Origin of the sequence: Saccharopolyspora hattusasensis (assembly GCF_050972075.1) — a bacterium.
Classification (GTDB): Bacteria; Actinomycetota; Actinomycetes; order Mycobacteriales; family Pseudonocardiaceae; genus Saccharopolyspora; species Saccharopolyspora hattusasensis.
Window position 1 is genome coordinate 166,939 of record NZ_JBPCDC010000001.1, and the last position, 56,938, is coordinate 223,876.

Consider the following 56,938-nt stretch of genomic DNA (forward strand, 5'->3'; position numbering starts at 1 on the left):
TTGCTCGTTCGTGGTCGCGACCGAGGTACGGTCGTTGCCGCTGATGCTGCGATCTCGGCCACGAAAAACGAACTGATCACGATGGGGCGCAAGCACGGCCGCCTGGTGATGCTTGTCGATCCGAAGCACACGACAATGGACTGTGGACAGTGCGGGGCGAGAACCAAGCACGCGCTGCCGCTGTCGGAACGAACCTATACCTGTACCGCGTGCGGGCACGTCTGTCCGAGAGACAAGAACTCCGCGCGTGTGATGCTGGTCCGGGCTGGGCTGTACCCGGCTGGTGTTGAGGGCGCAAGACCTCCCGAGGCGCTGCCCCGGGAGGCTGCCTGAGCCAGGAATCCCCACTACGCCTGGAGACGAGGGACGAAAAATCCCCCGCCTTCAGGCGGGGGAGCAGTCAATATAGCGGGGTAATCGGCTTGCCCAGCGGGACTTGGACGGGAAAGAGTTGGCCTCGTGGCCATCCAGTTCCCGCTGACGAGTGCTCGCCTGCAGGTTCGCCCGTTCCGGACCGAGGACCGCACCGCGATCCACGCGGTCTACGGCGACCCCGAGGTGATGCGCTACGTCGCGTACGGGAACGCGGTCCCTGCCACGGAGAGCGCGGCGATGGTCGATGACTACATCCAGCACCAACGCATGCACGGCTACTCGTTCTGGGCAGTGATCGAGCGCTCGACGGGCCGTCTCATCGGCGACGCCGGGTTCGAGGCGCGCGACGTCGGCGCCGAGTTCGGCTATACGCTGGCACGCCAGTCGTGGGGTCAAGGCCTCGCCACCGAGGTCGGGCAGCTCTGCCTCGCCGCGGCATTCGACCAACTCCGCCTGCCGGAGCTGACGGCGGTCGTCGATCCCCGGAACCCCGCCTCGGCGCGCGTGCTCGACAAGCTCGGATTTCGGCCACACGGCGAATGTTTCGAATACGGCAGGCCGCACCGCAGATACCTGATCACCGCCGAAAACTGGCGGCGAGGCTGTCCTAGCGAGCCGATTGCAGGCACCTTTCCGACTTTCGCCCGCCACTCCCGAGGACGCCCCAGACGAATTGATCGAGAATTTCTTTGAACAATTCGATCACGGCGTCGATCATTTTTTCAAAGTCATTTTCCGGCGACCCTGAACTATTGATCTCCGAAGACGGCAGATCACAAATGCGATCGATCTAGCTATTTGGACGATCGCCACGCCTGGACACATCACGATGGTGACGATCTGTGACTGCACCCCCCGATCTCGCAGGCTCGATCAACGTACAGGGGACATCTTAGGCGCCGCGAACGTGTCGACCTCACCTTGAGTGAGGAGTGTTCCCAATTGGACATATCAACAGCACCACGATCGTAGGATCATGCATTTCTGCCGCTGCCGACCGGAAAGACCGTGTTTACCGTTACGAATAGTCGCCTTCCGGATCTCGCGAGGCGATTTGGGGAAAATGATCTCGAATGCGGGATTCTCGCGCATTGATCAAAAGGAGGCTCGAGTGTCCTCAACGCTTGTTCGCCTTGGCGGGATTGCCGCCTTCGTGTTGGGTACTTCGATCGGTCTTGCTCCACTGGGGAGCGCTGAAGTGAATTCGGCGACACCACCGCTGGTCCGCACGGCCGACGACAAGTGCGATAAACCTGGGGAGTGCCCAGCGCCGCCGCTGCTGCCGTGCAACTTCGAAGAGTGCCCGCCTCCGTGCGTGGAGAACTGCCCGCCGGAGGAGGTCGCGCCGCCGCCCGCACCACCGGCAGCGGTGCCGCCGGCGGTGCCACCGGCAGCTGTGCCTCCGGCCCAGCCTCCGGCAGCGGTGCCACCTGCGCAGTCGCCGGCACAGCGGCCGTCGGCTAGGCCGACATCGGCCAGGCCGCAGGTCGTCCCGACGGCCAAGCCCACCGTCCCGCCGACGCCGCAGGTCGTGCAGAAGCCGGTCGGCGCCGTTCCGGCGGGTGGCGGGGCCACGGCACAGGACGACTCCGGCGTCTCCGGCCCGCTGCTGGCAGCAGGCGGCGCGGCGGTCGTCGTCCTGGCGGCCGGTGGCGCTTACGCGCACCGACGTCGGCGTGCCGAGTCGCAGCGCTGATCCAGCCGGGATGGTGGTGTGCGCTCCGGAAGCGCACACCACCATCCCGCACGAATGCCCGCACACAGGCGGAACTCGCCGTCGCGGAAGCACGGAGGTGGAACGTGAGAGCTGGAGTTCTAGCCTTGTGGATCACCTTGCTGCTGTCCGCGGCGGGCGCGGCGGTCTTCGGCCCGGCGGGCGCGGATTCCGCACCGCCGCCGGCCGCGGCCCCCGCACCGGTGGTACCGGCGACGTCGGTGCCGGGCGATCCCCATCCCATCGGGATCGCCATGCCGTCCATCCGGGTGGCGTCGAGCCTCGTGCCGCTGGGGTTGAACGCGGACGGTTCCGTCCAAGTTCCCCCGATCGAGACGCCCAGGCAGGCGGGTTGGTACGACGGCGGGCCGGGAGCGGGCGAGGTCGGCCCGTTCGTCGTACTGGGCCACGTCGACTCCTACACCGAGGCCGGGGTGTTCTACCGGTTGCGCGATCTCCGCGCCGGTGACCGGATCCGGGTCGACCGCCGGGACGGTTCGCAGGTCACCTACCTGGTCGACCGCATCGAGCGGTTCCCGAAAGACAAGTTCCCCACCGACGCCGTGTACGGCGACGTGCCCCGCCCGGAGATCCGGCTGATCACGTGCGGCGGGGATTTCGACAAGTCGCGCCGCAGCTACGAGGACAACCTGATCGTGTTCGGCCACCTCGCCTGAGATCAGCGCGCTCGAGCTCATCAGGTCACGGGGGCGAGCGCGACCTCAGCCGGGCTCGCGGGAACCTGCGCCGGCAGCTCTACCAGCACGGATCGTCGCCCGAGCGGGACGTAATCCGCGCGCTCGGGGCGTCGCGCAGCGCGACCGCCTTGGCGACGCCCTCGAGGACAGCCGCTACGTCACCGCGATCATGACGATGCACGCCCAGGCTGATCCCTGCGGATCTGTTCGGCGATGTCTCCGTGGGGGACCTCGCGGGTGCACGACCACGGTCGGCGTACGGGTTCCCGAGCGGGCGCGACTCGCGGCTGAACCGGCACCGAGTGCCGATCGCCTCTGTTCCGCCACCTCGCATCTGAGCCACGCTTGGTGCGCGGGCTGGTGAGGGGGTGCTCGGCGTGCCGTTCGATAACCGGAGGGACGCTGGTCGTCGGCTGGCGCAACAGTTGCTGCACTTCCGCGGCGCGGACGCCGTAGTCCTCGGATTGCCGCGCGGTGGGGTACCGGTGGCGTTCGAAGTCGCGCGGGCGCTGCGCGCGCCGCTGGACGTGATCGTGGTTCGCAAGCTCGGCGTGCCCACCCATCCCGAGCTCGGCATGGGCGCCATCGGGGAAGGCGACGTTCGCATCATCAACAACGAGGTGCTGTGGAAGACCGGGGTCAGCGCGAGGGAACTGGACGGGGTGGAGCGGCGCGAACGGGTCGAACTCGACCGGCGCGCGCGGCTGTTCCGCGTCGATCGCCGACGCGTGGACGTGACCGGCAGAACTGCGATCGTCGTCGACGACGGGATCGCCACCGGCTCCACCGCGCACGTGGCCTGCCGAGTGGCCCGCGAGCAGGGCGCCGCCCGCGTGGTCCTGGCCGTGCCCGTGGCGCCGCCGAACGCGCTGGAACGACTTGAGGAAGTGACCGACGAGCAGGTCTGCCTGGAGACTCCGGGCTGGTTCATGGCGATCGGCCAGTGGTACCGGGACTTCACCCAGACCCCCGATGCCGAAGTCGTCGAGTTGCTCCACCACGCCGGCCAAGCCCGCGCGACGAGGACCGCAGATGACCGATGAGCACCGCGGATGCTCGCAACGGCAGTTCCTCGCCGACGCCGCCGTCGCGGTGCCGCTGGCCGCTTGCTCGAAACAGGCCGTCCCTTGAAAGCAAGCCCCGACGGGTGCGCCGCCGTGGATGTTGACCCCGGATCCGGCGGCCGACCCCGACTTCGTCCGCGACGCGAATTCATCGCCATCGGCGTGGACCGCGCGCTGCGGTCCACTCCCCTGGCTCCCGGCTACCCCCGGGCTGGTCACCTTTGTCCTATGTGGACTTCCTTACGGCGCGGGTCGCTCACGACTTCGACGGTGCTGCAAGGCACTCAGCCAGGAATCGTTCCAGCCCCGACCAGGAGCGTTCAGGGGAGCGTTCGTCGTACTGGGTCCGCAGCTCCCGGCTGTTCGCCTGCGCGCCATGAAGGCATGCGTGATGTTGCCGAGCGCCTGCAGCTGCCAGTCCGCGCGAGCACCTCGGCGCGCAGGTTCGCTCGCGGCTGAGACGAGGTCAGAATTCGTTGGCAATCCTGGACTTCCACGAGTTCCGACCGGTCATACGCGGCCCCCGCGAGCTCGGGGCGTGGTTCGGCGTGTTCCCGGCCGGGCAGCAGGACCGGCGTACCCAGGATGAGCACCCCGGCGATCGCGATGGCGACGCGGGTGCCTGTGACGCTGGCGAGCAGCCCCCAGTATATCCCGGACTCGCATTGCGCAAGTACCTCAACCACGGCACCTCGCGGCGCCGATGCCTGGGTACCTAGCTACAGCCGGGCCGACTTCCGGGAATCGAGCCCGAACATCCTCTTAGGACAGTGCAACTCTTTCAGTCATAACCGAGGGTGATCACGTCGTCATCGTCGTTGCCCTCGGTCGGTTCCGGAGCTGAGCAGCTGGCCGTCGGCGGTACATCCCCGGATTTCTCGACGTCGGTCCGCACCGCGCTCTCCTCCCGGATCATCTGGATCATCCCAATTGCTTTGTACCGTTTCCAATCCGCGCCGGTCGGCATCCGATTCCCCGACGCCCGACAGGAAACTCCTCGTCGCAGTGGTGCGCTTCCGGGCTACCCGCGCAGGCGCGGCCAGAAACCAGAAACGCGTTCGGACTGCCTTCCCGAGCACACCTTTGAGCCATGCGCGCGCGGGGAACACCTGGGTCGGATGTTGAACTCGTGGCTTGGGAGTGACTTCGTCATGGGAATTCTCAGCTGGATCTTGTTCGGCCTGATCGCCGGGGCGATCGCCAAGTTCATCCTGCCGGGCCGCGACCCCGGCGGAATCATCGTGACCATCGTGATCGGGATCGTCGGTGGACTGCTCGGGGGATGGATCTCAACCCGCCTTGCCGGTGGTGCGGGAGTTACCGGCTTCAACGTGATGAGCTTCGTGTGGGCGGTCATAGGCTCGCTGGTCCTCCTACTGCTCTACCGCCTGATCTTCCACCGCACGCACGCTTGACGCGGTCGCCGCGGACCGGACGACGCAGGGAGTTCCCCACTGCCTCCCGCGCGCCCGGTCAGGCTGCGAAGCGAGCAAGCCGGTCCTCCAGGTCATCGCCCGCGTTCGGCATGCGGAACGACGGCGGCTGGAGAATGCCCGGGTTGCGGCCGCTGATCGCCTCCCGCAGGAAGTGCCGCACCAAGCCGGGGTCGGGCAGGATGTCCTCGCCCATGAACTCGATGGCCGTGGTGTCCCCCCGGCCGTCGGTCTCGACCCGCAGCGCCCAGCCGCTGACCTCATCCCAGGTGAGCAGGAGCGGGAAGTCCACGAGGGTGGGCACCTTGGAGTGCACGAGGATGATCGCCGTGGCCAACCCGCTTTCCAGGTCGACGTCCACCTCATACACGTCGTCGCCCAGGTCGCCCGCCACCGTGCGCACGTAGTTGATCAAACCACCTGCTGCCGGACTCGTCATGTCCATTGGTTTCCCCCCGAACCAGAACAGCGCCTCCCGCTGTTCTCCTGGGGGTAACCGAGCCACCGGTCCCGCAGTCCGCCCGATGGCATGAATTCCGCCGGCGGTGATCTTCCCGTTTCTGGGCCGTTCGCCGGTTACCTCGCGGTACTCTCGCCGGCATGGCCGAGCCGGGAGCGAAGTCCGACCTGCACCTCTACCTGCGGACAGCGCGCGAGGCCCTGCTGTGGAAGCTGGACGGGCTGTCCGAGTACGACATCCGCCGACCGCTGACACCGACCGGCACCAACCTGCTGGGACTGATCAAGCACCTGACCGGCTGCGAGCTGGGGTACTTCGGCATCACCTTCGGGCGTCCGTTCGACGAGCCGCTGCCCTGGCTGACCGACGACGCCGAACCCAACGTGGACATGTGGGCGACCGCGGACGAATCGCGCGAGGAGATCGTCGGGCTATACCACCGGGTGTGCGCGCACTCGGACGCCACGATCGACGAGCTGGCGCTGGATGACGCCGGCACGGTGCCGCACTGGCCGGACGACCGGAAGCGGATCACGCTGCACCGGGTCCTGGTGCACATGATCGCCGAGACCCACCGGCACGCCGGCCATGCCGACATCATCCGGGAGCTAATCGACGGCGCCACCGGCCTGCGCCGGGAGAACGACAACATGCCACCGGGCGACCGAGCGTGGTGGCAGGCCTACCGGGACCGGCTAGAAAACGTGGCGCGGCAAGCCGACCGGGGTTGACGGCCGCCCCACCTGCCGGAACTCGGCATGCGGGTTCCAGCAAACTCCACACCCGCGCTCCGCTGTGCCCATGCGGGGCACGACTCCGTGAAGCCGATCAGCCAGGAGATCATCTTTTCCGGCGAGTGAAACTGGCGTAACCGGACAAGATCGGGAGCGGATTTGTTCGGTTCGGACAACCGGTACCGACGGACCGTCGGCCATCCTCGGTCTGGAACGGTTCGGCAGTTCCAATCACGGAGGTTGGTCATGGACGGCGAGAGCACCGGTCACAGCCGTGATCCGCAGGCCGTGACCGCGGTCCGGACGGATACGCCCGGTTGCGCTCGCACCGCAGCGCGGTGGCTCTGGACGTAATCACCGTCGTCCGGGTCGACGCGGTGGCCCGGAGCTCGTGGGACCACGCAGGCCGGTAGCCGCCAGCGACCCCACTGAGCGAGCCACGCATCCGCCGTTTAGCCGTGCTGCCGCACCGCATTCGGGTCTCGGGCAGTCGATCGTCGCCGTACCGGAGCCCGGACCGCGTTCTCCCGCTCGCAGCAATCGCGCCCGCCGCCCTGCCGCCACATGCCGAACGGTCCCGGCATCCGCCGATCCGGGACGCCACCGATGAACAGACACGAGGACACGCCATGGCCACGACGCAACGCCTCTGGTTGACCCAGCACGCCCACGACCGGCTCCGGGAAGAGCTCGCCGAGCTGCTCGACCACCGCCAGGGCGGCTCCGCCGAGGGCACCGCCGACGACCAGGACTTCGCCACGGACGCGGGTCGTCGCCGCGGACGCATCAGGGAGATCCAGGAACTGCTCCGGAACGCGGTGGTCGGCGAGGCACCACCGGACGACGGAATCGCCGAACCTGGCATGGTCCTCACCGTCCGCTTCGACGACGACGAGACGGAGACGTTTTTGCTCGGCGCCCGCGATGGCTCCGACCTCGACGGGCTCACCGTCTACTCGCCCGATTCACCGCTGGGCGCCGCGCTGTCCGGAGCCAAGCAGGGCGAGCAGCGGAGCTACTGCGTCCCCAACGGCGGCACTGTGCGGGTGATCTTGGTGCGCGCCGTGCCCTACGGGCGCCACGGCGCTGGCCAGCCTTAGCCTAGGGTGAGCTGGCGGAAGAACACCCGTGAGCGTTTGTGGGTGCCATAGCACCCAAAAACACTCACGGGTGTTCTCTCGTGTAGTAGGCGGCGCCGTGGTCCGGGGCGGTCACGCCAGGGGTGCGAGCACCACCACTGAGTTGTGGCCGCCCAGCCCGAGCGAGGACTTCAGCGTGAGCCCGTCGGCCGGTGCAGTCGGGCCGTCCAGCAGCCTCGGGTGGCCCGGGGCGACCTTAGGCGGGGCGGGGATCAGGCCGCGGTCGTACCCGAGTGCGGTCGCGGAGATCTCCACCGCCGAGGCCGCGCCCATGCAGTGGCCCACCAGCGGTTTTACCGAGTAGAGCTCGGCATCGGTCGGGAGTAGCTTTTCGAACACGGCCGCCTCGGCCCGGTCGCACTGCTGAGTGCCGGGCCCGTGGGCGTTGAGGTAGCGCACCTGAGACGGCTCCGCACCGGCGTTGGCCAGTGCCTCGGTGAAGCAGCGGACCAGCTCGGTCAGGTTCGGGTCGACCGAGGTCACGTGGTGGGCATCGTGCGACATCGCGCCGCCGAGAACGTGGGCGTACGGGTTCGGCGACCGCTTCGACAGCACCATCCCGACCGAGCCCTCGCCCATGATGAAGCCGCGGCTGCCCTCCTGGAACGGTCGGCAGGCCTGCAGCGGTTCGGCATCGGTGATCGCGACCCCGAGCCGGCTGAAGTGCAGCACGGTCTCGGGCGTGGACGACAGGTCGGTGGCCACGAAGACCACGTCGTCGACGATATCGGCATTCAGCCAGGCCTTCGCGGAGAGCAGGCCCGCGTTGCCGGAGGCGCAGGTCGCCGAAACGTTCATCGCCGGGCCGTGGAAGCCGAACTCCTGCATGAACGTCGACACCGGGGTCGACGGCATCAGCGACAGGTAGTCGCGCACCGACACGTCCGCGCCCCGGGTGGCGTAGAAGTTCCGCCACAGTTCCAGGTCCCCGAGCACGGCCGCGTGCAGCAGCCCCACCCGCCGCCCGGGCCGCCAGCCTCGGCCCTCGGCGTCGATGACCGCCTCGCGCGCGGCGGCTCGCATGGCCCTGGCGAAGCGGCTCGGGCCGTCCAGCTCGTCGCCGCCGTCCGGCACGTTCGCGACCCACGCCGTCTGGTCCCGGTCGGGGCCGTGCCCGCCGATCGGTCGCGCGGCCACCTCGCCGCCGACCAGTCCGTCCCATAAGGCCTCGCGGCCCCAGCCGTAGCCGGTCACCGCGCCGATGCCGTTGATTCCGCAGTGCTGCGCGCCCATTTGCTCGTCTTCCTCTGATCGCCACGATATGTGTTTCGGCTCTCCGGTTTTTCACACGGATGAATGAAGATCGAGATCGAAAGTGGCTGCACTTTTCGCCTAAATTCGTGTTGGCATTTGAGGTGGATGCTCGCTCGTGATCGGCCACGGCGCGTGCTGCTCGGCACCAGCGGTTGGTAAGCGGTTGGTGGCCAGCAGTTATGGGAACTGCTAAGTCGAATGGAAGACATGGCGCTGTGGCCACAACGGACGCGGCTCACGCTGTGAGCGGCTGGGCGAGGTCTCTAATTGGACGGATCATGGAGATCGATCCTGGGGGCGGGATTTCGAGCAGTTCGGGCCTCAACGACGAGTTCCTGGAGCTCGCGCTGTCCGCACAGGGCGCGATCGGGTGGACGTTCAGCTTCGCCGATCATCGGATCACCTGGACGCCCGGCTTGGACGCGCTCCTGGGCATGTCCGGTGCGGCAAACGAAGCCCTGCAGGCCCGTCTGGCCGAGCTGATCGAGCCGTGGACGGTGGCGGCGGAGACCACCACACAATGGCAGGATCTCGACCTGGAGCAACCAATCACCACCGCCGACGGCGGAACGCGGTTGCTGCACTTCCACGCCCGCCCGTTCGGCGACTGGCGAGCTTCCGGCCTCATCGGGCTAGTCCGGGAGGTGACCGATCAGCACCGGGACAGGCAGGCCCTGGCGGACCTCGCCAGCCGGTACCGGCTGCTCGTCGAGCTCAGCCCGGAGGCGATCTGCGTCCACCAGAACGGGATCATCAAGTACGCCAACGCGGCGATGAGCACGATCGTCGGCGCCGAGTCCAGCGAAGAGCTGCTGGGGCGGCCGGTCGCCGATTTCGTCGCCCCGAACTCGATCGCCGAGATGCACGAGCGGATCCGGTCGCTGACGACCGCCGGCACCGCGACGCCGCGAGCGCAGGCCGATCTGCGGCGAGTGGACGGCGCCCCGGTCCCGGTGGAGCTGGTCGCGGTGCACACCACCTGGGAGGGACACCCGGCCGTGCAGGTCATCGGGCGGGACGTCACCGCGCAAAAAGCGGGCGAAGCCGCGCTGCGCTACCAAGCGGCGCTGGTGCAGCACGTCAACAACGCGATCATCGCGACGAGCCGCGACGGGGTGGTCACCAGCTGGAACCCGGCCGCCGAAACCGTCTACGGGATGCCCGCCGACCAGGCGCTGGGGCGGCACGTCGCGACGCTCGTCGGCGCCCCGCTGCGGCCCGGAGCACTGATCGCCGGCGGCGGGGTCACCGAGGCCGTGCACCGGCACCAGGACGGATCCGCCCTGATCATCCGGATCTCGGCGGCGGAGATGGACTCCGGGTACGTGCTGGTGTGCGCCGACGAGACTGCGCGGCGGCAGGCCGAGCAGGACTTCGCGACCGTCGTCGCCGCCCTGGACGAAGGCGTCGTCGTGATGGGGCGGACAGGGGTCGTCGAGTCCGCCAACCCCGCCGCCGAGCGCATCACCGGCGTGTCCGCAGCGGAGATCGTCGGCACCTCACCGGCGTCCTGGCCGTTGGCCGACGAGTCCGGGGTGACGCTGCGACCGGAGGAACACCCGTCGGTGATGCCCCGGCAGACCGGGAAACCGGAGAACTCGCGAGTGGTCCGCGTGGACCGGCCGGACGGCCGCAAGACGTGGCTGCGGGTCACGTGCAGCCCACTGAACCCCCAGGACCGCCCGCCGCACAAGGTCGTCGCCTCGTTCACCGACATTACCGAGAGCCGGGCCGCCCGGGAACGCCTGGAGCACGAGGCCACCCACGACCCGCTGACCGGGCTTGCCAACCGCACGCTGGTCCTGCGGCACCTCGAAGGCTCGCGGCGACGAGCGCGCCCGACGGCAGTGCTGTTTATCGACCTGGACAACTTCAAGCGCATCAACGATTCCCTGGGCCACGGCACCGGCGACGAAGTGCTGCGGATAACCGGGGAGCGCCTGGTGCGCGCGACGCCCGGCGGAGCGCTGGTCGGTCGCCTCGGCGGGGACGAGTTCGTGGTCCTGGTCGACGGCGAGAGCGACCACGCCATGCTCCGCAGGCTCGTCCAACGGCTGCTCGCCGCGCTCACCGAACCGGTTCGGGTGCAGTGCAGGCAACTGCACGTCAACGGCAGCATCGGGGTGGTGCTGGTCGGCACTGGCGACACCCGGTCCGGGATGGACCTACTGCGCGACGCCGACGTCGCCATGTACCAGGCCAAGGCGCAGGGCGGCGGCCGCTGCGCGTTCTTCGACGTCGACCTGCGCGAACGCGTGCAGCGGCACATGGTGCTGGAGCAGGACCTGCGCCACGCCGTGCCGAATGACGAGCTCTGGGTGGCCTACCAACCCGTCGTCGATCTGCGCGGCGACCGCATGGTCGCCGTGGAGGGCTTGCTCCGGTGGTCGCACCCGCTGCACGGAACGGTCTCGCCGGGGGAATTCATCCCACTGGCAGAGGAGAGCGACCTGATCATCCCGATAGGCGCGCACATGCTGCGCCTTGCGACGCGCCAGATCGCCGCCGAACGCGAACGCCACGACCTCGACCTGCACCTCAACGCGAACCTCTCACCGCGCCAGCTCGAAGATCCCGATCTGCTGGACCACGTGCAGCACGCGCTCGCGGATTCGGGGCTGCCGGCCCACGCGCTGTGCCTGGAGATCACCGAGAACGCGATCATGCAGGACCCCACCGCCGCGACCCGCATCCTGACCGCCCTGCGTGAGCTGGGCATCTTCCTGGCGATCGACGATTTCGGAACCGGGTACTCCTCGCTGGCGCAGCTCCGGCGGCTGCCCGTGGACATCCTCAAGATCGACCAGACGTTCGTCACCGACCTCGGCACCTGCGACGAGGTCGAGGTCATCGTCGCCGGCATCGTCGCCATGTCCCACGCGGTCGGTCTCGACGTCGTGGCTGAGGGCATCGAGACTGCCACCCAGCTCGCCATCATCCGCGATCTCGGCTGCGACCAGGGGCAAGGCTACCACCTGGGAAAACCATATCCGATCGGCGAGCTGTTCCCAGCTCCCGCCGACCGGCGGTGACACCGCACCATCCACACTGGACTGCGAAGCCGCCCGGCGTCGTCGAACTCCTGCGCGGGGGCCACGTACCGGTCAACCATCCGGATGTTTTTCGACCGTTATCGGCGTGTCGGCTGTCGCGCGGTCCGGGTTCCGGTGGGGTTTCGACTGGCTGCGCCCGGTGTCTGCTGGTCTGATCGTGACGTGGCCATGTCTGCGAATCCTCCGCCCGCAGCTCAGCGGGACGTGCGCGGGGTGATCAGTTGGGCGCTGTGGGACTGGGGTTCCGCGGCATTCAACACCGTGATCTTGACCTTCGTGTTCACGGTGTACCTGACCGAGGGCGTGGCCGCCGATCCGAAGCGCGGGTCGGAGGCTCTGGGCCTCGCGCTCACGATCTCGGGCGTGTGCATCGCGCTGGTGGCGCCGGTGACCGGTCAGCGCAGCGACGCCGGCGGACGGCGCAAGAGGTGGCTGGCGGTTCACACCGCGCTGGTCGTGGCCAGCACGGCCGGACTGTTCTTCGTCCAGGACGCCCCGCGGTACCTGCTGCTGGGGCTGGTGCTGATCTCGGTGGGCAGCGTGTTCTCCGAGTTCGCGACGGTGAACTACAACGCGATGCTGCTCCAGGTCTCGACGCCGGCGACGATCGGCCGCATTTCGGGCTTCGGCTGGGGCATGGGCTACTTCGGGGGCCTCATCGCGTTGGTGATCGTGCTCATCGGCTTCGTGCAACCCGAAGTCGGGTTGTTCGGCGTGACCTCCCAGGACGGCCTGAACATCCGCGTCGTAGCGGTGTTCGCGGCCGCGTGGTTCGCGGTGTTCGCGCTGCCGCTGTTCTTCTTCGTCCCCGAAGCGGAATCGTCCGGCGAGCCGCTGCGCCACGCCATCCTCGGCAGCTACCTCGTGCTCGGCAAAAGGCTGGCGCGGATGTGGCGCACCGAGCGGCGCACCCTGGGGTTCCTGATCGCAAGTGCGCTCTACCGGGACGGCCTGGCCGCGATCTTCACCTTCGGCGGCGTGATCGCGGCGGGCACCTTCGGCTTCACCGCAAGCGAAGTGGTGGTCTTCGCGATCACTGCGAATCTCGTGGCCGGCCTGGGCGCGTTCCTGGGCGGGCGCGCAGACGACCGGTTCGGCCCGAAAACCGTCATCCTCGCCGCGCTGACCGGGCTGGTCGTGGTCGGTAGCTCACTGGTGGTGCTGCCCGGCAAACCGGCGTTCTGGGTGTGCGGGCTGCTGCTGGCGATCTTCCTCGGGCCGACGCAATCGGCCAGCCGGACCTTCCTCGCCCGCATCGCCACCCCCGGCCGGGAAGGCGAGGTGTTCGGCCTGTATGCCACCACCGGACGGGCCGTGAGCTTTCTCGGACCACTGGCCTTCAGCGGCTTCATCGCCCTGTTCGGCACCCAACGCGCCGGCATGGGCGGCATCGTCCTCATCCTGCTGATCGGGCTGCTCGCGATGATCCCGGTGGCGGCACCCGACCACTCCGGCAACACCGACGACGTCGCGACCAGCGGCGCCCACTGAACGCGCAGATCCCAAGATCGCCATCGCCTACTTCGTGCGGAAGGTGAATCGGAAGGTTCCGATCCAGACCTCGTCCCCGTCCGCCAGCCCGGCTCGGTCTACCGGGGTGTGGTTGACATAGGTGCCGTTCAGCGAGCCGGAGTCCGTGATCGTGTACTGCTCGCCGTCGTGGTGGATCTGGGCGTGGAAGTGGGAGACGGTCGGCGCGTCGAGCGTGATGTCGCAATCCCGGCTGCGACCAACCGTCAGCGGCGTTCCCGTGACCGGGATGGCCGTGCCCGCCTGCGGGCCGCGGGCGATCACGAGCTCCGCGCTGCTAACAGCCGGGGCCGCTGCGGCATGTGGTGCTGGTGTGTCGACGCCTGCTTGTGCGGGGATCGCAGCGGGCGGTACTTCGCCGAAAGCTTCCGTGGGCGGCGCCGTCGTGCCGAATCGACTCTGGTTCATGACGTCCTCCTGACGGATCCGGGTCGCCGCCGCGCGCACGCGATGGCTGCCGATTCCGGGTCGTCGGGGAACCCGCCAAGCCCGGCCTCACTCCGGCGCCGCGGCCCAGCCGACCACTCGTCACCCACCGGGCTTGCGCCTTCCACGCTACCGGCGACACCGCGCCCTCCCGCTGGAAAACGCTGAGAAGGCACTGGGAATTCACCTGCGACGAGCGATGGCGGTCAATTCGCCACCTCAGCTCCACAGTAGATCAAGCGCGTGGCGGGCGTCGGACCATCCACGAGCCGCGGAGCCGACCTGGCACAGTGTCGTTGCACACGTTTACTGGGCGTCACACCGCCCGAAGGCTGTCACCCGGTCCGGGCCATGGCTACCCTCGGCGGGGGCAACCTCATGACGCCGGGCGCATTCAGGAGGTGATCAACCTGCGGACGAGCGATGGGCTAACCCGTTCGGGGCATGCCGGTCCTCCTCACCTGCGGACGCAAGAGGTCGGGCTTGACCTGCTGGCGACCGCCATCAACGAGTACGCGATCTTCATGCTCGACCTGGACGGGCGCGTGGCCAGCTGGAACCCCGGCGCCGAGCGCTTGAAGGGCTACCGCAGCGACGAGATCGTCGGGCAGCACATCTCGCTGTTCTACCCTCCCGAACTGCTCGCCGAAACCCCCCCGGAGTGGGAGCTGGAGCACGCCGCGCGCACCGGCTACCACCAGGGCGAGGGGTGGCGCGTCCGGAAGGACGGCAGCCGGTTCTGGGCCCACGTGGTCACCGCCGCGTTGCGGTCCTCCGACGGAAGCCTGCGCGGCTACGCGAAGGTCGTAAGGGACGACACCGAACCCCGCGCCCGGCTGGAGCGCTCCAGTGAGCGATTCACCAACCTGATGGGTCTGACGCCGGTCGGCATCGCGCTGTTCGACGAATCGCAACGCCTGGCCCGGGCCAACGACGCGCTGTGCGACCTGCTCGGCGCCGGGATCTCCGAACTGCACGACACGCGGGCCGACGACCTGCTGCACCCGCAGGACGGGTTGGAGCCGATGATCCCGCGGGCGCCGATCCTAGATGCCCCCACCCATCGCGTGCTGAAGCGGACCGACAGCCGGCCGGTGCACTGCGACCTCCGCTGCACCGCGGCGGTGCAGGATGATGGCCGGTTGTTCTGGCTGGTGGCGTTCCAGGACATCACCGAACGGCACCAGCGGGCCGAAGAACTCCACTACCAGGCCACCCACGACTCGCTGACCGGCCTGTTCAACCGCCGCGCGGTCAAGGAGCTCCTGAACGAACTGGTGCGCGGCCCCCGCGCCGACCGGGTCGGCGTGCTGTTCTGCGACATCGACAACTTCAAGCGGATCAACGACTCCCTGGGGCACGACGCCGGCGACGAGTTGGTCGCGACCCTGGCCCGACGGCTGCAGGGCGGCGTACCCGCAGGGTGCACCCCGGCCCGGCTCTCCGGCGACGAGTTCGTGGTGGTCTGCCCAGACGTCGAGGCGGTGGGCGGGCTCGAAGCGCTGGCCGAGACCGTATCCGGCCTGCTGCGCACCGTGGTGCGGCTCCAAAGCCAGCAGGTCCAGGTGTCCGCAGCGGTCGGCGGCGCGGTGCTCGACGGCGCCGGGGCGTACGGCGAGGACCTGCTCCGCTTCGCGGATGCCGCCATGTACCGGGCGAAGCGGCGCGGACCGGGGCGCGTGGCGCTGGCCGATCCAGGCCTGGCCGAGTCCATCAACCGGCAGCTGCGGCTCGAGGGGGAGCTGCGCGACACCATCGACAACGACGGTCTCGTGCTGCACTACCAGCCCGTCGTGGACGCCGCGGGCGCCGTAGTGTCCGCCGAGGCGCTGGTCCGCTGGATGCATCCCGAATACGGTCTGCTCCCCCCGGACGTCTTCCTGCCCGTTGCCGAGCAGGGAGGGCTGATGCGCGACCTGGACCGGTGGGTGCTGCGCACGGCGCTGCGTCACGCCGCCGCCTGGCCCGATGTCGGCGGGCGCCCGGTGGGCATCGCCGTCAACCTCGCCGGGCTGCTGCCGGATGACCACGGCTTCACCGCCGAGGTGACCGACGCCATCGCCGAGTCCGGCATCGATCCGAACCGGGTCGTGCTCGAACTGGTCGAGACGGTGCTGGTCGACCTGCCGCCGCAACCCCGCCGCGCCATGCTCGACCTCGTCGAGCGCGGCGTCCGGTTCGCCGTCGACGACTTCGGCACCGGTTACTCGTCGCTGGCCCGGATCAAGGACCTGCCGGCGCAGATCATCAAGGCCGACCGCAGCTTCGTCGCCGATCTCGGTGTCGGCTCCCGGGATCTGGCGGTGGCCCAGGCGGTGGCGGACCTCGCCCGCGCGCTGGGCTGCCAGAGCGTCGCCGAGGGCATCGAAACCGCGGAGCAGTTCGACCTGCTCCGCGACGTCGGGATCGACGTCTACCAGGGTTTCCTGTTCGCCCGCCCGGTCCCCCAAGCCGAACTCACCACCCTCCTCGTGAACGGCCTCCCGCTCCCGTCCTGAGCGACAGTCGCTTCGGCGCACCTGATGCGGATGCTCATCGGCCGGTGGCATTTCCAGCTCCCGGTGTCAGCTCCGCAGCCATCGCGGCACAGACCGTCCACTTCGGAATCCGTGGCCGGCGTGGACCGTGACTCCGCGGCGTTCATAGGTGTTGTCGGCCGGGGTCCCGCTTGGTGTGGGCGAGGATGTCGTCCTGGAACGCGAGGTAGAGGTTCGCGACGACCTGCGCCGACGTGATCCGGCCTCCGACGAGCTTCTCGACGTTGCGGAGGCGGTAGCGCACCGTATTCGGGTGGATGAACAGCAACTCGGCGGTTCGCTTCACGTCCTGATCGCAAGCCAGGTAGAGCACCACCGTTTCGACCAGACCCGGCGCCTTGATCAAGTCGCCGAAGTGCCTTTCCAACCGGTCGGCCACCTGGGCGTCGTCGCGGCGCGTGAGCAGCCATGCGGCGAAATCGACCTCGTCAAGTCGAACGATCGTCTGGTTGCTGCCCCGATCATGGCGGCGGCCGGCCAGGTGCCGGGCGGTCTCGGCCTCGTGGGCGTACCGGCTCGCCACCGTGATGTCGCTGAAGGCACCGCTCACCCCGACCAGGTGGGTGCGCGCGAGCACCCCGAGCCAGGCAGCCGCGGCGTCTCGCTCCGCGATGACGGCCGTCAGCCCGGTCGCCGGATCTTCGGCGTCGCGGTCGTCGGACAGAACCAGCGGCACGCCCTCGGCCTCCGCAGCTTCCAGGAGGGCTTCGGCGGTGGTCGTCGACCCGCGTGCGGCGCGGTCGCCGATCGCGCTCGCGGCCACGACGCGGAGGTCGTCGCCGACCCGAAAACCGAACGCCCGCAACCGGTCCCAGGTCTGGCGCACCTGCGAGGTGGTCACGCCACCGCGCAGTGCCGACACGATTCGGGCGGCCTCCGCTCGTTCTTGGCTGATCACCAGTGACCGCGAGGCATTGGCCGCCGCGAGTACCCGTTCCGCCGTTTCCAGCAGTTCTGGGCTGATGTCGTCGAGCAGCGACCTGTTCCGCGACGCCACCGCCAACTGGAAGCCGGACCCCCGGAGGCGGAACGGCCGGGTTGCGACCATCCACTGCCCGACCACGAAGCGCTGCGGTCCCGGCTCGCGCGCGCTGATCTCCTCCCAAACCAACCGCAGGGGCCCGTGGCCAGTCGAGGCGACGATCCGCCCCGCGCCCTCGTAGAGGACCGCTGCCCCCTTGCACAGCGTGCCGAGCCGGACCACGAGGGCGCTCACCGGGTCTGCCGCCGACAACGCGTGCAGCAGGTCGTTCTGCAGCCAGACCGCCCGCTTCAGCAGGTAGGTCTCCGCGGACAGCGCGCCGCGGTTGATGAAGTCCTCGATGGCGGCGAACCGGCTCCCGCCTCTCACGCTCAGCAGTGGGAAGTTCCGCTCCCGCGCGGCGGCGCGGAGTGCTCGCGGAACCCGATCGAAGTGGACGCCCGTGCCGAACAGCAGGGCGGCCGCATCGGCCGAGACGAGGTCGGCGATCAGCTGCCTCTGTGGCGCGGGATCCTCCGGGGCGGCCGTGAACTGCAGGCCGGTGGTGAGCACGATCGAGCGCGGGCGCAGCCAGCTCGCGGCGTCGGCGATCTCGATCGAGTGCGCGGAGCCGACCACCGCCGAGAGGTCGCCGGGTTCCTCCACGGTCAGCTGCAGGCTCGGCTCGTCGACGAGGTTGCGCAAGGCCAGCTGCGGCCAGCCGCCGCGGCTATCGGTGCTCATCGACGTCCTCTCCGCGCCCCGGCGCTGGAACTGTGGGACAGGACAGATCAACTCCGCCGCATTTGTAATTTTCATAGTGACAGCGCCTACAGCGTGGGGCAACCTTCTCTTCCAACCGCAGCCGGCGGCGGATACCAGCCCGACCCGCACGACTTTCGAGGAGGCCTCCACATGGCAAAACAGCGTGTGGCCGTCGACGTCGGCGGCACGTTCACCGACGTGTGCGTGTTCGACGAGGACGACCGGAGCATCCGAGTCACCAAGGTTCCATCCACCCCGGACGACCCGATGCGCGCCGTGCTGAGCGGCGTCGAACGCGGCGGCATCGACCTCTCCGAGGTGTCGCTGTTCTCGCACGGGACGACGGTCGCCACCAATGCGCTGATCACCAGGAACTTCCAGCCCGCCGCGATGGTCACGACGACCGGTTTCCGGGACGTGATCGAAATCCGCGACGGGACCAAGGACGACCTGTGGGACGCGTACCACGACGTGTCCCCGCCGTACATCCGCCGCCGGGATCGCTTCGAGGTCACCGAACGCATCGACTACGCGGGCCACGTCGTGAAACCGCTCGACGAGTCCGAGGCACGAAACGTGGCGGCGTTGCTCCGCAAGCGCGGGGCGCGGACCGTGGCCGTCTGCTTCGTCAACTCCTACGCCAATCCTGCCCACGAGATCCGGATGCGGGAGATCCTCGAGGAGGAACTGCCGGGGGTCGCGATCTCCACCAGCGCGGAGATCCTCCCGGAGATTTTCGAGCACGACCGGTTCAACACCACCGTCGCCAACGCCGTCCTCGCGCCGCTCGTCAGCGGCTACGTCAACCGGCTCGCCGAAGAGCTGAGCGCGGGTGGCTATCGCGGAGACCTGTTGCTGCTGCATTCCGGCGGCGGGTCGATGACGCCGCGCATGGTGGAGCGGTATCCCGTCCGCCTGGCTGCATCCGGCATCGCCGCGGGCGCCATCGCCGCCCGGCACGTCGCCGCCCAGTGCGGTTACGCCAACGCCATCGGCTTGGACATGGGCGGCACCAGCACCGACATCGCCATGGTTCACGGCGGCGAGCTCCGGGTGACCAAGGAGTGGTCGGTCGAGTACGGGTACCCGATCATCTTCCCGTCGATCGAAGTGCTGACCATTGGCGCCGGCGGCGGCTCCATCGCCCACATCGACGAGGCCGGCTCCCTGCGCAACGGCCCCCAGTCGGCGGGCGCCTCGCCCGGCCCGGCGTGTTACGGCACGGGCGGCGCCGAACCCACCAACTCGGACGCGAACCTGGTGCTCAACCGCCTCGGCACCGCCCTGGCGGGCGGGGCGAAGGTGCTGTACCCGGAACTGGCCGAGAACGCCCTCCGCGACCAGGTGGCCCGGCCGCTCGGGCTCAGCATCGAGGAGGCATCGAGCGCCGTCCTCCGGGTCGCCAACGCCAACATGGCCGACGCGGTCCGCCTGATCTCGATCCGCCGCGGCTACGACCCCCGCGATTTCGCCCTGATCGCCTTCGGCGGTGCGGGCGGGTTGCACGGTGCCGAGGTGGCGCGCGAGCTCAACATCCCGACCGTCGTCGTCCCGCCGAACCCGGGTGTGACGTCGGCGCTCGGGTGCCTGCTGGTCGACATCCGCCACGACCTGTCGGCGATGTTCGACGCCGTTGGCGACGAGGCCGACGTCGAGGAGTTCGAGAACGCGTTCGCCGGTTTGGAGGCCGAGGCATCGGCCCGGCTGCGGCACGAGGGCGTCAGCGCCGAGGACGGCGTTCTGCAGCGCACCGTCTCGATGCGCTACCTGGGCCAATGGCGGTCCCTGACCGTGAAGTGCGGTAGCGGGCCCGATGCCCTCCGCGAAGCGATCGAGTTGTTCCACGAGCAGCACGAACGGGAGTACTCGTTCCGCAGGGACGAGACGCCCGTGCAGATCTACCAGCTCGGGCTGACCGCGATCGGCGTCACGCCCAAACCGGTGGTCGCTCCGCACGAGGTCACGACCGGTGCAGCGCCGACGGCGCAGCAGAACCGCAAGGTGTACTTCGAAGGCCCGGGATGGATCGACACACCCGTCCACGACCGAGCCGCGCTGCCCGCCGGGTGCCGGCTCACCGGGCCCGCGGTCATCGAGCAGTTGGACTCCACCACCGTCGTACCGCCGGATGCCCGGGTGGAGATCGACGAGTGGCTGAACATCCGCATCCACCTGACGGAGGCCTGAACCATGACGTCCGACCAGCGGCCGGCGCCATCCGGCGCGGTGACCCCCGCAGGCCTCGACCCGGTGACCTTCGAGGTGCTGAAGAACGCCTTCGTCACCGCGGTCGACCTGATGAGCGAGCAGATCATGCGCACCTGCTACTCCTTCGTGATCTACGCGCGCGACTTCTCCTCCGCGCTGTGCGACGCCGACGGCAACACCGTGATGCAAGGCAGCGCCGACATCGCAGTGCACGTGGGCACGCTGCACTTCCAGTGCAAGGCGGTCCTGGAGGAGTTCGGCGACGACATCAACCCCGGTGACGTCTTCGCGGTGAACGACCCCTACCGAGGCGGCACGCATTTCAACGACGTGAGCTTCATCCGGCCGATCTTCGTGGGAGCGGAGATCATCGGGTTCGCCCAGAACAAGGGCCACTGGGCCGACATCGGCGGCAACGTCCCCGGTTCCTTCGACGTCAACGCGAAGGAGCACTTCAGCGAAGGCCTCCGCATCACCCCGGTCCGGGTGTGGCACCGGGGACGCCAGCTCCGCGACGTGGCGCAGCTGCTGGTGTCCAACACGAGATCGCCGTACAGCTGCATGGGCGATCTGAACGCGCAGGCCGAAGCCACGGCGGTGTGCGAGCGCGAAATCCTCCGCCTGGTCGACCACTACGGCAGGGACACCGTCGTGGCAGCGATGGGCGGCGCCCAGGACTACGTCGAACGCATCGTCCGCCACAAGCTGGCCGAACTCCCCAAAGGCGAATGGGAAACGGTCGACTACCTCGACGCCGACCCCAGCAAGCCGGAAGGGTTGGTGCCGATCTCGGTCAAGATGCGCATCGACGACGACGGCATCCACTACGACCTGTCCGGCAGCGCCCCGGCGGTGTCCACGTTCCTCAATTCCGGTTACGGCACAACCCATTCGGCGCTGTACGCCGGAACCAAGACGTTCTTCCCCGACGTGCCGCTCAACTCCGGGCTGTACCGGGTGGTGCACGCCGAACTCGGCCCCGAGGGCACGGTCGTCAACGCCAGCTGGCCGACCGCGGTCACCGGATTCTGCTCCGGCCCCTACGAGAAGCTGATGAACGCGCTTTTCGAGATCTGGTCGCAGGTCATGCCCGAGCGGGCCATGGCTTGCGCGTTCAACCTCGAGTACCTGCTGGTCGGCGGCAAGGACGGCCGCACGGAGGACCGCCCCTACTTCATGTGGTACGACTGGATGGCCGGCGGCTGGGGCGGCCGAGCGACCAAGGACGGATCGGGAGCGACGGCGCCCGTCTTCGGGCCGGGCCTCGCAGTGCAGCCGGTCGAAGGCCAGGAACGGCTCTCCCCCGTGCTGACCACCGAGCACACCATCGTGACGGACTCCGGTGGACCGGGACGCCATCGCGGCGGCTGTGGGTTGGAGAAGGGCGGCGTGCTCACCGACTGCGAGAGCACCGTGATGTCGTACTGCTGCGACCGCGCACGGTCGATCACCTGGGGCATCGCCGGTGGCCTGCCCTCGCTGCCGCACGGCGTCTGGCTGAACAAGGGCACCGAAGACGAGCGGTTCCTCGGCGCGACGTTCTCGAACGTCGCGATCGAGCCCGGCGATACGTTCACCCGGCCGTCGGCCGGTGGCGGCGGTCACGGGGACCCGCTCACCCGGGATCCCGCTCTCGTGGTCGAAGACGTGATCGACGGATACGTCTCGATCGAGCGTGCGGCCAAGGATTACGGCGTCGTCGTCGAACCGTTCGACCCCGAGCTGGACCGGTACGAAGTGGACATCGCCGCCACCGAGGAGCTCCGGAGGTCCATCGCCGCCGAGCGGCGGGGCTGGTTGGTGGAGGACCCGCACGTGGTGGCCCACCGGTATCGCGCGGGCGAACTGGACATGCTCGATTCGATCAGGCGGTACGGCGTGATCGTCGATTGGGGAACGGGCGAGCTGCACGAGAACACCACGCGCCAGTACCGAGAACTGCTCCACAAGCGGGCCGCAGCCTACTGGGACTGACCCCGCCACCCGACGATGGGCCGACCGGTGCATACCGGTCGGCCCACCGGTCGTCAGCGCTGATCATGGAACAAACCGCCTTGGCATCCGCGTAGTGCTGGACGTGACGTGAGTCGAACCACGATGCGTAGTCGTCGACGCCGGATCCGCACTCAATAGAGCAGTCGCTATGCTCGCCCGCCCCAATCTGATCCGCGAGGCGACGCACCATGGCAGACGACGCACCATTGCAGACACCGCTCCGACCGAATGGACACGCCGCGCGACCCGGGTCTTGGAAGCCGAGCGGGCCACCGAGCGCCCCACTCCGCTGCGCCGCTTCACCCACGCCGGGCCTGGCCGACGCATACGGCGGCTTGAGCCCGAGCCTCGTCAAGACCGGGTTGGCGCCGGAACCGGCTTGCTCCGCCGCCGGTGGCGCACCGCAATCCAGGCGAGGACGGCGGCGACGACCAGACCGAAGACCAGCATCGCGACGCTGACCGGATCGTGGTGGCCGCGGACGATCTTGCCCGCGCCGTAGGAGGCAGGACCCACGGCGAGGACGAAAGCGGTCGTGGTGACCAGGTTCCACACGACGAACTGGGAGAACTTCATCTTCGCCGTGCCGGAGATCATCGCGGTGGTGACGAAGACGGCGAGGCGTCCCCAGGTGGCGTAGAGCTGTTCCCCGAGAGAGAGGAGTTTCCGCCGTTGTTCCTCGCGCCACCCGAGGTGCTCCATGAGACGGCGGCCCCACCGCAGGCCGATCTGGTAGCCGACGATCCCACCGGCCTCCCGCCGAGCACCGCGGCGATGAGGACGCCGGCGAGGGCGACGTGGTCCTGGCTGGCCAGCACCGCGCTGCCGCCGACCGCCAGGGTCCCGATGACCGGTACCCCGGCGGATGAGAGCAGCACGAGCACGAATACGGCGAGGTAGGCCCAGATGCCGTACTGCTCGCCGGCCGGCGAGCTGGGCTCGGGCATCTCGAAGAGAGCTGCTGGCATCATCGGCACCTCGGCATCCCCGATGCATCGGACCACCTTCCGGTACGACGATTCTGCGCCGCCCCCGATCTGAAAGCCGGGGCCTTTGGCCCCTGGAACCGGCCGTTCCAGCTCCCGCACGGTGAATTCCTGGCAGAGCGCGTGCCTGATCGGCCTGCCGATAGAACGGTCCGGGCAAGCGGAGGGGGCGGCGACATGACAACGCACAGAGCACGACGCACGCACACCGGATGGGTGGGATGGGTGTACTTCGCGGCCGTCGTCCTGCTGCTGGCCGGCATCGTCCAGGTGATCAACGGGGTGATCGCATTCGCCCGCTCCGGCACGACGTACGTGATGCCGGCCGGGGCGGTCCAGATCAGCTACGCCGGGGTCGGCTGGAGCTTCCTGATCACGGGTGCCGTGCTCGTCCTCACCGGAATCGGGCTGTTCGGCGGTCGCACCTGGGCACGTGCCGTGGCCATCGTCATCGCGGTGATCAGCGTGCTGGCCAACCTCGCCTTTTTCACGGCGTATCCGCTGTGGTCGGCGGTCGTGATCGTGCTCGACGTGATCGTGATCTACGCGTTGGCCGCTCACGGCCGAGAGGTCAGCAGCAGGTAGTCCGCGCATCCCGCAGCGCGGAGGCGAGCCGTGCACCAGCAAGTCCTGCCCCTGGCCATCACCATGGTGGCCGGACCGCAGATCATGTCGGCGATCGTGTTCGTGACCACGTCGCGCGCGGTGCGGGTCTCCATCGCGTTCCTCATGGGCGTGGTCCTGGCAACGGCCGCCGGCGTGCTGATCGCTCGCGTACTGGCTGCACTGCTCGGCAGCGCCGTGCCCGTCGGTGGAGAGTCGCCGGAGGCGAGCACGCTGGGCAAGGCCATCCAGATCGTGCTCATCGCCCTGCTGGTGCTGGTCGCGGTGCGGAACTACCTGGGGCGCAAGACAGCGGAACCACCGAAATGGCTCGGCACCCTGCTCTCGGCGACCCCGACCACCGCGTTCAAGACCGGCCTGCTGGTCATCCTGGCAATGCCGTCGGACGTCGTGGTCATGCTCACCGTCGGGATGAACCTGCAGCACCACGGCGCGGGGTACGGCGACGCCGTGCCCTTCATCGCGGCCACGACGTTCCTCGTCGCCCTGCCGCTGCTGTTCTACCTGATCTTCCACAAGCGAGCGATCATCGCCATGCCACGGGTCAGGGACTGGATGAACGCCCGCAGCTGGCTGGTCAACATTATCGTCTGCCTGATCTTCATCCTCCTCGTCGCCACCGGCGGTTGATCTCCTCGGTGCTGACCCGGTCCGAGACGAGGAACGCGTCGGCCCACGCCGCGCGCGGGTCGCTGTCCACCAGCAACGCCTTGACCAGCAACGTCAACGGGATGGCAAGCACCGCCCCCAGCGGCCCGACCACCCATGTCCAGAACACCAGCGACAACAAGGTCACGGTGACGGAAAGTCCGACGGCGTCGCCGACGAAGCGCGGCTGCACCAGGCTCTGCACGACGAAGTTGAGCACCGTGTAAACGACGCCCACGACGACGGCCAGCTGCCAACCTCCTTGGAGCATGGCAAGGAGGACCGGCGGCACCAGGCCGATGACGAAACCGACGTTCGGGATGTAGTTGGTGACGAACGCCAGGAGCCCCCACAACACCGGCAGCGGCACCCCGAGCAGCGCCAAGGCGATAGTGTCTAGTACCGCGACGATCAGTCCGAACACCGTGGAGACCCCCAGGTAGCTGCGGGTGCCACGGGTGAAACCGACCAGTGCCTCGGCCATCCGCGGATGCCGGTCGGACACGATTCCGAGCCTGCGGCCGGCCCCGCTGGTCTCGATGCCCAGGAACAACAGCAACGCCAGGAGGAACACCAGGTTGGAGCTCACGCTCGCCACCCCGGACAGCAAGTCGCCGACGAACCCGGCCAGCTCGGTGTAGTTCACCTTGCTCGCGGCGGTCTTGATCTGCTCTGGCCCGATGCCGAATTTCGCGAACCCCTGGACGATTTCGGCGCCGAGCGCGTCGGCGCGTTGCGCGTAGTGCGGGAGGACCTCCGCCAAGCGGGCCACCGAGACGAACACGACCAGGGCGAACGTGATGAGCACCGCGTACACCAACACGACCAGCACCGTGGTTGCCAGCCAGCGCGGCCAGCCCTTCCGGATCAGCCACGCCGGAACCGGGTTCGTCACGATCACGATGACCAGCGCGAGGAACGTCGGCGCGATCAGCCAAGCGGCGGCCCGAACCCCGGCGACGACCACCACTGCCGAGGCCATCCCCAGGAGCACGACCAAGCCCCGCGGTAGTCGACCAGCCCGTTCACCGTCGGGCGTGGCCAAGTCACCGCCGTGATCCGCCACCAGAAAAGCCTACGATCCCCGCCGCCGCTCCGCGCGTCGATCAACGATCCACAGTGGATCAATGACGAAAGGGCATCTGATGCGACGCAACTCCGCCAAGATCTCGGTTGCCGGGGAACCGGCAGTGCCGCTCGGCGCGAACTTCTGGTCGCGGACCGGCGGCCCGCTGATGTGGCGGAACTGCTCACCCCAGGTCGTGCGCGAGGGACTGCGGGTGCGCTTCGAGCATGGCCTGCGGCAGACCGTTCCTTCTTTTACTGGCCCGACTTCATGCCCCACGCCGGACAGCGTCGAGGCCAAGGTCGAGCACTTCGCCGACTTCCTGGACGTGCACCAGGAGATCGGCATGTCGTCGCTCCCGACCTTCATCGTGGGGCACATGTCCGGCACTTCGGGATCACCGACAACACCGGGAAGCCGAAACCGACGCTGCACGAACTGGCGGCGTTCGCCGACATCCTGTCCACTGCAGACTTCGACCGCTGCGAGCGCACCGACGCGCAGGCGGCCCTGGTGGTGACCGAGTTCCTGGGGCGCGGGGACTCGTTCAGCCACGGACGACGACCGACCGCTCATCTGCAGCTCGCTGCAGCAGGCATACGTGGCCGCGAGGTGCTGCAGCAGGAGGACGGGCGGCGGTTCGTCTGGCTCGTCGGCCAGCACGACCAGGAAGCCGCGGCAACTCCGCTCGCGAGCGGATATTCACTGCACGACCTCGAAACCGGTGAAGAACTTTCCAAGATCCCGCTGCCCGCCTATTGCGTGCGGGTCGTCGAGCTGCGCGCGGAGTGAGTCCCGGGCCGAATTCGGGGCTCCCGGAGTCCGGGCGGTGGCTGAGGTTCCGCTCCCCGCACCGCCACGCAGGACGAGCCTGGCACAGGCTCCTCCGCCCGAAAGGCCTACGGCCGCGGCGATTCGGGTCCAAAGCCCCTAGCCCTGCCACGTCCATGACGTGAAAGCGTCGGGGCTAGCGCGGTGCCAGGTGCGGCCAACTTCCGGCCGGGGTACAACGGGGGCGTACCCGACCTACGCTGATGCTGGTCCGCTCGTGCCTTCTCCCGAGCATTCGGCACGGGGCCACCGGGCCCGACCACTCGTCCGCCGCTCGTGGGGAGACGCTCATGAAGATCGTGTGCATCGGGGCCGGACCAGCCGGCCTCTACCTGGCCATCTCGGCGAAGCTGCGCGACGCCGGCAACGACATCACGGTGATCGAACGCGATCCACCGGGCGCCACCTACGGCTGGGGCGTCGTGTACTGGGACGACCTGCTGGACACGCTGTACCGCAATGACCGGGAGAGCGCGCAGCGGATCCGCGCCGCATCGACGCTCTGGCAGGAACAGATCGTCTCGCTGCACGGCACCGAACACGCCTACCTCAGCGGGTACGGCTACAGCGTGAACCGCGCGCCGCTGCTGGAGATACTCGCCGATCGGGCCGCGATGCTCGGGGTGGACATCCAGTACGAGCGGGCGGTGGAGGACCTGTCGGAATTCTCCGATGCGGATCTGATCGTGGTCACCGACGGCGCGAACAGCCGGACCCGGCAGCAGTACGCCGACGAGTTCGGCACCGAGGTGTCCCAGGGGCGCAACCGCTACATCTGGCTGGGCACGGACCGGGTCTTCGACAAGTTCACCTTCGACTTCGAGGAGACCCCGCAGGGCTGGATCTGGTTCCACGCCTACCCGTCCAGCGCCGGGGTCAGCACCTTCATCGTCGAATGCCAGGAGGAGACCTGGCACGGGCTCGGCCTGGACCAGCTCGGCGCCGACGAGAGCATGCGGCTGCTGGAGGACATCTTCGACAAGCCGCTTGCTGGGCATTCGCTGATCAGTTCCTCTCGGGGCAAACCCGCGTCGTGGCAGCGGTTCACGCAGGTCTACAACGAAACCTGGCGGCACGACAACATGATCCTGATCGGCGACGCCGCGCACACCACGCACTTCACGCTCGGCTCGGGCACCAGGCTGGCCATCATCGATGCGGTCATGCTCGCGCAGAAACTGCTGGAGCGCGGGCAAATGGCCATGGCGCTCAAGGAGTTCGACCTGGAAGGCCACGCCGCGCTGCGCATGGCGCAGTCCTCGGCGCGCACCAGCATGGCGTGGTTCGAGAACGCCGACCGCTACACGGATCGCAATGCCGTGGACTTCTGCTACGCGATGTCCACCCGGAACAGCTTGCAGCCGCCCTGGCGCTACCAGCAGCACGTTCTCACGCAGAACCCGGCCGTGCGCAAGGCCTCACGTCTGGCCAACAACGCCTTGCGCTGGGCTCAGGCGCGCAGGCGCGGCGAGTCGCGGCGGCGCTAAGCCAAGGCCCGTTCCGAAAGTGGTTTGCGTAGCATGACGGCCAGACACAGTAACTCGAGTGACTGAGCTTGGGTGGCCGACCTGGCAGCCGCGCTTGGTCACGTCATCCGAAGCCGGACTGATCCGGTGATCTCCCGAAGGGCTCGGACACCCGTGAGTGTTTTTGGGTGCCATAGCACCCAAAAACACTCACGGGTGTTCTCCGCTTCCCGCCATGGCGCGGCCAGGCACCGTCACCGGTGCTCGGGGCCGGGGCGGAAGGTGCGGCTGATGCCGCGCCGGACCTCACCGGGGCTGTGCGCCTCCCGGTCCGGGTGGCGGACGGTGCTGGAGTGCAGCTGCCAGGGGACGCTGGTGACCATCACACCCGGCACGAACAGCAACCGGCCCTTGAGGCGCAGTGCGCTCTGGTTGTGCAGCAGGTTCTCCCACCAGCGCCCGACCACGTACTCCGGGATGTAGACGCAGACGACATCACGCGGGCTGGTGCGCCGGATGTGCTTGACGTAGTCGACGATCGGCTTGGTGATCTCCCGGTACGGCGACTCGACCACCTTCAACGGCACACCGATGTCCCGCTCCTCCCACTGCTGCTGCAGTGCGCGGGTGTCCTCGTCGTCGACGTTGATCGTGATCGCCGTCAGCGTGTCCGGCCGGGCGGCGCGCGCGAAGTTCAGCGCCCGCACCGTCGGCTTGTGCAGCGTCGACACCAGCACGATCGCGTGCACCCGGCTGGGCAGCGTGGCGGGTTCGTCGTCCAGCCGCAGTTCCTCGCGGACCTGGCGGTAGTGCCGGGAGATCGACCGCATCAGCACGTATAGCACCGGGACCGCGATCACCACCAGGTAGGCGCCGTGGGTGAACTTCGTGACCAGCACCACCGCCAGCACCACCGCCGTCATGCCCGCGCCGAACCCGTTGATCAGCCGGGACCGGTGGATCTTCCGCCGCTGCGCGGGATCGGACGTGGTGGTCAGCTCGTGGTTCCAGTGCCGCACCATGCCGATCTGGCTGAGGGTGAACGAGGTGAACACACCCAGGATGTAGAGCTGGATCAGCCCGGTCACCGATCCCTCGTAGAGGTAGATCAGCGCACCGGCGATGACCGAGAGCAGCACGATGCCGTTGGAGAACGCCAGCCGGTCGCCCCGGGTGTGCAGCTGCCGCGGCAGGTAGCGGTCCTGGGCCAGGATCGACGCCAGCAGCGGAAACCCGTTGTACGCCGTGTTGGCGGCCAGGATCAGGATCAGCGCCGCACTGGCCTGCAGGTAGTAGAACAGGAAGGTGTTGTCGCCGCCGAAGACCGCGGCGGCGATCTGGGCGATCACGGTCCGCTGCGGATCGGTCTCACAGTTGCCTGCGAAGCCGACCAGGTCGCAGGTGCTCTCCGCGACGTGGACCTGGGAGATCATCGCCAGCACCGTCACGCCGCTGAACATGACGATCGCGATGGTGCCCATCGCCAGCATCGTCCGGCCGGCGTTGACGGCCTTCGGGCGGCGGAAGGCTGGCACGCCATTGGAGATCGCCTCGACCCCTGTCAGTGCGGTGCAACCCGACGAGAACGCGCGCAGCACCAGTAGCGCCAGCGCGAGCCCGGTCAGCCCGGCCTGCTCGGGCTGGATGCCGTACCCGGCGCTCTCGGCCACCGGGGGCGCGCCCACCGCGGTCCCCACCAGCCCGACGACGATCATCAGCATGACCCCGGCGACGAACAGGTAGGTCGGCACCGCGAAGGCCCGGCCAGACTCCCGCACGCCGCGGAGGTTGATCGCCATCAGCACGACGATGAACAGCAGGTTTATCCCCACCCGGTGCGGGTTCAGCTCCGGCACCGCGGAGATGATGTTGTCAACCCCGGCCGCGACCGACACCGCCACGGTCATCACGTAGTCCACCAGCAGGGCACTGGCCACCACCAGGCTCGCCGACGAACCCAGGTTCTCCGAGACGACTTCGTACGATCCGCCGCCACTGGGATAGGCGTGCACCACCTGCCGGTAGGACGCCACCACGATGGCCAGCAGCACCACCACCGCGAGCCCGACCCAGGGCGTCAGGTGCAGGAACACCAGCCCGCCCAGCGACAGCACCAGCAGGATTTCCTGGGTGGCGTAGGTGACCGAGGACAGCGGGTCGCTGGCGAAGATCGGCAGCGCCAGCCGCTTCGGCAACAGCGTCTCCCCCAGCCGGTCACTGCGCACCGGCCGGCCGACGAGCAACCGTTTCAGCACTTCAGACAGCCGCACGAGCTCAGCGTAGGCCCGGCCGCACCGATCCGGCCCCTCGATGACCCGGCAGGGTCAGGGCCCTGGCGGGAACGTCACCGGCGGTCTCGAGGCCGCCGGTGGTGCGGCCGGGCACGCCTGTCGACGTGCATGGCCGCACCACCTATCGCCGGGTTGTCCGGATCACTCGACGTGGGTGGCGTCGCGGACGGTGCCGACGTATTCCTCGACGAGGTCTTCGAGGGCGACGATGCCGATGGGTTGGCCGGTGGTGTCGGTTGCGGTGGCGAGGTGGCTGCCTGTGCGGCGTAGGGAGGTCATGGCGTGGTCGAGGCGGGCGTGGGCTGGGACGGTGGGTAGTCGTCGGATGCGGGCGGGGGCGATGGGGGTTGTGGGGTCGTGTCCGGCTTGGTCGAGAACGTCTTTGATGTGGAGGTAGCCGGTGAGTGTTCCGTCGTCGCGGCGGAGGGGGAACCGGGAGAATCCGGTGTGGGCGACGGCTTGTTCGACGTCGCCGAGGGTGGGGTGTTGCGGGAGTGTGGTGAGGTCGGTTAGGGGGACGAGGACGTCTGCGACGGTGTGTTCCACTGAGGACAGTGTTTGGGCGAGTCGGCGGTGTTCGGATTGGTCGAGGAGGCCTTCGCGGCGTGATTCGACGAGGAGTTCGGCGAGTTCGGCGGAGGTGTAGGCGGTGTCGAGTTCGTCTTTGGGTTCTACGCGTAGCAGGCGGAGCACGGTGTTGGCCATCATGTTGAACAGGGCGATGAGTGGCCGGGCGAGTTTGACGAAGCCGACCAGGGGTGGGACCAGCCAGAGGGCGAGTCGTTCGGGTTCGGCGATGGCGAGGTTTTTGGGGACCATTTCGCCGACGAGGACGTGGAGTATGACCACGATCGCTAGTGCGATGGTGAACGCCACGGCGTGGGTGATGGTGTCGGGGATGCCGAGAGCGGTGAAGGGTGTTCGGAGTTGGTGGGCGACGGCGGGTTCGCCGAGGCGGCCCAGGCCCAGGGAGCAGAGGGTGATGCCGAGTTGGGCGCTGGTGAGCATCAGCGAGCCTTCCTGGCTGGCTTTGATCACCACTCGGGCGCGGGTTTTGCCTTGGGCCAGCAGCGCTTCCAGCCGGTCCCGGCGGGAGGACAGCAGGGAGAACTCCGCGCCCACGAAGAACGCGTTGAGCAGCAGCAGGACAACACCCAGCACGATCGCGGAACCGTCGCTCATCGAACCTCCTCCACGGCCTCGGCGTGGGTCGGCTGGTGGGTGAGGCGCAGTTCTGCGATCCGGTGGCGGTCCATCCGGGTGACGGCCAGCCGCCATCCGTCCGGGATGAGGTGGTCGCCGACCTCGGGAATGCGTCCCAGTCGAGCCAGCACGAAGCCGGCAACGGTCTCGTATTCCCCGTCGGGCATGGCGAATCCGGTGGCCTCGGCCAGTTCGTCCGGGCGCAGTCGTCCGGAGATGATCCAGGTGTCGTCACCGAGGCGGCGCACCGCGGCGATTTCGCGGCGGTCGTGTTCGTCGCGGACGTCGCCGATGATCTCCTCGACGACGTCCTCCAGGGTCACGATGCCCGCGCTACCGCCGTACTCGTCGACCACCACGGCCAGCTGCAACCCCGATCCGCGCAGCCGGTTCAGCAGCGCGTCGCCGTCCAATGTCTCCGGCACGGTCGGCACCGGGCGGGCCAGCGACCTCACCGGGGTCGTTTCGCGGAGTCCGGCGGGGACGCCGAACGCTTGCTTGACGTGGACGACACCGTGGATCTCGTCCAAATCACCGCCGTGCACAGGGAAGCGGGAGAACCCGGTGCGGCGGGCGGTGTCGAGCAGATCCATCACGCTGTCGCCGACGGTCAGGGATTCCACGCGGACGCGCGGGGTCATCAATTCCTCGGCCGTGCGGTCGCCGAAGCGCAGCGACCGGTCCATCAGTTGCGCGGTCGAGGAGTCCAGCGTTCCGTGTTCGGCGCTGGAGCGCACGATCGAGCCGAGTTCTTCGGGGGAACGGGCGGATCGGAGTTCTTCTTGGGGTTCGATGCCGAAACGGCGCACGACCCAGTTGGCGCTATTGTTCATCGCATCGATCAGCCACCGGAAGACCTGCGAGAACCGGGCGTGGTAGCCCGACACGGCACGGGCGGTGGGCAGTGGGCGCGCGATGGCGAGGTTCTTGGGCACCATCTCCCCGAAGACCATCGACAGGGTCGTGGCCAGCAGGATCGCCAGCGTCAGCGACACCGCCCCGGCCGCCTCACCGGGCAACCCGAGCGCGGTCAGCCCCGGGCGGATCAGGTCACCGATCAACGGCTCCGCCACGTACCCGGTGACCAGCGTGGTCAACGTGATCGCGACCTGGGCGCCGGAAAGCTGGAACGACAACGTCCGGTGTGCCTTCTGCACCGCCCTCGCACGCCGGTCACCGACCTGACGCACATGCGCGTCCACCGTACTGCGTTCCAGAGACGTCAGCGAGAACTCCGCGGCAACCGCCAACCCGGTGCCCAACGTCAACACGCCAACGAAAACAAGGCCGAGAACGGCCAACAGGATGTCCATCACCGACCACCCCAGAACGGGGCATCGGCCACCAGTCGCGGAAAGCCGGGACTATGTCCCGGCCCGGTACTGCCCTCTGGGGATTGCGCTTCGCGCACTGAAGACGTCACTCCTAGACAAACAAAGGGGAGGAAAGGGACACAGTATATCCCGAATGGGCTGGCACCCGAGCGAGCAAACTAGATCGAGATCACACTCTTGGGCGACCGCAGTCCGTCGCGCCCAGCCGGTCAAGTCCGGACAGATACACGAACTCGCGCCGACTCAACCAAACGGGCGATGTTGTGTTGATCACGATCTTTGGGGTGTTTGTCCGGAACTCGCTGCTCTACTGTTCCGTTCCAATGGACATGGACGATGATCCAGGCAGTCCCAGCCGCGCTCCTGGCAGTTCGAGGAGCGCGGACCCCACAAGGACGCTGACGCCACCGCAAGTCGGCAGGCCGCGCGGAGCCGCGTCGCCACACGTCCGCGAGTCGACGCCACCCGCGGACCTGGACATCGTCCACTTCGGACCACTGGGAGTTCTGCGCGCTTCCGCGCCGTGCGGCCGAGAACCGGCGAGCGCTCCTCCCCCGGACGACCAACTCCCCCTTCCTGCGCCCCCGCATGCCCCCTCGGCCTTCCGGGACGTCGAACGCGGAAACGCCGAAGTGCATCGCGCAGGCTCACGGCCCCGCAGAACAACGCTGACCGGGCCGCGCCGAATCTCCGATCGACCGGGGAGCCGCACCACCCGCTACCCATTCGAGAACACGCACCGCAATCAACTGACAGCGAAGAGAGAAGGAAGGTCCAGCAGAATGGTCTTCAAGAAGCTCCTGGGCGCGCTCGGTGTCGGCGGCCCGTCGGTGGACACCGTGCTGCATCACCCGCACGTCCGCCCGGGCGAGAACCTCGTCGGCGAGGTCCGCATCACCGGCGGCAAGCAGGACGTCAACGTCGAGCACGTCGCGCTCGGCTTCGTCACCCGCACCGAGACCGAGCACGGCGGCCGCGACGGACACGCCGGGGTGGAGTTCCACCGCGCCGTGGTGGCCGGGAACTTCGCGCTGCGCGAGGGCGAGAACAAGACCATCCCGTTCGAGCTGCCCGTGCCGTGGGAAACGCCGATCACCAGCGTCTACGGCCAGCACCTGCACGGCATGACCTCGGCGTGCGCACCGAACTGGCCATCGCCAAGGTCGCGAACAAGGGCGACCTCGACCCGGTCATCGTGGAACCCTTGCCCGCGCAGGAGAAGGTGCTCGAAGCGTTCTCCCAGCTCGGTTTCCACTTCAAGAGCGCCGACCTGGAGCAAGGCCACCTGCACGGCGTTCGCCAGGAACTGCCATTCTTCCAGGAGATCGAGTTCTTCCCGCCGCCGCAGTTCTCTGGGCGCATCAATGAGGTCGAGCTGACCTTCGTCGCCGGCCCGCACGGGCTGGACGTGGTGCTGGAGGCGGACAAGCGCGGCGGGTTCTTCGCCCCGAGCCAGGACGCCTTCGGCCGCTTCCACGTTACCCACGAGGAAGCGCTCACCACCGACTGGGCGGGGCAGATCCACGGCTGGCTCGAGCAGGCCGCCGAACGACGCGGCGGCATGGGCCACCACATGGGCGGCTACGACCAGCACCAGGGCTACGGCCACCAACCGCACGGCTACCACGAAGAGCACCATCGGCGCGGTTCCGGGATGGGCGGCATGGTCGCCGGCGCCGCGCTCGGCGCCGGCGCCGGATTCCTCGGCGGAATGGTCGCGGGCGAGATCATGGAAGAGGTTTTCGAGGGCGACGAAGAAGAATTCTGATCACCCGAGGCAGGCGGGTGCCGGGAATCCGTTCCCGGCACCCGCCACGCGATGCTCCCGTCATCGGCCGCCGAGATCACCCGGTAGATTGATCAACATCTACGTACCGTGATGACCGAGGAACCGTTCAGGAAACGTGCAAGAACGTGTCCTGACTCTGCAACTTACGTCGCCGAGGTTGACCCGAGCTAGAGCAGTGATAGCTGTCGTGGCTCGGGTCTTCCCGTGGCAGTACCCTTTGCCCGCATAGTGCGGGTCTTAGGTGGGTTTCCATCGGGCTCGTTTATCGTCACGGCGCAACTCGCCGAAGACGCGCCGCGCTCATACTCCACGAGGGCAGCGAGGTTGCGTGCGGCGTTAAGGTCCCGGTCCAGGACCAGGCCGCAGTGTTCGCAGGTGCAGGTGCGTTCGGACAAGCGCAGTTTGGCTTTCGCTACGCCACAGCCTGAACACGTCTTTGAAGAGGGAAACCATCGGTCCGCGGCGTGCACGTGCACACCGGACCATGCGGCTTTGTACTCAATCTGACGTCGCAACTCGGCCATGCCGACTCCTGCGACCGCGCGCGCGAACCCTCTTCTGGATCTTCTTCATCGGCTACATCGCCATCACGACGTTCACGGTGCTGAACCTCTTCATCGCCGTCGCCGTGTCCGCGATGGAGTCCCAAGTGGGCCGCGAGCGCGAGAGCAGTGAAGACTCCGCCGAGGGTGAAGCGGTCCGACAACTCCTCGCGGAGATCCGCCCAACTCCGAGCCGAAGTCCGCGAACTCCGCACCACGACAACCGGATCCACGCCCAGGACCTGATCACCGAGGTGAGGGGCACCCTTGGGCGGCTACTCAAGGGTGTCCCTCGCCTCCCACGCTGGTTCCAACCACGGCTCTTGCGCGACGCAGCTGCGGCGCGGGCGCTCGGAATTGTGGATCCACCGGTCCTGGATCTCGCCGAGGGAAACCGGTTGACCGCCGCGTCAGCCGATGAACTGGTCGTAGAGGAGGTAGCAGTTCAGGCCGACGATCAGGGTGGTGATCAGGGTCATCACCGTCGTCAGCCAGCGCGGGTTGGCGAACTCCCCCATCACCGCGCGGTCCCGGGTCACCAGCAGCAGCGGGATCAGCGCGAAGGGGATGCCGAAGCTCAGCACGACCTGGCTGAAGTTGAGGACGTCGGTGGTGTTCATGCCGAGCGCGATGACCACGAGCGCGGGCACCATCGTGATCAACCGGCGGAGGAGCAACGGGATCCGGAAGTTGATGAACCCCGCCATGACGACCTGCCCGGCGAAGGTGCCGACGCCGGACGAGGAGATCCCGGACGCGAGCAGGGCGACCGCGAACACTAGGGCCGCGGCACCACCGGCGAGCGTGGCGAGGCCCGCGTGCGCGTCCTCGATGGTGCTGATGCCCGTGTTCCCGGTGGCGTGGAAGAGCTTCGCGGCGACCAGCAGCATCGACAGGTTGATCATTCCGGCGAGGCCGAGCGCGACGACTACGTCCCAGCGCTCGAAGCGCAGCACCCGGCGGCGGTCGTCGTCGTTCGAGCACGCCACCCGGCGGCTCGTCAGCGCCGAGTGCAGGTAGACGACGTGCGGCATCACGGTGGCGCCGACGATCCCCACCGCGAGGTAGGCGCTGCCGCTGGGCAGCGTCGGCACCAGCCCGGAGATGGCCTGAGCCGGCTCCACGCCGATCTGCAGCAGTTCGTAGGCGAAACCGGCGATGATCAGCAGCAGCAACCCGGCGATCGCCCGCTCGAAGGGCCGGTAGCCCAGCGCCTGCAGGCCCAGCAGCGCGAACGCGACTACCGCGGTGATCAGCGCAGCCGGCATCATCGGGATGCCGAAGAGCAGGTACAGGCCCAGAGCCGCGCCGACGAACTCGGCCAGGTCGGTGGACATGGCGACGATCTCCGCCTGCAACCAGAGCCCCCACCGCATCGGCCGGGAATACCGCTCCAGGCACACCTCGGGAAGGGTCTTGCCGGTGACGACGCCGATCTTGGCGGACAGAAACTGCACCGGCATCGCCATCAGGTTCGCCAGCACCACGACCCACACCAGCGCGTAACCGAATTCCGCGCCAGCGCCGATGTTCGTCGAGAAGTTGCCGGGGTCGACGTACGCGATCGCCGCGATGAATGCCGGGCCCAGCATCGCGAGCGCGCCGCGCATCCGGCCTCGTCCGAGCACCTGCCCGACGGCCGGTCGCGGGCCCTGTTGCGCATCGATCCTGGTCATGCCCATTGATCCACCCGTGCTGCCGCCCTGGCTTCCTGACCGTTGATGACTGCCTCCCGTCGTCCCGCACACCCGCGCGAGCCGTAGTTCGGCCCGGCGACCAAGAGATTACGGTATGCCGAAAATTCGTCTTCGAAAACCCCCAAGTGGACGCGCGGGCCCATCAGGTGCGGCCCTGCCCACGCCAGGGTGTTCGAGTGCGCCCCGTTGCGCACAGCACATTCGCGTGCGGCACGTTCAGGTCCCGGGTCCTACACTCGAAGTACCGATTCCGCCGCGGCGCTTCGGCCAGATGGGGGAAATCTACTCGGGTTTGGGGTCGCCGATGTCCGAGGAAAACCAACGCCGTCACGGCTACCGGGAAGGACTCGGCGGCGAGTTGCTGGCCGAGCTCCTGGGAACGTTCGTCCTGATCCTGTTCGGGTGCGCATCGGTCGCCGTCGCGGTCGCGGGCCTGCCCGGTTCAGGACGCCAGTCCGACGCCTTCGGGCCGGGGAACTGGCTCATCGTCGCGTTCGGTTGGGGATTCGCCGTGGTGTTCGGCGTCTACGTCGCCGGCGGCGTCAGCGGTGCGCACATCAACCCCGCGGTCACACTCGCCTTCGCGGTGCGGCGGGCCTTCCCGTGGCGAAAGGTCGTTCCGTACGTGGCGGCTCAGTTCGTGGGCGCGTTCCTGGCCGCAGCGGTGGTGTACTCCGTCTACAGCTGGGCGATCGATGCGTTCAACGCCAAGGCCGGCCTCGCCCGCAACCAGTCCCTGGACACGTTCGCGATCTTCGCGACGTTCCCCGCCAAGTACTTCGACGGATCGTGGTGGGGACCGTTCCTGGACCAGATCGTCGGCACCGCGATCCTGGTGCTGCTCATCTTCGCGCTCATCGACACTCGCAACGTCGCTCCGTCCGCCAACCTCGGGCCATTCATGATCGGCATGGTCGTCACCACGATCGGCATGACCTTCGGCCCGAACGCCGGTTACGCGATCAACCCGGCGCGCGACTTCGGGCCTCGGCTGTGGACGTTCGTAACAGGCTGGGGCGATATCGCGCTACCCGGGAGCTACCAGTGGTTCAGCAACTACTTCTGGATCCCGATCGTCGGGCCGCTCGTCGGGGGCGTCATCGGAGCCGTCGTCTACGACCTGTTCATCGGCCAGGTGGTGGCAGCCCGCGCCGCCCCGCCGGAACCGGGGCGGGCGACCGAGGGGGCACCCGAAAAGGAGCAGTAAGACAGTGTGAGCTGCCCAGCTGTATCTGGACAGGACTTACCGTCGTGGTGTGCCCGAAAGCAGCAGCGAAGGCGTTTCCGAGTCGGCGGTTCGCGCCGCCAGCGACGCATGGGTGGCGGTCAGCCGCCTGCGCCGCAGGCTGAAGGAGCTGACCGGCGAGGGAGACCTCACCCCGGCGCAGGCCTCGGTGCTGGCCCGGCTGGACAAGGACGGAGCGGCCTCGGCCAGCGAGCTGGCCGCCGCGGAGCGCGTGCGCCCCCAGTCCATGGCGACGATCGTCGCGGCGCTCGGACGAGCCGAGCTGGTGGACCGCCACCCCGACCCCGATGACGGACGGCGGCAGCTGGTCACCCTCACCGAACTGGGGCGAGAGAGGCGAGCCGGCTCTCGGCAGGCTCGTCAGGCATGGCTGGCGCGGACGTTGCAAGAGCGCTGCACCGAGGAGCAGCGGCTGGTGATCATCGACGCGATGGCGCTGCTGGACGACGTGGCCCAGTCTTGACGAGGCACGCAACGCCGCCCGCTACCAGCACGGCGCCACCACTGACGGCCTGCACCACCTCGCTTGGCTCCTGCTCGGCATCGCCGCCCTGCTCGCCAAGACCGACACCGACCAGAACCCGTTGCCGGGACTGAGGCTTTTCGCGTCCGGGGGTCAGTCCGCACCTGCTCCTGCCCGAACGAGCCGCCGGCCGATCCGGGCGATCTCGTCGATGATCGCGGCAGCGGCCGAGACATCGGCGGACAACGGGCGATCCCGGGCATCCGGATCGAGCGCGCCGCAAGCCCGTCGGTAAACCGCCCGGACTGGTTGCGCAGGGCCAGCCCCGCGCAACCGGAGCGCGCGGACCGCGGCCACCAGTTCGCAAGCCAGGACGAGCCGGTACGCCTCCGCCGCGCGGCGGGACTGCCTGGCCGCCTGCGAAGCGAAACACGCGTGTTCTTCGGTGCCCCTGGAAAGCACCACGTGGCCCAGCGTCGCGGGATAAGCGGCGTTGCGCAGCTCGGCCAAGGCGGAACCGACGCCGTACTCGAGCACCATGATTCCCGAGCTGCCCGGCGGGCCGGTGGCCAGGAACGGGCGCAGGCAGGTCATCTCGGGGTCGGTGAGCAGCGACAGCCTCCCTGCCGACAGTTGCGCGGTCGAGAGCATCGCCAGCCGCAGCCGGTCCAGCGCGAGGGCGAGCTGGGCGGCGTGGAACCCGCCGTGGTGGCGGACCTGATGGTCGGTGATCAGCGGATTCTCGCCTGCGGCGTTGAGTTCCACGGCCAAGACCGAGTCGATGTCGGCCAAGGCCTCCAACGCGGGGCCGTGGACCTGGGGGAAGCACCGCAGACCGAACGGGTCCTGGACCCTGCGTCCAGCAGTCACCGCCCCGCCGAGCAATGCCAGCATGTCGGCGGCGACCCGGGCCGCTCCGGCGTTCGGCCGCCCGGCGTGCACCTCAGGCGCGAACGGCTCGGTCGACCCATCGACGGCGAGCAAGGTCAGCGCGGCGATCGGAGCGGTCGCATCAAGAAGCCCGTGCACCTCCTCCGCCGCCAGCGCCGCCTGGGCGATGGTCAGGGCGTTGCTGCTGATCAACGCCAGGGCGTCGCCGTCGGTCATGATGACCGGATCCGGCGGCCGTCCCCCACCGGCCCAGTTCGCCTCTCCCGCGAGAGCGAGCCCGAGTTCGGCCAACGGGCCGAGGTCGCCGGTCCCGACGGCGCCGTGCTCGTGCACCTCCGGACAGGTACCGGCGTTGAGCGCGGTGATCATTGCTTCGGCGATAGCGGGTTGCAGCGCGGCACCGCGCAGGACCTGGTTCACCCGGACCGCCAGCATCGCCCGGACGTCTCGTTCGGGCAGCAGGTTCCCGATTCCGCTGGCATGGCTGCGAAGCAGCCGCATCCCGTGCGCCGCACTTCCGGGCACCACTTCGGCACGGTTGGCACCGACGCCGGTGGTGCGCCCGTACACCGGCCGCGGCACGGGCTTCCGCGCGTTCAGCCAACGCTTTCGGAGACGGTCCAACGCGGCCGGTGACGCGCCGACCCCAAGGCCGTCCGCGATCCGAACCACTTCCACAGCGGCCAGTTCTGGACCGCCGAGGAGCACGGGATTTCCGGCGCGCAACGCACCCCGAACGGCAGTCACGACTCCTCCCTCCACGCGCAGCGTCAGATGCGGGCTGTGTCGTCGATGGGACGCAGCTCCTCGGCGTACGACACGGAAACTCGCCGGATCACGCCGCCGGACACGGCGTACTGCCCCATCCGCCACAGCGGTGGGGAGTACGCGTGGATCGAGACGCTCCTGCGCTCTTTGCCCGTGAGCCGGTGGATGTGCTCGGGGCCGCAGCCGAACACGAAGCCGGCGCCGACCTCGGTCGCCAAGCTCGGCCCGGCCACCGCCAGGTTGTGCTCGACGAGCGCACCCCCGGCCACCGCGACCGCGAACGAGGAGATGTCGTGGTCGTGCCAGCCCGTGTCGTTCTCCGGCGTCCAGCACAGCACCCACACGTCGACGTGCGCGTCCCGGTGCAGCGATGCGTAATGCCGCTGGTAGTCGCTGAAAGCGACGTGGTGCCACCACAGCTCCGGTCGGCGCGCCAGGTCCGCGACCAGGCCGAGCAGCTCGCGCGGGTCCAGGCAGCGGCCGGGCAGGGTTTCGAGGGTGAAACCGGTTGGCACCTCGCCGATCGGGAGCGCTCGCCGGGCAGGCACCTCGACAGTCGCGTGAGATTCGCCGATCACCTGATCTCCAATCTGCGGATGCCCCGTCCTTCGGGGTGGGGAGGAGCAGATCCCGCGTGTCGGTCGCGTAGCGACCGCTGAGAGTCTTGATCTCGGTAAGTGAGACTTACCGCCCCCACGCAAGTGGGAACACCCGAGCAAGTACGTGGGTACCGCTGGTCGAGCGGGAACCCGGACCATCCCGGTCCGAACGCCTGAGTGAGTTCGTGTGAGACCGAACCGCCACCGTGGGGACGCTGCGGTCGTTGAAGCAGGAAACTCAGTCCGCGAGGACTGAATCTCCTTCCTTCAGGGAGGAGAGAAGTCAAGGTAGTCCTCCTTCGAGCAGGCGACGCGGGTTCGAACAGCGGATGGCCCGGGAGGCGGCTTCCCCAAGGCCGGGATCGGTCGGCTCGGCGTAGGGGCGGTCGCTGCCGAGGACGACCGGGTCGATCCCGAGCACCCGGACCAGCGCGTCCACCCCGCGCGGCCCGTACGACGACGTGTCGACGAAGACATCCGGGTCGATGCGGTCGAACGCCCCGCCCCTGGCCACCAGGCGCTCGTGGTGCACGGGTGCCAGCCCCGCTCCGGCGGCGAAGCAGATCCGCAACTCCGGCAGCAGCGCGCGGCCCGCGACGTGCCAGGACCACCACGCCGCCTGCATCTGCGCCACGTAGTCGACGACCGGCGGCCACCACCCGGGCACGCCAGGCGGGCAAGTCGCTGCGCCGGGGTGCACCATGACCGGTCGGTCGTGCTGCTCGCACACCGCGAGCAGCGGAGCGATCCGTTCCACGTCAGCGGGTTTCCGCATGGCGTCGGCCGGGATCTGCAGGCCGACGCATCCGCTGCCGAGCGCGTCCCGCACCAGATCGGCGTCGGGTTCCAGCACGTTGGCCGCGGCCCACACCCGGAACGGATCGGGCAGCTCCAACGCGCCACGATGCCATGCGTCCAGCAGCGGGCCCGCGTCCTCCGGCGGCAGCCATTCGATGGCCAGCGGGCTGGACAGCGAAATGACCGCAATCCCGTCTTCCCGGGCCGCGCGCTTCGCCGGTTCGTGGTCGGCCGGGTCCACCTCGAACGGCGGCTCGCCCGCCACGTGCAGGGTCCAGCCGCGCAGCAGCGGCGGGTTCGCCCGTGCGCGCAACGCGTCGATGAATTCCGCAGGCCACAGGTGCTGGTGCACGTCGATCATCAATCCGGGCACGGCAAAGCCTTGTGAAGCGTTTCAGTGAACGGCTTCAGTGAACCGCCTCAGCGGGCGTGCGGTCAAGGGCCGAACGCACCCATCGGCCGCGCGCTAGGCTTTCCAGGTGCAACGCCGCAAGCGCCCCACGATCAAGGACATCGCGGCGGAGACGGGGCTCTCCCCTGCCGCAGTGTCCTACGCGCTCCGCGGCCTGCAGGTCCCCCCGGAAACCCAGCAGCGCGTGCGGGAAGTCGCCGACCGCCTCGGTTACGAGGCCGATCCGGTCGCCCGCGCGCTGGCCAGCGGGCGCACCGGGATGGTCGGCGTGCTGTGCAGTTCGCTCGAAGATCTGTGGCAGCAGAACTTCGCCACCACGCTCGGCAGGCGCTTCCTCGCCGCGGACCGCAACACCCTGTTCATGGACTCCGCCGCCGATCCCGCGCGCGAGGCGCTGCTCGCCAAGAACCTCCTCGACCAGCGGGTCGACGCGCTCGTCACGATCCCGGTCGACCCGACTTCCCGGCACTGGCCGGAAGCCGCCGAGCGGACCATGCTCGTCGCGATCGGTGACCCGCTGCCCGGGGCGTCCACCGCCGCCGAGGTGGTCTTCGACAACAGCCTGGGCGTCACCGACGCGCTGAAGACCCTCAGCGCCGCCGGGCACGACGAGGTCCTGGTGCTGACTCCGGGACCGCGCCTGATGCGCCAACGCCCGGCCGAGAAAGTCGTCCACGAGGTCGCGCGCGAACTGCGGATGAGCTTGCGCGTCCTGGCCTGCCCCAACGACTTGACCGGCGCGGCCGAGGTGGCGCGGACCGCGCTCGCCGAGGAACCCCGGCCCACCGCGGCGTTCTGCCTCACCGACTCGATGGCCTACGGCGTCTACGAGGCAGCTCGCGATCTCGGCCTGGCCATCCCCGCGGACCTGTCCGTCCTCGGCTACGACGACCATCCGGTGTCCCGACTGCTGACACCCGCGCTGTCCACCTACCGCTGGGACGTGCGGACCGTCGTCGACGCGGTCGTCGAGCGCGTGCTCAAAGCGGTCGACAAGAACCGGCGCAGCCGGCGCAAGCTGATCGCACCGGAGCCGAAGCACCGCGACTCGGTGGGCAGACCACGCCGGTGACCGGCCCTCGGGCTACGGAGTCGGGTGCTCCTCGACGAGGGGCTCAGGGGCCGACAGCCGCCATGCCTCGTACACGAGCTCCTTGAGCTCATCGGCGTCGATCCCCCGCAGATGCACGACCACCCAGCCGAATCCGCCTGCCGTGAACTGCACCTCGAACACGTCCGGGCGCTCGGCGACCAGTGCGATCTGCTCGGACAGCGTCTGCTTCAGGCCGACCGTCTCCGTTCGCGGCCAGTAGTAACCGAACCGCTTGCCACGCACGCTGAACGACGTGTAGTCCCTCGCCTCCGCGCGCTCGACCTCGGCGAGGCGGTCCACCATCCGCATGAACTTACCGCTCGGCACACCCATGCCCAGCATTCTGGCGCACCCGGCCGACGTTCCGGACCGAGCAAACTCCCGTGGCTGCGGCTAGCCCAACTTCCGCATTCCGACCCGGCGCAAGATCCACCGATAGTAAGCTCCCGCCGGGAACGATGGTGGACCTATTCGGACGAGACGAGTCGTTGTGCCTGCTCGCCAACGCCGCGGCGCAAGCGCGGGCCGGACGCGGCGGGCTCATCATGCTGCGCGCAAATCCGGGTCTCGGCATGACCGCCCTGCTGGACGCCCACTCGGCCGCGGCGCGCGGCATCGGCATGCGGACGCACCGGATTGTCGTGCTACCGCCGAGCGGATGCACGGAGTTGTCGACCGGTGTGCCGGAGTGGACCGAGCCCGCCGTGGTCGTGATCGACGATCTGCACCGCGCGGACGACGCGACGCTGCTGGCGCTGCATGCGCTCGCCGAAGGACTCCGCGACCGCTCGCTACTGGTCGTCACCGGGCGGCATCGCGGTACTACTCCCGGCCGGTTCGAGCGGCTCGATCGAATGGCAGTCGTACATGACCTGCTCCCGCTGGAGGACGACGCCGTCAGCGCCGTCCTCGCCGAAGTATCCGGTGGGGAGCCGCCGGAATCACTGCTGCGGCTTGCGGACGAGGCCCGCGGCAACCCGTGGCTGTTGACCCGCCTCGCCGATGACGACCGCACTTCGGCGGTGACCGCCCGGGCGACCGACCTGGCGGGCGGCGACGCCGCCCTGCTGCGTTTCGCCGCGATCCTGAACGAACCCGCTTCGGTCGACGAATTGGCCGCCGTCGTCGAAAAGGCACCGGTGGACGTGCTGGCCGGGGTCGCGCGGCTGGCCGCGCAAGGGCTGGTCGAAGAGCAGGCCGGGCTGGTGCGGTTCCGGCATCCGGTGGTGCGCCGCGACGTGGCGGCGACTTCGGTGGGTTTGCGCGGTTCCGCGGCGCGGGCGCTCGCGGGCCGCGGCGCCGCGCCCGCCGCGGTCGCCGAACAGCTCGCGCACACACCGATGGACGCCTGGGCCCTGGCTTGGCTCGACGACCACGCCGACCGCCTCGCCACCCAGCCGACACCGGCGGTCGTGGAGCTGCTCGACCGCGCCGTTTCCTGGCTCCCGCCCGGAAATTCGCGCCTGCACCCATTGCGGGCCGCGCTGGCCGAGGCGCTGATGTGGTCGGGCCGGGTTGATGAGGCGCTGCGCGCCGCCAACACCAGTCTGGCCGCGCATCCGGACCCGCCGATCAGGCACCGGCTGCGCGCGGTGCTCGCCCTGAGCTGCATCCGGGAGATGGATCCCGAAGGCGCCGCCACGGCCCTCGATCCTGAACGGGTGCACGGGGAACTCCCCGGACGGCTCGCCGCGATAGACGCCACGGCTTGCCTGCTGGCAGGCGATCTGGAGGGCACGGAGCGCGCCGTCGAGGTCGCGGCACCCGAAGCCACGCACGACCCGCTCATCGAGGTGTACCTGCTGAACGTCCGCGCGACGGGTCTTTTCGTGTTCCGCAACCTCGCCGGGGCGCTGGAGGTGCTTGACCAGGCGGACGCATTGCTCGACATCGCGGTCTCCGACCGCGGCCAATGGCTGATGTCGCGCCTGCTGCGCGCGGTCGTCCAAGACCTGTGCCAGGACCGGACGGCGCTGCAGACGGTCGAGGAAGCGCGTCCGCTCGCGCGGGTGTTCGGCGCGGGCCTGCTGGCTTGGCTGCACACCATCGCGGCGCTGGCCTCGTTCAACAACGGGCTGTGGGATCAAGCCCTCGACGAGATCGACGCGGCCATGGCCCTACCCGACCTGTACGGCATGGGCGGGCCGCTGCACGGGGTGGCCTCGTCGATCCTGCTGAACCGCGGTGACCTGCCCGGTGCTCGCCTCCACGTCGAGCTCGCCGAGCAGTCCGTCAGCCGCGGGGTCGCCGTGTTCTACGAGCAGATCACCGTGCTGTCGCGCGCTGTCGTCGCCGACGCGGAAGGCGACGCGCAGCGGGCGCTGGAGCTCGTGCGCAGCCTCGCCGACGGCGCCGTCGGGGTCCACCACGGCCACGCGGTCTCGACCGTCGGCGCCCGGATCGTGCGCATCGCGATCGCGGGCGGCGACCACGACCTGGCTGCCCGGCTGCTCGCGCAGATCCGGGAGTTGAGCACCGGCGAATCAGCCGGCGAGCGCAATGCGCTGATGTACTGCCAGGGCTTGGTCGACAGCGACGTCGACCTGCTGCTGACCGCCGCCGAAGGATTCGCCCAGAACGGATCGCCGATCTCCGCCGCGAGCGCGGCGGAGGACGCGGCGCGGATCCTGGCCGCGTCCGGCAGACCCACCGATGCCCGGGCCGCCTACCAGACCGCGATCGACCGGTACGCCGCGCTGACGGCCACCGGCGCCATCCAGCGAGCCGACGCGGCGCTACGTGCGTACGGCGTCCGGCGCGGCGCGACGGGGCCCCGCCGCCGCCCGAAGCACGGCTGGGACAGCCTGACCGCCGCGGAGCTGCGCGTCGCGGAGCTCGTCGCGCAGGGCCTCACCAACCGGGAGGCCGCCGAACGACTGGTCGTTTCGGTCCGAACGGTCGATTCGCACATGTCGCGGATCCTCGCCAAGCTCGGCTACTCGTCGCGCGTCGAGATCGTGCTCGGATTCGAGCATCGTGGCTGAGCCCACCACCAGCCCCGAATGCCCGCCGCCGATGCCGGTGGCACCGAAAGTCCTCGCCCCGACGTCGAGCCGCGGTCGTCGCAGCAGCTCGCCCCTCCTGGGCGGCCATTTCGCGCAACCGGCCACGACGTGCGCGAATCGCGCGACGTCAACGCGGCATACCTACGGATACCGACAACATCAGCAATGTTGCTGATGATTCTGCGGGCCGGTTCTGATGATCTTTATTCGGTGTCTGCCGAGGGGAAGCAGGCCCGACATCAAAGGTGGAACACCGCATGAACCTCCTGCGCGGGTCCGTGCTGCGCGGCTGGGTCGCCGCGCTGGTCGGCGTCGTCGCTGCGTCGGGAACGGCCGCGTCCGGGGCGCCCGCGGCGAACGCGCCCCCGCGTTTCAAGGACGGCTTCCCCATCCGGGAGGGCAGGGCGATCTCCGGCCACTCGATGGGCGGCTTCCCCGCATTCCACTACGCCGAGCACCGGCCGGAGCCTTTCAGCTACGTGGGCAGCTTCTCGTGCGGTCTCGACCTGTTGAGCCAGGAAATGCGCGCCGCTGTCATCGGCACCGCGGAGATGCCTTCGCACGGCACGCCGACCGTCCCAGTCGAATCGGTCTTCGGCCCGCCGGTGTGGCCGCTCGACGGCGTCTGGAACGAGCAGAGCCCCGCCCAGCACGTGGAATCGCTGCGCCGCATGGGCATGGCGAGGAACACCGGCGACGGCGGCGACCTGGCGGTTGACCCCGTCCAGGCCGCAGTGGAGAACCCCAGGCAGACGGCCTTGGTCACGGCAGCCAACTTGACCGAGGCAGGCATCCCCTACGAATTCTCCGACTACCGCGATGGCAGCAACTGGGCGCCGGGCTGTACCGGCAAGCACAACCAGGACGCATGCCTGCGGGCCGGCATGAACCACTTCGTGCCTTTGGTCATGGCACGGCTGAAACACCCTTGACCACAGAAAATGTTCGTGATGGTGGCGCGCCGGCGAGCCGGGGCACCGATTGGAAGGCAGAAGACCGGGAATGATCGACGACTCCGGAACAGGGAATCTCGTTGACACGGCGTCCGCCGGTGTGCAGGAACTGGCGAGCGCCGCCACCTCCGTGCTGGACCAGGCCGGGCCGGCCGGCGCGCTGGCGCAGCCCGTCGTGAACGCGCTACGCAACGTGTGGGAGGGGTACTTCGGTTCGCCGATCCCGTCCGACGGCACGAACTGGAACGCCTACACCCACGAACAACTCCACCAGATGCTGTGGGACAACGCCGACGTCGGTGACGTCAGCACGGTCGCCGCCGAATGGGGGCGGCACAGCACCGAGCTGACCGACCAAGCGGACTCGATGCGCCAGCAGCGGGGCGTCATGCAGTCGCACTGGAGCAGCACGGCGGCGGACCTGGCAACGAACCGGCTCGGCGAGCTCGGGGACCGGACCTCCGACATCGGCACCCGCGCGAGCACCGTCCAGCAGGCCACCCAGGACGCCGGCGACGCGCTCTCCATCGCACGCAACACGATGCCGCCGCCGCCCGGCGACCCGACCGGGACGGCCCTGTCCAGCGCCGTAGCCGGCGCCGGTGCGGGTGCGGTCATCGGGGGCATGGTCGGTGCGGCTGCGGGCGGGATCGGCGCCGGCCCGGGCGCCGGGATGGGTGCCGCCATCGGCGCCGTGGCCGCCGGCGGTGGCAGCCTGTTCCTCGCCAGCCTCGATGCCGCCCAGAAGAAAGCTGAGGCGGTGCACGTGATGCAGCGCTACGAGGCGAGCCTCCACAACAGCAGCCGAGCGATCGCGCCGGCCGGGTCGACCGCGGCCGAGGCCTTCGACACTGCACCGGCGCAAACCTCCGCGGCCGGATTCAGTGGCGGAGGTTCGGCGGGCGGCGTGCCCTGGGGGAAGCTGGTCGGCGGCGCCGACCCGTTGGGTGCGGGACTGCGCGGCGGGGCACTCGGCGGGGCGCTCGGGGGTGCGCTGATGGCGCCAGCGGCCGCGACGTCGGGTCTCGCCGGACGCGGCGCGGGCAGCGGAAGCATGATGCCGCACGGCGCGCGGCGCGGCGCGGAGGAAGAAGAAGAGCAGGTGCACCAGAACCGCATGCCCACCATCGACCAGAAGTTGTTCGCCGACGACAGGCCGGCCAGCGCACCGGTCATCGGAATCTGAGCAGGACAGGAGCGAGAACCTTGACCTCCGAAGGAAACCCCGGGCGCGGCTACCAGGTCGCGCCGCAAGACCTCGCGTCGCAGGTCACGGCGCTGTCCGGGATCGGCGAGCGGACCAACGGCCTGGTGACGTCCGCCGGCGAGCTGGCCGGGCGGATGCCGATGCTCGGCACCGCACCGCCCGCGCTGCACCTGGCGAATCGGCTGCGCGAGGCAGCCGGCGACTACGGGCTCACCGGTGAGATCAGCGCCGCCGACACCGAGCTGAACAGCTTCCGCACCGCGCTGCAGGCGACCGTCACCGGATACCTCCAAACCGACGACGACAGCGCGCGGGCGCTGCGGAACACGGGCGGTGCCGCGCGATGACGGCCGTGACCACGCGCACCCCACGGCGCGGGGCCCCCGAAGGAATCCACTTCGGACAGATCGAGCTCGACCTGATCGCCACCCACGTCGGCGTGCCCTTCCCGTTCCCGCTCCGCGTGCCGTCGTTCGGGCGGATCGCCGGTGAGCGCGAGGTCCTGCTCGCTGCGGCTGGGCAGACCCTCCAGGCCCGCGGTCTCGCCGACGAGGACGGACCGACCGGCGCCGCGGCCGAGTTGGCCACGGCATTGCGCGAGCAGCGAGGCACCGTCGACCTCGTGCTGGTGGACGGCGACGGGGCGACCGCCATCGTGGCGATGGTCTACCGCTCCTGGGCGCTGATCTGCGAGCAACCGCTGGACAACGACCCGGCCAGCCCGGTTCGGATCCGCCGGGTGGTCGCGAACGCGCTGACCGACTCGCTGCTCGCGATGGTGCCCGACGTGCCGGCGGCCAGGTCGATGCCGATCTCGCTGCCCGAACGCGCGATCAGGACCGCGGCGGACCTGATCAGCGCCGCGGCGGACGACGCGGCGAAGGAAAGGCTGCTGCGCGAGCTCGTTCGCGACTGCGGCGGTGATCCGGACGTGCTCGACCACCTCGCCGGCCTGCTCCCGTCGCTGACCGGTCGAGGCCAGCTCGGCGCGACGCGCCGCGGCGGCGACGGCAGCGTTCGGGCCGGCACCGAACTGTCCTGGCTGGACGGTCCGCGCGGGCGGGTCCGGGTCAACCCCGCCCGCAACGGCTGGGTGAGCATCAACCCGTTGCGAGGGGACGACCTCCGGTTCGCGCTGGATGACCTGGCCGGAATCGCACGCAGGCCGCGGTAGCGCGAACTGTTCAGGACGAGTCGGAGGAAACACCGTGGATTCAGCAGCACAGTGGCTGGCGAGCTACGACCAGAAGCTCGCGCGGGCGGCGGCCAACGCCAAGGCCGCGAGCGAAACCCTGAGCCGGATGAGCGGCACCGCTACTTCCCCACGCGGCGAAGTTGCAGTCCAGGTCGGCCCCAGCGGAGCGCTGGAGGACATCCGGCTGACGCCGACGGCCCGCGCGATGGAGGTCGAGCAGCTCGCGAAGCTCATCCTGGCCACCGCGCAGGAAGCGCAGCGCTCGGTCGGCTCCCAGGTCGTCGAGATCATGACCGATTACGTCGGCGACGGCCCCGCGCTTGATTTCGTCAAGCAGAACATGCCGCCCGCCACCGGGGTCGACGCGACGTCGGGTGCGCGCGCGATCGACAACGACGAGGACTACTTCGCGAACCCGCAGGTAATCGTCTGATGAGCGCACCCAACAACTTCCAGGTCGATCCTGCCCAGATCCGGGAGCACGCCAACACGGTCTCCGGCATCGCCAGCGGGCTGTCCTCCGCCGGCGGAGGCCTGCCGGGCGAACCGGCCGAGAACGCGCTCGGCACGTTTGTCCAGTTCCTCACGGCCGGGTTGGGCACCGCCATGACCCAGGCCACGGACGCCATCGCGCTGGCAGCGTCGGCTATGGACGATGTGAGCGCGGCGCTCGTGCGGACCGCCGAGGACTACCAGCGCTCTGATGAGCACAACGCCGCTCTGCTGCTCGGGAAGGACTCGCGGTGACCACAGTTGCGACGAACCAGCCGGATCTGGGGCAGTCGAGCATGTCCCAGGTCGTCGACGACCTGAAGTCGACCACGCAGGCGGTGCAGGGCAAGGCCTGGCTGTCCGGTGACTTCGGCGGTGCGAGCCCGGGGCTGCAAATCATCGCCTCGGTGCCCGACCCGCTGTCGGCGCTGTCCGCGGCCGGTTTCGGCTTCATCACGGAAGCCGTGTCGTTCCTGGCGGAACCGCTGCAGCAGCTTGCCGGTGACCCGAGTTCGATCTCGTCGGGCTCCCAGGGCTTCCAGGCCGCCGGACACGTCGTTTCCTCGATCTCCGACTCGTATCGGGAATCGGCCGGCTCGCAGACCAGCCGATGGTCGGGTGCTGCGGCTTCGGAGTACCTGAAGACCGGCGCGGAGCTGGTGGACGGGATCAACGGGCTCGGCCAGGCGAGCGTCGCGTTGGCCGAAGCGGCAGCCGGCGCGGGCGAGGCGGTCGCGAAGACGCTCCAAGAGGTCACGACCCTGGTCAACGAGGCGACCGCGAAGATCATCATGATCATCAACCAGGCCCTCGCCGCGGCCCAGGCGACCTTCGGCGCGAGCATCGCGGCCGCGATCCCGCAAGCCGTGCAGGTCGCCGTCGAATACGGCGGGCGGATCCTCGGGCACATGCAGAACCTGTTGTCCAGCAGCCAGAACCTGATGACGCACGTCAACTCGACGGCGCAGGCCGTGGCGAAGGTGACCGACAAGATCGCGCAGATCAGCGAGCGCTGTCAGGCGAGCACCGAAACGTCCGGGAAGCCGACGCCCGCGGTCGGATCGGTCGGGAACCCGGGCCAGCCGTCGAGCGTGTCCGGCGTCGCGCAGACCCAGGCACTGCCCGACTCGGGAACGCCCCAGGCGTCCTTTAGCGCAGCCGCCCAAGCGTCGTACGCAGGGGGTGCGTCCCCGTTGCCGCACCTGCCGTCGTCGCAGGCCCATGCACCGTCGCAGGTGCCCCAGGCGGGATCGGCGGTACCCGGCTCGGCGTCGGCCCAGGCATCCTACGAGTCCCAGTCCCAAATGCCCTTCGGTGCGGCCCCGTTCCTGCCGCCCCGCACGGCACAGTCCCAGGAAAAGGACAGTTCCGACCGACCAGGCGCTCGCGAGCAGCGTGAGTTCGAGGCGGGGAGCTTTAACGAAAAGCGTTGACCTCGCAGGCCAGCACCGCCCGCCGGACTGCCTTGCCGGGACCGGCAGTGCGATGGCGATGATCCCGGTGCCGAGGATGATCGAACGTGAAGATGGAAAAACCATTAACACACTGGTCGAGGACTCACTCCCGCTCAAGCTCCAGGAACGGTTAAGCACCGTCCGCTGGGGTCGAGGGTCAGCTGGGGTCCGCAAGACGAAACTCCAGAAGGCAGCGCTGGTCAGTCAGGTCGGTCACGGTGTCGAGGACCAGTCCGTGGGCCGATGCGAGCGTGCGAAACTCGTCGACCCGGCGTTCGCGACCGCCGAAGATCACGAGCATGGCCAGATCGAACTCGGTTTCGGCGCGTCGTCCGCCGACCGGTTCGATGACCAGAACACGGCCAGTGGGGCGGACGGCCTCAACGCAACGGCCAAGGATCCGGTGCGCGTGTTCATCGCCCCAATCGTGCAGGATGTCGCACAACAAGTAGGCTTGCGCCCCTTCTGGAAGAGGGTCGAAGAAGCTACCCGCGGTCACTTGGGCTCGGTCCTCGACATGGTGCGCGCCGAAGGTGCGGCCGGCCTCGGTCGCGGTGGGTTCGAGGTCGACCAGGTGGCCGCGGACCCGAGGATGAGCGGCCAGAATCGCGGCGAGGAGGGTACCGTGACCGCCCCCGACGTCAACGATGGTGGAGAAGCGGCCCCAGTCGTAGCCGCCGACGATCTGCGGGATCTGTTCGCGGAATCGATGCGTCATTTGCTGGTCGAACGACTCGCGCAGGCGAGGATATCGGGCTAGGTCGGCCCAAAAATCCCGTCCGTAGCGGCGTGAGTAGCCCGCGTCGCCGGTGGTGACGCTGTACAGGAGTTCGACGAACGCCAGCTCGGCGCGGCCGCCGGCCATGTCCAGGTGCAGGAAGTTGGTCAAGCCGTTGCCGGCGTCGCTGCAGAGCGTCGCTCCGTAGTCGGTATTCCGGTAGCCCGTGGATGCACGCTCGATGATTCCGAGGGCCGCAAGATGACCTAAAAGGAGTTCGAGCGCCACCGGTGACACGTTGAGCTCGGTCGCGACTTGCTCGACGGCGGCGCCATCACCACGCAGCCGGTCCGGCAGGCCCAGTGTTACCGCGACACGCAGAGCCATCGGTGTGGCCAAGCCTGCCAGGTTTCGAATTGTGGCAACGTTGTGCTCGTTCACAAACGTCGAGGGTGGCATGCCTGTCAACCGAATATTGGCCCTTTTCCGGGACAGGACGCTGCACCGGCCCGTAAGCCGGATCGCTCCCGGTGTTGGTCAGTCGCTGGCAACGATCCGGCTGGCGTGACGAACAGGTTGTGCCGCCGAGGTCAGGTCCGCCGTGCCGCGCCGCCGGGATCTGGGACGAGCAGGCAGACGGCTGGCAACTGGTCCCCCGGCTCCTACACCGCCGAGACCGGACGTTCCGTCGGCGATCTGCGGCTGAGCACCGCGGTTCCGGTCGGGACCGACGAACCTCGCGGGGTCCGCGGGAACCCCCCGGGGGCCGGCGCTTCTCGTGCCCGTCAGGTGGGAACGCCCGCCGGATCCGGCCGAACCTCTCCGGCCTCGACCCCCGGCGGTGTCAGCAGGAAGACCTTGGGGGCCACCCGGTCGATGGTACCGCCCCGCCCGATGACCATGCCTGATGCGAAGTCGATGAGCCGCACCGCCTCCGCCTTCGACAAGCTCGTCAGGTCCATCACCACAGGCACGCCTTGGCGGAAGTAATCACCGACGTAGTAAACGTCGTTGTAGTTCTGCGGGTGCAGCGTCTTGACCACGCGTCCAGTCTCGTCCCCGGACGGGCAATGTCAACAGCAACGCCCCCTCCTCCGGGCATCCACCGGTTTCCAGCGCAAATCACTCCGACCGCTGCGGCTCCCAACTGCCCTTCGGCGATCATCAACGTCAGGACCGTGCCCGAACGGCCTGCTCCGGCCTCCTTCGTGCACGCGGACCCAAGCCTGGTGTCCGAGAACCGGCGGATCGTCCACGAGTTGACCGAGTCGCACCCGAACATCGACGGGCTGTCCTGTGCGCCAGCTTCTTCCAGGCGCACCGGCGGGTGACGCCGGAAGGGTTCGGAGACAACTTCGCGCTCTTCTGCCTGAGTCGCGTCCTCGCCGGTTACGGGCTGCTCACCGCCGTGCTACCGCAGTTCGTCGACCGCTATCAGGGGCACGTCGCGATCCAGATGCTGCTGCTCGGCCTGGTGTTCAACGTCATCGGGGGGGCTTCCGACAGCATTTGGGGGCTCGCCGCGGCCGCCGCGCGGAACTGGTTCGCCCGCTCACCGCAGCGACTGGCCCTCGTCGGCGCGACCGGCGGGCTGGCGATGATCGGCCTCGCCGTCACGGTCGCCGCAACGTGACGCAGGGATCAGGCCCGGGCCTGCGCGGGTTCGGCGTGACAGATCAGTCCGGTTGGGCGGCCTGGATCACCGCCTGGATCGAGCTGGAGGGTCACTACCATCCGTACGCGGCGAGCGGCCACCCCGGCGTCACCGTCACTTCGTTCCCGCCGACGGACTGGTCGGTGGAATTGTTGGTGCTCTTGTTCCGGTTGCTACTGCTACTGGTGCTGCTCTGGCTGGCTTTCCCGTCGCTGTTGGAGGTGTGGTTTCCGGTGTCGCCCGAGTGGCGCACCGCCACCAGACTCGCCGTGCCGCTCGCGGCGGCGGATCCGGCGTCGACAACTCCGAGTGCGAGGGGCAGTGCCAACGCGAGACCGGCCAATGCTCGTACCGCTGTCCGCATTTAGATGTCCTCCTGGCTTCGTGCGCGGAGATGTGCTCCCTAAGTCCCTGGTCCATTTCCGCGGATCGTGGACAGCCACCGGCTTCCCACTGGACCGAGTTTTCTCTAGTCGCACCCACATTGCGCCAGGGAAAGACCCGGGCCCCCTCCCTGGCGATTCCCCGGGCGCACCAACGAGGTTCGCGATTCAGCCCGGGGGCCCGGAAGCGCTCGGGAGGCGCAGGCGTTCCAGAGGAGTTGCGAATCGAGGGGGCAACGCCTCTACCATCGGGCATGGCTATTTCCGGCAGCCGTGCCGGGGCCGGGCTGCGCGGTCGAGACCGCGAGTGCGACGTGTTGGATCGCCTGTTGGCGCGAGTCCGGACTGGGCAGAGTTCCGCGTTGGTGCTTCGCGGCGAGCCCGGCACTGGCAAGACGGCGTTGCTGGACTACGTGCGCGAGCGTGCATCGGGCTGCCACCTCGCCCAAGTCGTGGGTGTGGAGTCGGAGATGGAGCTCGCGTTCGCCGGTCTGCACCAGCTGTGCGCGCCGATGCTCGACCGACTGGATCGGCTGCCCGAACCGCAGCGGGACGCGCTGCGCGTCGCCTTCGGCCTGCACGAAGGCGGCGCTCCCGATCGGTTCCTGGTGGGTTTGGCGGTCTTGACGTTGCTCTCGGAGACTGCCGCCGAGCGGCCACTCGTCTGCCTCGTCGACGATGCGCAGTGGCTGGACCGGGCCTCGGTCCAGGCCATGGCGTTCGCGGCGCGCCGCTTGCTGGCCGAACCCGTCGCAGTCGTTTTCGCGGTGTGCGAGCCCACCGACGACCACGAGCTGCGCGACCTGGCGGGACTCGCCATCACGGGGCTCGCCGATGCCGACGCGGCCCAGCTGCTGGCTTCGGTGATCCACGGGCGGCTGGACGAGCAGGTGCGGGACCGGATCATCGCCGAGACCCGGGGCAATCCGCTGGCCCTGCTGGAGTTGCCTCGGGCGTTCACCCCGGCCGAGCTGGCCGGCGGGTTCGGACTCCCCAGCCCCGGGCCCGTGGCCGGTTGCGTCGAGCGGTGCTTCACCCGCCGGCTCCAGTCCGTTCCGGCCGACACCCGGCGGCTGCTGCTGACCGCTGCCGCGGATCCCTCCGGCGACGCCGGTCTGCTGTGGCGGGCGGTCGCGCGGCTCGGGATCGCGGCCGATGCTGCGGCTCCCGCCGAGGCCGCCGGGCTGATCGAAATCGGCGCCCAGGTGCGGTTCCGGCATCCGCTGGTGCGTTCGGCCGCCTACCGGTCGGCACCACCGCAGGAGCGCCAGCAGGTGCACCGCGCTCTTTCGGAGGTGACCGATCCGGAGGTGGAGCCCGACCGGCGAGCGTGGCACCGCGCCCGCGCGGCCCAGGGGCCCGACGAGATGGTGGCCGGAGAGCTGGAACGCTCGGCCGACCGGGCGCAGAATCGCGGCGGCATCGCGGCGGCAGCCGCGTTCTTGGCGAAGGCGACCGAGCTGACGCCGCAGCCGGCTCGCAGAGGCACGCGTGCGTTGGCCGCCGCGCAGACGAAGCTGGACGCCGGTGCTCCCGACGCCTCGCTCGGGCTGCTGGCAATCGCGGAAGCGGCACCGCTCGATGAGCTCCAGCACGCGCGCGCCGACTTGCTGCGCGCCGAAATCGCGCTCGCGGTCAACCGGGGCCGCAACGCTCCGCCGCTGCTGCTGAGGGCTGCCGAGCGCCTTGAACCGCTCGACGTCGCGCTGGCGCGCGAAACCTACCTCGAAGCACTTGAGGCGGCGATCTTCACGGGCCGCATCGGGGACGGCGACGATGCACTGAGAGCTGCCGAGGCCGCTAGGCCCGCGCCACCCGCCCCGCAGCCGCCGCGACCGATAGACCTCATGCTGGACGGCCTGGCCGTGCGGTTCACCGAAGGTTTCGCCGCCGGAGCGCCGCAGTTGCAACGCGCGGTGCAGGCGTTCCGCCTGAGCGATCCGCCCAGCGCAGCAGACCTGCGCTGGGGCGGGCTGGTGTGCCGCGTCGCCACGGATCTGTGCGACGACGAGGCATGGCACGAGCTCGCCACGCGCGGACTCAGCCGCGCTCGCGACACCGGCGCGCTCACCGCGCTCGCTACCGCGCTCAGCTACTGCGCCGGCGCGCACGTGCATGCCGGCGAGCTCGACGTGGCGTCGGAGATGCTCGACGAGGCTGACGCGATCGCCCAGGCAGCCGGCAATGCGCCCCACCGCTACGCAGCGATGACGCTCACTGCGACCCGCGGCCGCGAAGGCCCGGCATTGGAGCTGATTGAGACCAGCGCGCGGGATGCGGACGCCAGGGGTGAAGGCCGGGCGATCACCATGGCCGACTACGCGACCGCGCTGCTCTACAACGGCCTCGGCGACTACCAGAGGGCGTTCGCCGCCGCCGACCGAGCGTGCCAGCGCGACCAGCTGAGCGTCTACTGGTGGGCCCTGGGTGAGCTGGTCGAAGCGGGCGTCCGGAGCGGGCACCGCGACGTCGCCGCCGACGGGCTCCGGCGGCTTCAAGAGCGAACTGGCGCGTGCGGCACGGATTGGGCTTTAGGGATCGAGGCTCGTTCACGGGCGTTGCTGAGCACGGGCGAGCAAGCCGGGGCGCTGTACCGGGAGGCCACGGAACGGCTCGCACACAGCCATGCCGCCGTGCAGCATGCCCGCGCCCATCTCCTGCACGGCGAATGGCTGCGTCGGGAGAACCGGCGGCTGGAAGCACGCGAACAACTCCGTTGCGCCCACGACATGTTCAGCCGCATCGGTGCCGAGGCGTTCGCCGAGCGCGCTCGCCGGGAACTCG

At 69.0% G+C, this 56,938-nt stretch carries 52 protein-coding genes and 1 pseudogene (2 of these 53 running past the window's edge); 34 read left to right on the forward strand and 19 right to left on the reverse strand.

Going from position 1 to position 56,938, the window contains the following annotated elements:
- The 7 genes from ACRXBZ_RS00870 to ACRXBZ_RS00900 all read left to right on the forward strand — a co-directional run.
- Nucleotides 1-76, forward strand: partial view of a hypothetical protein gene (locus ACRXBZ_RS00870; protein ID WP_433877308.1) — the final stretch only. It extends 230 nt beyond the left edge of the window; only the last 76 of its 306 coding nucleotides appear in the window; the start codon falls outside the window, past its left edge; the stop codon is at nt 74-76.
- Nucleotides 77-81: 5 nt separating this feature from the next.
- Nucleotides 82-333, forward strand: coding sequence for a zinc ribbon domain-containing protein (locus ACRXBZ_RS00875; protein WP_433877309.1), 252 nt, complete (start codon nt 82-84; stop codon nt 331-333).
- Between the two features lie 126 nt (nt 334-459).
- Nucleotides 460-1,068 (forward strand): GNAT family N-acetyltransferase, encoded by a 609-nt coding sequence (locus tag ACRXBZ_RS00880; RefSeq protein ID WP_433877310.1) that lies wholly within the window; start codon nt 460-462, stop codon nt 1,066-1,068.
- Between the two features lie 505 nt (nt 1,069-1,573).
- Complete coding sequence (locus tag ACRXBZ_RS00885) at nt 1,574-2,071, forward strand: GVDTG sorting domain-containing protein (RefSeq protein WP_168584141.1); 498 nt, start codon at nt 1,574-1,576, stop codon at nt 2,069-2,071.
- A 104-nt stretch (nt 2,072-2,175) separates the two neighbouring features.
- Nucleotides 2,176-2,766: a class F sortase gene (locus tag ACRXBZ_RS00890; protein ID WP_433877311.1), complete on the forward strand. Its 591-nt coding sequence runs from the start codon at nt 2,176-2,178 to the stop codon at nt 2,764-2,766.
- A 398-nt stretch (nt 2,767-3,164) separates the two neighbouring features.
- Nucleotides 3,165-3,830: a phosphoribosyltransferase gene (locus ACRXBZ_RS00895; RefSeq protein WP_433877312.1), complete on the forward strand. Its 666-nt coding sequence runs from the start codon at nt 3,165-3,167 to the stop codon at nt 3,828-3,830.
- 497 nt (nt 3,831-4,327) lie between these two features.
- Nucleotides 4,328-4,570: a hypothetical protein gene (locus ACRXBZ_RS00900; RefSeq protein WP_433877313.1), complete on the forward strand. Its 243-nt coding sequence runs from the start codon at nt 4,328-4,330 to the stop codon at nt 4,568-4,570.
- Nucleotides 4,571-4,632: 62 nt separating this feature from the next.
- On the opposite strand, the gene ACRXBZ_RS00905 is transcribed toward ACRXBZ_RS00900, so the two are convergent.
- A complete protein-coding gene (locus ACRXBZ_RS00905; protein WP_433877314.1) occupies nt 4,633-4,776 on the reverse strand; it encodes a hypothetical protein in 144 nt (47 codons plus the stop codon).
- Nucleotides 4,777-5,002: 226 nt separating this feature from the next.
- Between ACRXBZ_RS00905 and ACRXBZ_RS00910 the strand changes: the two genes are divergently transcribed.
- Entirely contained in the window at nt 5,003-5,266 is a 264-nt protein-coding gene (locus ACRXBZ_RS00910; protein WP_433877315.1) for a GlsB/YeaQ/YmgE family stress response membrane protein, read from the forward strand.
- Nucleotides 5,267-5,324: 58 nt separating this feature from the next.
- On the opposite strand, the gene ACRXBZ_RS00915 is transcribed toward ACRXBZ_RS00910, so the two are convergent.
- A complete protein-coding gene (locus ACRXBZ_RS00915; RefSeq protein ID WP_433877316.1) occupies nt 5,325-5,723 on the reverse strand; it encodes a DUF6292 family protein in 399 nt (132 codons plus the stop codon).
- Nucleotides 5,724-5,884: 161 nt separating this feature from the next.
- On the opposite strand from ACRXBZ_RS00915, the gene ACRXBZ_RS00920 reads away from it, so the two are divergent.
- A complete protein-coding gene (locus ACRXBZ_RS00920; RefSeq protein ID WP_433877317.1) occupies nt 5,885-6,475 on the forward strand; it encodes a DinB family protein in 591 nt (196 codons plus the stop codon).
- A 632-nt stretch (nt 6,476-7,107) separates the two neighbouring features.
- Entirely contained in the window at nt 7,108-7,578 is a 471-nt protein-coding gene (locus ACRXBZ_RS00925; RefSeq protein WP_433877318.1) for a GreA/GreB family elongation factor, read from the forward strand.
- Nucleotides 7,579-7,689: 111 nt separating this feature from the next.
- On the opposite strand, the gene ACRXBZ_RS00930 is transcribed toward ACRXBZ_RS00925, so the two are convergent.
- Nucleotides 7,690-8,850, reverse strand: coding sequence for a beta-ketoacyl synthase N-terminal-like domain-containing protein (locus ACRXBZ_RS00930; protein WP_433877319.1), 1,161 nt, complete (start codon nt 8,848-8,850; stop codon nt 7,690-7,692).
- Nucleotides 8,851-9,149: 299 nt separating this feature from the next.
- Between ACRXBZ_RS00930 and ACRXBZ_RS00935 the strand changes: the two genes are divergently transcribed.
- Both ACRXBZ_RS00935 and ACRXBZ_RS00940 read left to right on the forward strand, forming a co-directional pair.
- A complete protein-coding gene (locus tag ACRXBZ_RS00935) occupies nt 9,150-11,903 on the forward strand; it encodes a sensor domain-containing protein (protein ID WP_433877320.1) in 2,754 nt (917 codons plus the stop codon).
- A 189-nt stretch (nt 11,904-12,092) separates the two neighbouring features.
- Nucleotides 12,093-13,415 carry an MFS transporter gene (locus tag ACRXBZ_RS00940; protein ID WP_433877321.1) on the forward strand — a complete coding sequence of 441 codons (1,323 nt, stop codon included), beginning with the start codon at nt 12,093-12,095 and terminating at the stop codon, nt 13,413-13,415.
- Between the two features lie 27 nt (nt 13,416-13,442).
- Here ACRXBZ_RS00940 and ACRXBZ_RS00945 read toward each other — a convergent pair whose 3' ends face one another.
- A complete protein-coding gene (locus ACRXBZ_RS00945) occupies nt 13,443-13,862 on the reverse strand; it encodes an FHA domain-containing protein (RefSeq protein WP_433877322.1) in 420 nt (139 codons plus the stop codon).
- 419 nt (nt 13,863-14,281) lie between these two features.
- Between ACRXBZ_RS00945 and ACRXBZ_RS00950 the strand changes: the two genes are divergently transcribed.
- Nucleotides 14,282-16,378: a putative bifunctional diguanylate cyclase/phosphodiesterase gene (locus ACRXBZ_RS00950; RefSeq protein WP_433877323.1), complete on the forward strand. Its 2,097-nt coding sequence runs from the start codon at nt 14,282-14,284 to the stop codon at nt 16,376-16,378.
- Nucleotides 16,379-16,520: 142 nt separating this feature from the next.
- On the opposite strand, the gene ACRXBZ_RS00955 is transcribed toward ACRXBZ_RS00950, so the two are convergent.
- Entirely contained in the window at nt 16,521-18,122 is a 1,602-nt protein-coding gene (locus tag ACRXBZ_RS00955) for a helix-turn-helix domain-containing protein (RefSeq protein WP_433877324.1), read from the reverse strand.
- A 171-nt stretch (nt 18,123-18,293) separates the two neighbouring features.
- Between ACRXBZ_RS00955 and ACRXBZ_RS00960 the strand changes: the two genes are divergently transcribed.
- The gene (locus tag ACRXBZ_RS00960; protein WP_433877325.1) at nt 18,294-20,330 is read left to right on the forward strand and encodes a hydantoinase/oxoprolinase family protein; all 2,037 of its coding nucleotides are present in this window, start codon (nt 18,294-18,296) and stop codon (nt 20,328-20,330) included.
- Between the two features lie 3 nt (nt 20,331-20,333).
- Nucleotides 20,334-22,325 carry a hydantoinase B/oxoprolinase family protein gene (locus ACRXBZ_RS00965; protein WP_433877326.1) on the forward strand — a complete coding sequence of 664 codons (1,992 nt, stop codon included), beginning with the start codon at nt 20,334-20,336 and terminating at the stop codon, nt 22,323-22,325.
- 372 nt (nt 22,326-22,697) lie between these two features.
- Here ACRXBZ_RS00965 and ACRXBZ_RS00970 read toward each other — a convergent pair whose 3' ends face one another.
- On the reverse strand, nt 22,698-22,943 hold the full coding sequence (locus ACRXBZ_RS00970) for a hypothetical protein (protein ID WP_433877327.1): 246 nt from the start codon (nt 22,941-22,943) through the stop codon (nt 22,698-22,700).
- Nucleotides 22,940-23,314 (reverse strand): hypothetical protein, encoded by a 375-nt coding sequence (locus tag ACRXBZ_RS00975; RefSeq protein WP_433877328.1) that lies wholly within the window; start codon nt 23,312-23,314, stop codon nt 22,940-22,942. Before ACRXBZ_RS00975 ends, ACRXBZ_RS00970 begins: the two co-directional genes overlap by 4 nt.
- A 195-nt stretch (nt 23,315-23,509) precedes the next feature.
- On the opposite strand from ACRXBZ_RS00975, the gene ACRXBZ_RS00980 reads away from it, so the two are divergent.
- Nucleotides 23,510-23,917 carry a DUF7144 family membrane protein gene (locus tag ACRXBZ_RS00980; RefSeq protein ID WP_433877329.1) on the forward strand — a complete coding sequence of 136 codons (408 nt, stop codon included), beginning with the start codon at nt 23,510-23,512 and terminating at the stop codon, nt 23,915-23,917.
- A 30-nt stretch (nt 23,918-23,947) separates the two neighbouring features.
- Nucleotides 23,948-24,586 (forward strand): GAP family protein, encoded by a 639-nt coding sequence (locus ACRXBZ_RS00985; RefSeq protein WP_433877330.1) that lies wholly within the window; start codon nt 23,948-23,950, stop codon nt 24,584-24,586.
- On the opposite strand, the gene ACRXBZ_RS00990 is transcribed toward ACRXBZ_RS00985, so the two are convergent.
- The gene (locus ACRXBZ_RS00990; RefSeq protein WP_433877331.1) at nt 24,558-25,670 is read right to left on the reverse strand and encodes an AI-2E family transporter; all 1,113 of its coding nucleotides are present in this window, start codon (nt 25,668-25,670) and stop codon (nt 24,558-24,560) included. The genes ACRXBZ_RS00985 and ACRXBZ_RS00990 overlap by 29 nt on opposite strands.
- Before the next feature lie 270 nt (nt 25,671-25,940).
- Here ACRXBZ_RS00990 and ACRXBZ_RS00995 point away from each other — a divergent pair, with 270 nt between their 5' ends.
- Nucleotides 25,941-26,462, forward strand: a complete 522-nt coding sequence (locus ACRXBZ_RS00995) for a hypothetical protein (RefSeq protein ID WP_433877332.1) — start codon at nt 25,941-25,943, stop codon at nt 26,460-26,462.
- Nucleotides 26,463-26,791: 329 nt separating this feature from the next.
- Nucleotides 26,792-27,988 (forward strand): FAD-dependent monooxygenase, encoded by a 1,197-nt coding sequence (locus tag ACRXBZ_RS01000; RefSeq protein WP_433877333.1) that lies wholly within the window; start codon nt 26,792-26,794, stop codon nt 27,986-27,988.
- Nucleotides 27,989-28,221: 233 nt separating this feature from the next.
- On the opposite strand, the gene ACRXBZ_RS01005 is transcribed toward ACRXBZ_RS01000, so the two are convergent.
- The 3 genes from ACRXBZ_RS01005 to ACRXBZ_RS01015 form a co-directional block, all read right to left on the reverse strand.
- The gene (locus ACRXBZ_RS01005) at nt 28,222-30,237 is read right to left on the reverse strand and encodes an APC family permease (protein WP_433877334.1); all 2,016 of its coding nucleotides are present in this window, start codon (nt 30,235-30,237) and stop codon (nt 28,222-28,224) included.
- Between the two features lie 162 nt (nt 30,238-30,399).
- Nucleotides 30,400-31,440 carry a hemolysin family protein gene (locus tag ACRXBZ_RS01010; RefSeq protein WP_433877335.1) on the reverse strand — a complete coding sequence of 347 codons (1,041 nt, stop codon included), beginning with the start codon at nt 31,438-31,440 and terminating at the stop codon, nt 30,400-30,402.
- A complete protein-coding gene (locus ACRXBZ_RS01015; RefSeq protein WP_433877336.1) occupies nt 31,437-32,774 on the reverse strand; it encodes a hemolysin family protein in 1,338 nt (445 codons plus the stop codon). The genes ACRXBZ_RS01010 and ACRXBZ_RS01015 overlap by 4 nt, the downstream gene beginning before the upstream one ends.
- An 803-nt stretch (nt 32,775-33,577) precedes the next feature.
- On the opposite strand from ACRXBZ_RS01015, the pseudogene ACRXBZ_RS01020 reads away from it, so the two are divergent.
- Nucleotides 33,578-34,563: pseudogene (locus ACRXBZ_RS01020) on the forward strand (sporulation protein).
- A gap of 188 nt (nt 34,564-34,751) precedes the next feature.
- On the opposite strand, the gene ACRXBZ_RS01025 reads toward ACRXBZ_RS01020, so the two are convergent.
- Together ACRXBZ_RS01025 and ACRXBZ_RS01030 are read right to left on the reverse strand one after the other, a co-directional pair.
- The gene (locus ACRXBZ_RS01025) at nt 34,752-35,108 is read right to left on the reverse strand and encodes a zinc ribbon domain-containing protein (RefSeq protein ID WP_433877337.1); all 357 of its coding nucleotides are present in this window, start codon (nt 35,106-35,108) and stop codon (nt 34,752-34,754) included.
- Between the two features lie 428 nt (nt 35,109-35,536).
- Nucleotides 35,537-36,808 (reverse strand): Nramp family divalent metal transporter, encoded by a 1,272-nt coding sequence (locus tag ACRXBZ_RS01030; protein ID WP_433877338.1) that lies wholly within the window; start codon nt 36,806-36,808, stop codon nt 35,537-35,539.
- A gap of 319 nt (nt 36,809-37,127) precedes the next feature.
- On the opposite strand from ACRXBZ_RS01030, the gene ACRXBZ_RS01035 reads away from it, so the two are divergent.
- Entirely contained in the window at nt 37,128-38,030 is a 903-nt protein-coding gene (locus ACRXBZ_RS01035) for an MIP/aquaporin family protein (protein WP_433877339.1), read from the forward strand.
- Between the two features lie 49 nt (nt 38,031-38,079).
- Entirely contained in the window at nt 38,080-38,532 is a 453-nt protein-coding gene (locus ACRXBZ_RS01040) for a MarR family winged helix-turn-helix transcriptional regulator (protein WP_433877340.1), read from the forward strand.
- A gap of 153 nt (nt 38,533-38,685) precedes the next feature.
- Here the strand turns inward: ACRXBZ_RS01040 and ACRXBZ_RS01045 are convergent, their stop codons facing one another.
- From ACRXBZ_RS01045 to ACRXBZ_RS01055, 3 genes are all read right to left on the reverse strand, one after another.
- Entirely contained in the window at nt 38,686-40,170 is a 1,485-nt protein-coding gene (locus ACRXBZ_RS01045) for an aromatic amino acid ammonia-lyase (protein WP_433877341.1), read from the reverse strand.
- Nucleotides 40,171-40,193: 23 nt separating this feature from the next.
- Nucleotides 40,194-40,769 (reverse strand): cysteine dioxygenase, encoded by a 576-nt coding sequence (locus ACRXBZ_RS01050; protein WP_433877342.1) that lies wholly within the window; start codon nt 40,767-40,769, stop codon nt 40,194-40,196.
- Nucleotides 40,770-41,073: 304 nt separating this feature from the next.
- Nucleotides 41,074-41,961, reverse strand: a complete 888-nt coding sequence (locus tag ACRXBZ_RS01055) for an amidohydrolase family protein (protein WP_433877343.1) — start codon at nt 41,959-41,961, stop codon at nt 41,074-41,076.
- 106 nt (nt 41,962-42,067) lie between these two features.
- Between ACRXBZ_RS01055 and ACRXBZ_RS01060 the strand changes: the two genes are divergently transcribed.
- Entirely contained in the window at nt 42,068-43,072 is a 1,005-nt protein-coding gene (locus ACRXBZ_RS01060; RefSeq protein WP_433877344.1) for a LacI family DNA-binding transcriptional regulator, read from the forward strand.
- A 12-nt stretch (nt 43,073-43,084) separates the two neighbouring features.
- Here the strand turns inward: ACRXBZ_RS01060 and ACRXBZ_RS01065 are convergent, their stop codons facing one another.
- Nucleotides 43,085-43,426 carry an MmcQ/YjbR family DNA-binding protein gene (locus tag ACRXBZ_RS01065; protein WP_029535083.1) on the reverse strand — a complete coding sequence of 114 codons (342 nt, stop codon included), beginning with the start codon at nt 43,424-43,426 and terminating at the stop codon, nt 43,085-43,087.
- A gap of 128 nt (nt 43,427-43,554) precedes the next feature.
- Between ACRXBZ_RS01065 and ACRXBZ_RS01070 the strand changes: the two genes are divergently transcribed.
- The 8 genes from ACRXBZ_RS01070 (at nt 43,555) to ACRXBZ_RS01105 (ending at nt 51,378) form a co-directional block, all read left to right on the forward strand.
- Nucleotides 43,555-46,077: a helix-turn-helix transcriptional regulator gene (locus tag ACRXBZ_RS01070; protein WP_433877345.1), complete on the forward strand. Its 2,523-nt coding sequence runs from the start codon at nt 43,555-43,557 to the stop codon at nt 46,075-46,077.
- A 278-nt stretch (nt 46,078-46,355) separates the two neighbouring features.
- Nucleotides 46,356-47,030 carry an alpha/beta hydrolase-fold protein gene (locus ACRXBZ_RS01075; RefSeq protein WP_433877346.1) on the forward strand — a complete coding sequence of 225 codons (675 nt, stop codon included), beginning with the start codon at nt 46,356-46,358 and terminating at the stop codon, nt 47,028-47,030.
- A gap of 70 nt (nt 47,031-47,100) precedes the next feature.
- Nucleotides 47,101-48,237, forward strand: a complete 1,137-nt coding sequence (locus ACRXBZ_RS01080; protein WP_433877347.1) for a WXG100 family type VII secretion target — start codon at nt 47,101-47,103, stop codon at nt 48,235-48,237.
- Between the two features lie 20 nt (nt 48,238-48,257).
- Nucleotides 48,258-48,605 (forward strand): hypothetical protein, encoded by a 348-nt coding sequence (locus ACRXBZ_RS01085; RefSeq protein WP_433877348.1) that lies wholly within the window; start codon nt 48,258-48,260, stop codon nt 48,603-48,605.
- Nucleotides 48,602-49,432 carry an ESX secretion-associated protein EspG gene (locus ACRXBZ_RS01090; RefSeq protein ID WP_433877349.1) on the forward strand — a complete coding sequence of 277 codons (831 nt, stop codon included), beginning with the start codon at nt 48,602-48,604 and terminating at the stop codon, nt 49,430-49,432. Before ACRXBZ_RS01085 ends, ACRXBZ_RS01090 begins: the two co-directional genes overlap by 4 nt.
- A 34-nt stretch (nt 49,433-49,466) precedes the next feature.
- On the forward strand, nt 49,467-49,886 hold the full coding sequence (locus tag ACRXBZ_RS01095; RefSeq protein ID WP_168589021.1) for a YbaB/EbfC family nucleoid-associated protein: 420 nt from the start codon (nt 49,467-49,469) through the stop codon (nt 49,884-49,886).
- Nucleotides 49,886-50,200: a type VII secretion target gene (locus tag ACRXBZ_RS01100; RefSeq protein ID WP_433877350.1), complete on the forward strand. Its 315-nt coding sequence runs from the start codon at nt 49,886-49,888 to the stop codon at nt 50,198-50,200. Before ACRXBZ_RS01095 ends, ACRXBZ_RS01100 begins: the two co-directional genes overlap by 1 nt.
- On the forward strand, nt 50,197-51,378 hold the full coding sequence (locus ACRXBZ_RS01105) for a hypothetical protein (protein WP_433877351.1): 1,182 nt from the start codon (nt 50,197-50,199) through the stop codon (nt 51,376-51,378). Before ACRXBZ_RS01100 ends, ACRXBZ_RS01105 begins: the two co-directional genes overlap by 4 nt.
- A 178-nt stretch (nt 51,379-51,556) precedes the next feature.
- Here ACRXBZ_RS01105 and ACRXBZ_RS01110 read toward each other — a convergent pair whose 3' ends face one another.
- Nucleotides 51,557-52,576, reverse strand: a complete 1,020-nt coding sequence (locus ACRXBZ_RS01110) for a methyltransferase (protein ID WP_433877352.1) — start codon at nt 52,574-52,576, stop codon at nt 51,557-51,559.
- Between the two features lie 326 nt (nt 52,577-52,902).
- Nucleotides 52,903-53,160 (reverse strand): cell division protein SepF, encoded by a 258-nt coding sequence (locus tag ACRXBZ_RS01115; protein WP_168589024.1) that lies wholly within the window; start codon nt 53,158-53,160, stop codon nt 52,903-52,905.
- A 284-nt stretch (nt 53,161-53,444) separates the two neighbouring features.
- Between ACRXBZ_RS01115 and ACRXBZ_RS01120 the strand changes: the two genes are divergently transcribed.
- From ACRXBZ_RS01120 to ACRXBZ_RS01130, 3 genes are all read left to right on the forward strand, one after another.
- Nucleotides 53,445-53,750: a hypothetical protein gene (locus ACRXBZ_RS01120; protein WP_433877353.1), complete on the forward strand. Its 306-nt coding sequence runs from the start codon at nt 53,445-53,447 to the stop codon at nt 53,748-53,750.
- Nucleotides 53,747-54,139, forward strand: coding sequence for a hypothetical protein (locus ACRXBZ_RS01125; RefSeq protein ID WP_433877354.1), 393 nt, complete (start codon nt 53,747-53,749; stop codon nt 54,137-54,139). Before ACRXBZ_RS01120 ends, ACRXBZ_RS01125 begins: the two co-directional genes overlap by 4 nt.
- Before the next feature lie 269 nt (nt 54,140-54,408).
- On the forward strand, nt 54,409-56,938 hold the 5' portion of the coding sequence (locus ACRXBZ_RS01130; RefSeq protein ID WP_433877355.1) for a helix-turn-helix transcriptional regulator. The gene runs 413 nt beyond the window's last position; only the first 2,530 of its 2,943 coding nucleotides appear in the window; it begins with the start codon at nt 54,409-54,411; its stop codon lies beyond the right edge, outside the window.

Bases quoted from the DNA above. Each gene is read 5' to 3' on its own strand.
- ACRXBZ_RS01065 (WP_029535083.1), bottom strand. From the start codon at position 43,426: ATGGGTGTGCCGAGCGGTAAGTTCATGCGGATGGTGGACCGCCTCGCC.
- ACRXBZ_RS00955 (WP_433877324.1), bottom strand. From the start codon at position 18,122: ATGAGCACCGATAGCCGCGGCGGCTGGCCGCAGCTGGCCTTGCGCAAC.
- ACRXBZ_RS00940 (WP_433877321.1), top strand. From the start codon at position 12,093: ATGTCTGCGAATCCTCCGCCCGCAGCTCAGCGGGACGTGCGCGGGGTG.
- ACRXBZ_RS01090 (WP_433877349.1), top strand. From the start codon at position 48,602: ATGACGGCCGTGACCACGCGCACCCCACGGCGCGGGGCCCCCGAAGGA.
- ACRXBZ_RS01000 (WP_433877333.1), top strand. From the start codon at position 26,792: ATGAAGATCGTGTGCATCGGGGCCGGACCAGCCGGCCTCTACCTGGCC.
- ACRXBZ_RS00915 (WP_433877316.1), bottom strand. From the start codon at position 5,723: ATGACGAGTCCGGCAGCAGGTGGTTTGATCAACTACGTGCGCACGGTG.
- ACRXBZ_RS01035 (WP_433877339.1), top strand. From the start codon at position 37,128: ATGTCCGAGGAAAACCAACGCCGTCACGGCTACCGGGAAGGACTCGGC.
- ACRXBZ_RS00970 (WP_433877327.1), bottom strand. From the start codon at position 22,943: ATGATCTCCGGCACGGCGAAGATGAAGTTCTCCCAGTTCGTCGTGTGG.
- ACRXBZ_RS00935 (WP_433877320.1), top strand. From the start codon at position 9,150: ATGGAGATCGATCCTGGGGGCGGGATTTCGAGCAGTTCGGGCCTCAAC.
- ACRXBZ_RS01010 (WP_433877335.1), bottom strand. From the start codon at position 31,440: ATGAGCGACGGTTCCGCGATCGTGCTGGGTGTTGTCCTGCTGCTGCTC.
- ACRXBZ_RS01110 (WP_433877352.1), bottom strand. From the start codon at position 52,576: ATGCCACCCTCGACGTTTGTGAACGAGCACAACGTTGCCACAATTCGA.
- ACRXBZ_RS00920 (WP_433877317.1), top strand. From the start codon at position 5,885: ATGGCCGAGCCGGGAGCGAAGTCCGACCTGCACCTCTACCTGCGGACA.
- ACRXBZ_RS00945 (WP_433877322.1), bottom strand. From the start codon at position 13,862: ATGAACCAGAGTCGATTCGGCACGACGGCGCCGCCCACGGAAGCTTTC.
- ACRXBZ_RS01025 (WP_433877337.1), bottom strand. From the start codon at position 35,108: ATGGCCGAGTTGCGACGTCAGATTGAGTACAAAGCCGCATGGTCCGGT.
- ACRXBZ_RS01015 (WP_433877336.1), bottom strand. From the start codon at position 32,774: ATGGACATCCTGTTGGCCGTTCTCGGCCTTGTTTTCGTTGGCGTGTTG.
- ACRXBZ_RS00960 (WP_433877325.1), top strand. From the start codon at position 18,294: ATGGCAAAACAGCGTGTGGCCGTCGACGTCGGCGGCACGTTCACCGAC.
- ACRXBZ_RS01100 (WP_433877350.1), top strand. From the start codon at position 49,886: ATGAGCGCACCCAACAACTTCCAGGTCGATCCTGCCCAGATCCGGGAG.
- ACRXBZ_RS00875 (WP_433877309.1), top strand. From the start codon at position 82: ATGGGGCGCAAGCACGGCCGCCTGGTGATGCTTGTCGATCCGAAGCAC.
- ACRXBZ_RS01075 (WP_433877346.1), top strand. From the start codon at position 46,356: ATGAACCTCCTGCGCGGGTCCGTGCTGCGCGGCTGGGTCGCCGCGCTG.
- ACRXBZ_RS01080 (WP_433877347.1), top strand. From the start codon at position 47,101: ATGATCGACGACTCCGGAACAGGGAATCTCGTTGACACGGCGTCCGCC.
- ACRXBZ_RS00910 (WP_433877315.1), top strand. From the start codon at position 5,003: ATGGGAATTCTCAGCTGGATCTTGTTCGGCCTGATCGCCGGGGCGATC.
- ACRXBZ_RS00995 (WP_433877332.1), top strand. From the start codon at position 25,941: ATGCCCCACGCCGGACAGCGTCGAGGCCAAGGTCGAGCACTTCGCCGA.
- ACRXBZ_RS00980 (WP_433877329.1), top strand. From the start codon at position 23,510: ATGACAACGCACAGAGCACGACGCACGCACACCGGATGGGTGGGATGG.
- ACRXBZ_RS00925 (WP_433877318.1), top strand. From the start codon at position 7,108: ATGGCCACGACGCAACGCCTCTGGTTGACCCAGCACGCCCACGACCGG.
- ACRXBZ_RS00975 (WP_433877328.1), bottom strand. From the start codon at position 23,314: ATGCCAGCAGCTCTCTTCGAGATGCCCGAGCCCAGCTCGCCGGCCGGC.
- ACRXBZ_RS00905 (WP_433877314.1), bottom strand. From the start codon at position 4,776: ATGATCCAGATGATCCGGGAGGAGAGCGCGGTGCGGACCGACGTCGAG.
- ACRXBZ_RS00965 (WP_433877326.1), top strand. From the start codon at position 20,334: ATGACGTCCGACCAGCGGCCGGCGCCATCCGGCGCGGTGACCCCCGCA.
- ACRXBZ_RS01030 (WP_433877338.1), bottom strand. From the start codon at position 36,808: ATGGGCATGACCAGGATCGATGCGCAACAGGGCCCGCGACCGGCCGTC.
- ACRXBZ_RS00930 (WP_433877319.1), bottom strand. From the start codon at position 8,850: ATGGGCGCGCAGCACTGCGGAATCAACGGCATCGGCGCGGTGACCGGC.